We start from the raw sequence: 42,484 nt of genomic DNA, 5'->3' as shown, positions 1-42,484 counted from the left end.
CGCTCAGGCTAAGGCCAAGCGCATCGCCATCGGCAAGACCTGACAGCTCGCAGGGCGACGCCCCCTTCTGTCCGCCGGTTGCGGCTGACAGAAGGGGGCAAATGTCGATGACCCGTTCTCCCGACGCTCCGGTTCCGCCAGATCAAGCGCAGCAGGCCCTGCAATGCCTGACCACCGAGCATTTCGTGCTGCAAAACGCCCGCGCGGCGACCATTCAGGAAGCCAACCAGCGAGCCGATCTGTTCCTGACCTCGGTCTCGAGCGCAACGATTGCCTTGTCCTTCGTCGCGCAGGTCACGGAGATGGGCAGGCCGTTCATCCTGTTCAGCCTGATCTTGCTGCCTTGCCTTTTCTTCATCGGCCTGGTCACCTTCGTGCGCGCTGTGCAGGTTGCCATCGAGGACATGGTGCATGCCCGCGGCATGGCCCGGATCCGCCACTATTTCGTCGAGCTGGCGCCGGCCGTGCAAAAATACCTTGTCAATTCCACGCATGACGGTCCCTCGGCGGTGCTGGTCGACAAGGGCCTCAGACCTTCGCCGCTGCAATATTTCATGACCACCGCGGGGATGGTAGGCACGATCAATGGCGCCATCGCCGGCGTCTTCACCGGCATCGTTGTAAAGTCCGCGTTTGGCGGGGGCATGACGCCCGGCGTGATTTGCGGGCTGCTGGTCTTCGCCATATGCATTCTCATCCTGCGGCGTTTCCATAGTCGCGCCTGGGCGGCGGCCGAACAAAGTTTGCTCACTGTGTTCCCGGGCGACAGTGGCGACAGCGGAAGCTAACGCCGACCCAACCGGATATCGAAAAGTGGTGGGCGCCGCCCTTGCGTCTTGTGCGCCAATTGACCATCCTCGCTGACGTTAGTTGCACCGCGGCCGGGGGGTTCCGCACATGCCGACACTTTATGCGCTGAAACCGGCCTTCCAGGCTAGGCTGCGGCCGCTTGCCGACAGCCTGGCCGGGGCCGGCATCACCGCCAACCAGATCACGCTGCTGGCCGCTGCCCTCTCGCTCGCCACCGGCCTGGTGGTGGCAGCCCTTGTCGGCCACCGTGCGATCTTCCTGCTGATGCCGCTCGTGCTGTTTATGCGAATGGCGCTGAATGCCATCGACGGAATGCTCGCAAGGGAACATGGCCAGGCCTCGAAGCTCGGCATGTATCTCAACGAGCTCTGCGATGTCGTCTCCGATCTCGCTTTGATCCTGGCCTTTGCCGTCATTTTTCCTGCCTGGGGCGTCGTCGCATTTGCTATCGCGGCGGTGATTGCGGAATTCGCCGGTGTGCTCGGCATCGCAGCCGGAACCGGGCGCAACTATGCCGGCCCGTTCGGCAAAAGTGACCGCGCGCTGGCGCTTGGCATTCTTGCCGTGCTCGTCGCCTGCGGCGTGTGGATCGAGGCGGCCGCGCCCTTTGTGTTTCCGGCCATGGCTACACTCTCGCTGGTGACCGCCATCAACCGGATACGCAGCGGCCTTAACGGGAGCGGCAGTTGAATTCCGGTCTCGCCAAGGGGCCGACCTCGCCAGGGGATGAAAACATGCTTCACCAACAGAAGATTGCCGCCGTGGCTCCGGCCAATGTCGAGCGGGTGGCGCAGGAGCGCAGCTTCAAGAGCCATGACGGCACCGAGATCTTTTACCGCTACTGGCCGGCGCTGTCGGAAAACCGCAAGGGCGCCATCCTGCTGTTCCATCGCGGCCACGAGCATGGCGGCCGCATGGCGCATCTCATCGACGAGCTCCAGATGCCCGACCACGCCTTCTATGCCTGGGACGCGCGCGGTAATGGCCGCTCCGCCGGCGAACGCGGCTATGCGCCGTCGTTTGCCGCGCTGGTGCGCGACATCGATTGCTTCGTGCGCGCGATCGGCAGTGACGGTTTTGGCCAGCGCGACATTGCGCTGATTGCGCAATCCTTCGGCGCCGTGCTTGCTGCCGCCTGGGTGCATGACTATGCGCCCGACATTCGCGCCCTGGTGCTGGCCTCGCCGGCCTTCTCGGTCAAGCTCTACGTCCCCTTCGCCAAGCAAGGCATTGCGTTCTGGCAGAAGATCAAGGGCCGCTTCTTCGTCAATTCCTACGTCAAGGCGAAATTCCTGACGCATGATCCTGAGCGCATCGCATCCTTCGACGCCGATCCGCTGATCACGCGGCCGATCGCCTCCAACATCCTGGTCGAGCTCTACGACCACGCCGCGCGCATCGTCGCCGACGCCCGCGCCATCACCGTGCCGACACAGGTTCTGGTCTCCGGCAGCGACTGGGTAGTGCGGCATGGACCGCAGCACGCGTTTTTCGTCAATCTGGCGAGCCCGGCCAAGGAGCGGCATGTGCTGCCCGGCTTCTTCCACGACACGCTGGGCGAGCGCGACCGCCACAAGGCACTCGACCTGATCAGGCCTTTCCTGGAAAAGCAATTCGCGGCGCCGGAAAAGCCGATCGACCTGACCGAGGCCGACCACGCCGGCTACACGCGCGACGAGGCCGACCGGCTGGCCTCGCCGCTGCCGCTGCTGTCGCCCAGGGGCCTCTATTGGGCAATGAGCCGCGCCTCGATCCGCATGGGCGCCTGGCTGTCGTCGGGCATGAATACCGGAATCGCCACCGGCTTCGATTCCGGCTCGACACTCGATTATGTCTACGAAAATGAGGCGCGGGGCATCAGCCCCGTCGGCCGCATGATCGACCGGACCTTTCTCGATGCCATCGGCTGGCGCGGCATCCGCCAGCGCAAGCTGCATCTCGAAGAGCTGATCGGCCGCGCTGCCGCCACGCTCAGGGCCGCCGGCCGACCGATCCATATCGTCGACATCGCCGCCGGTCATGGCCGCTATGTGCTCGACGCTGTGCAGAAATGCGCCGAGCCGCCGGCGAGCGTGCGGCTGCAGGATTTCTCCGAGCTCAATGTCTCGCTCGGCCGCAAGCTGATCGCCGAGCGCAAGCTGCCGGCGAGCGTCTCGTTCCATCAAGGTGACGCCTTCGACGCCACGATGCTGGCCGGGCGCGACCCGGCGCCGGATCTCGCCATCGTCTCGGGGCTCTACGAATTGTTTTCCGACAATGCCATGATCGCCCGCTCGCTCGGCGGACTGGCCATCGCCATGCAGCCGGGAAGCCTGCTCGTCTACACCAACCAGCCCTGGCATCCGCAGCTCGAGATGATCGCGCGCAGCCTGACCTCGCATCGCGGCGGCCAGGCCTGGGTGATGCGTCGGCGCACGCAGGCCGAGATGGACCAGCTGGTGACAGCCGCCGGTTTCGAGAAACTCGACCAGCGCATCGACCAGTGGGGTATCTTCACCGTTTCGGTCGCACGGCGCGTCTGAGCATGGACTTGCCTGCCTCTGCCTTGCCTCGCGATGCCCCTGCCCTTCCGGCGTTGCCGCGTGAGCCTTATGCCGGGATGGTCCTGCGCGCCGCCCTGTGGCTGGCATTTCTGGCGCCGTTCTTCTACGCGACCTACGGTTTCGCCAACTGGCTGGCGTCGCAGCGCGACGATGTCGGCAGCATCGTCTTCGGCTGGGAGCGCGGCATCCCATTCCTCGCCTGGACGATCGTGCCATACTGGTCGATAAACCTGTTCTACGGCGTGTCGCTGCTGTTGAACAATTCAAAGAGCGGCGTCGACCGCCTCGCCGGCCGCTATCTCACGGCGCAGATCGTCGCCGTCGCCTGCTTCATCCTGTTCCCGCTGACGGCGACCTTCGTGCGCCCCGCGACAAGCGGCCTGCCCGGTTTCATGTTCGCCGTACTCGGCGGCTTTGACAAACCCTTCAACCAGGCGCCGTCGCTGCACATCGCGCTGCTGGTCATCATCTGGGATCATTGGCGTCACAGATTGACCGGCATCGCCGGCGTCGCCTGGCATGTCTGGTGTTTCCTGATCGGCGCCTCGGTGCTGACGACGTGGCAGCACCATTTCATCGACATTCCGACCGGCGCGCTGCTCGGCCTTTTCGCCCTGTGGCTGTTTCCGCGCGACGGCGAGCTGCCGTTCGCCGGCTTCCGCCCGACTGCTGACCCGAAAGCGCGGCGGCTGGCACTGTTCTATGCGCTTGGCGCAACCCTTGCGCTGGCTGGCGCCGCTGCCGGCGCGTTGGTCTCGGCCCTGTGGCTCATCCTGTTGTGGCCGGCACTGGCGCTGGCCATTGTCGCTTTCACTTATGCCGGCGCCGGCGCCAGGGTGTTCCAGAAAACAACCGATGGCCGCGTGTCGCTGGCCAGCCATCTCCTGCTTTGGCCCTACCGGGTTGGCGCCAAGGTCAATGTGTGGGCGTGGACGCGAAAGCTTCCGGCGAAAATCATCATTGCCGACGGCGTTTGCCTCGGCCGCTTTCCGACCGCCGCCGAGGCCGACGCTTTCGGCACGGTGATCGACCTTGCCGGCGAATTGGAAAGACCGCGCGGCGCCTCGATCCGCTGGGTGAGCGTGGCCATGGTCGATCTATTGCCGCCATCGCCGGAGGCGCGTGCGCAAGCGGTGGCGGCGATCGAGACGGCGCGGGGCCAGGACACGGTGCTGGTCTGCTGCGAGCTTGGCTTCCAGCTCAGAGCCGCCGTTGTCGCCGACTGGCTGGTCGCCAGCGGCCGGGCCGACACGCCGGATCAGGCGCGAGGCAAGCTCGCCGCTGCGGGCCGGCCTGTGCATCTTGGCGTGGACGCGCCGGCATGACCGCCTATCGTGACAGCGCCGAAGCCTTCGCTGCCGGGCTGATGGTGCAGGTGGCATGGCCGCTGCTGCTGGTGGCTGCTGCCCTGCTGGCGGCGCCGGTCATCGGCCTGGCGGCCGCGCCGCAAACATCATCGCTGTCGGCAGCGGCCTGGCTGATCACCGCGGCGAGTGCCGTGGCCACGCTTATTCTCTCGGCCCTGCTTTTGTTCGATGCCCTGCTGTTCCGGCTGATGGCCAGCCACGCCAGCGAGGCAGGCGGCGGTGCCGCGATCGACGATGTGCTGGCGCGCATGCGGCTGAAACCCACGGCTGCCGGCGGCCGCTCGCTCGACCAGCGGATAGCGGGCACGCGCCGCCTGCTAGCCAAGCAGCGCATCGCGTTCGGCCTGTTCGCGGCCACCTCGGTCATCGCGGCATTCCTTTGAGCCCGTCCATGACAAAGCTTCGCCTTCGCGCCAACACTTGTACCCTGCTGCAGACCGTGACCTCGGTCGGCCTGTCGGCGCTGGCCTGGGCGGTCACCGGCGTGCGGCCGATCTGGAACGGCAGCCAGCCGTCGGACCGGCAGCGCATCTACTTCGCCAATCACGCCAGCCACGGCGATTTCATCCTGCTGTCGGCCTGCCTCAGCGAGAAGGAACGCGCCCGTACCCATGCGGTGGCGGCCGCCGATTATTGGGGCAAGACGCGGCTGCGCCGTTTCATTGCCGAGGACATGCTGTCTTCCGTGCTGATCCACAGGCAGTGGACGGATGAAACGCAGCACCCGATCTCGATCATGCTGTCGGTGCTCGACCAGGGCCATTCGCTGATCCTGTTTCCCGAAGGCACGCGCAACATGACCGACGAACCGCTGTTGCCGTTCCGCTCCGGCCTCTACAATCTGTCGATGGCGCGGCCCGATGTCGAACTCATCCCGTGCTGGATCGAGAACATGTCCCGGGTGCTGCCCAAGGGGCAATTCGTGCCGGTGCCGCTGCTTTGCCGCGTCGTCTTCGGCGCGCCGATCGCCATTCAACCGGGTGAGGAGCGCCGTGCCTTTCTCGACCGCGCCCGCGAAACGCTGCTAGCGCTGAACCCCCGGCCGCAACGAGACGATTGAGGACCAGGGTAAAATGCTCCCGATGATGCACGAAACCCTCATTCTGATCGTCGGCCTGCTTTGCGTATTGATCACCGCAAGCGTCGTCGCCGGCGTGTTGTCATGGCGCGCGCCGAAGCCGCTATCGCCGACGCTGGTCAACCTCACCCAGCGCATCAATGCCTGGTGGGTTATGGTGGTGGCGATCACTGTCGCCTTCTTCTTCGGCCGCACCGGCATGACCATCCTGTTCGCGCTGATTTCCTTCGCCGCCCTGCGCGAATTCGTGACGCTGACACACAGCCGCCGCAGCGACCACTGGGTGCTGCTCGGCATGTTCGGCATCGTCATCCCGTTCCAGTACTGGCTGGTGTGGACCGCCTGGTACGGTCTCTTCACCATCTTCATCCCGGTCTACTGCTTCCTGCTGATGCCGGCGATCACAGCACTGCACGGCGACACCGAACGCTTTCTCGAGCGGGTCTCGGCGCAGCAATGGGCCGTGATGATCTCGGTCTACTGCGTCAGCCACGTGCCGGCGCTGCTGACGCTCGAGGTGCCCGGTTTCGAAGGCCGCAACCTGTTGCTGATCGCCTTCCTGATCATCACCGTGCAAGGCAGCGACGTGCTGCAATACATCTTCGGAAAACTGTTCGGCCGCCATCTCCTGGCGCCGACGGTCTCGCCGTCGAAGACCTGGGAGGGACTGGTCGGCGGGCTGGCGGCGTCGAGCCTGCTCGGCGCGCTGCTGTCGTTCCTGACGCCGTTTTCGCCGCTGCAGGCAGCCGGCGTCGCTCTGGTCGCCTGCCTGATGGGATTTTTCGGCGGGCTGGTCGCCTCCGCCATCAAGCGCGATCAAGGCGTCAAGGACTGGGGTCACCTGATCGAAGGCCATGGCGGCATGATGGACCGTGCCGACAGCCTGGTCTTCGCCGCCCCGGTCTTCTTCCATACCGTGCGCTATTTCTGGACGGTGTGAAGGATACGCGCCGTTCGTCGCGGTTCCGTTCGGACGGTTCAGCGCGACCCTTGCGAAGACACCTGATCCGCTTCGTTATTACCGTTTTCGCGAAAACGGTAATAACAACACCACCTGCCGCCGTCCTTGGCCGCGCTCATTTTGCCGCGGCGAGCGGCTCTTTCTTGCGTGCAGGCGCCAGACGGCGCATGCGGCGTTTGGCGGCGATCTTCAGCGCCACCGGCGGATTGCTGGACAACGCGCCGAGCACCGCGCCGACCATGCCGTGTGCGACGAAATCGGCGTTGATCTCATTGGCCAATTTGGCGGCTGCTTCCTGGTTGTCGCTGTCGGGTTCCGACCACAACACGATACCCACCCGCAACCTTGGTTTGGCGCGTTTCAGCCGACGGACCAGGAACCGGCCGTGCTTGACGGAATCCCGGTTCAAAAATCCGACGACGACGGTATCGACGGCGTCGAGCTCAAGGCGGCGAATGCTCCCCGGTTCCATATCGGCGAAGCTCGCTCTCAACACCGTGGCGCCCTGGACTTCGAGCACCTGTGCCAGCATGGCGGCAGCGGCGTCGTCAAGTTCGCCGCGCCCTCCGGCGCACAGCACCGACATGCCCGTGCCATCCGGCAGTTCGGTGTCGTCCCCGCCCTGAACCTCTTTGTCCTCGCGTGAGCCGCTGTCCGCGGCCGCGGCCGTGTCGTCCTCTTCCGCCTCCTCCTGCGCGCTGTCGCCGAGGTTCGCCACCATCGTCAGCGCGCTGCCTGCGACCTGCTGTCTTTGCTCATCGCTCAGCACACCACGCACACGGTCCTGCTCCCCCAGCAGAAGTGCGGGAATCGCGACCTTGTCATAGAACTCGACCAGATATTCTTCCTCCAGCATCTCCTCGGCATGGTCGGTCGCTTCCTCGGGATCGCCGGCCAGTAGCCGCTGGTAAAGCCGGGCGTGCGGTTCAAGCACCGGTTCGTTGCCGAACAGAACGTCGAGGAATTCGAACTGCGGCACATGTCGACCGAGCACGACGAGGCAGACCGTGAGCGGCGTCGATAGAACCAGGCCCAATGGGCCCCAGAGCCAGGTCCAGAAGATCGCCGCAACGATGATGGCCAATGGCGACAGCCCGGTGCGCGAGCCGTAGAGCCAGGGTTCGATCACGTTGCCGGTGATCAGTTCCACGACCACGAAAAGCCCGGCGGTCCATAGCACGAGCGACCAGCCGGGCGCCACGGCCAGTGCCAGGAACAGAGGCAGCAGCGTCGCGATGACCGGGCCGATATAGGGAACGAAGCGCAGCGCCAGCGCCAGCAAACCCCACAGCAATGGATTGGGTATGCCCAGCAGCCAAAGTCCGATTGCAATCGGGACGGCATAGACGATGTTCACGACCAATTGCATGAGCAGATAGCGGCCGACGCGCTTGCCGGCATCCTGCAGCGCCTCGGTGGTTCGATGCAGATCGCCGTAGCCGACGAGGCGTATGAAGCGATCGCGCAGGTCCTCCCGCTCGAGCAGCATGAATATGACGACCACGATGATCAGCCCGGCCGATGCCAGCGGGCTCAGCAGCGGGCCGATCAGATTCTGGAGAACCTCAAGCGGTCGTTCGCGCGCGACGATTTCGACCGGGATCGGCTCCCGCGGAGGCTGATCGGCGGAGGGTTGTGCAGGTTCGGGTCTGTCAAGTTCCTGGCCGACGCGTTCGATCACCCGGCTCAATCTGGAAATGATGCCGCCGCCGACGCCGGTTTCCTTGAGCGACCGGACCTTGGTCAGGATATTCGCCTGGTAAAGCGGAATGTTCTGCGCCAGTTCACTGACCTGCGTGGCGACGATGAAGGAGAACAGAGCCAGCACCGTGAATGCGCCGAGCACACTGGCGATCACGGCAGGAAGACGCGGAATGCCGGCTCGCTTGAGTGCCGACACCATGGGCACGAGCGCAAAGGTAAGCAGCAGCGCGATTGCGATCGGCAGAAAGACCTCGCGCCCGAAATAGAGCGCCGCGACGGCCGTCACGACCGACGCTACGCTGGGCAACGATGTGCGCGGAAGCGCCCTGGCCGCGGAAACAATGCCCGCCCGCCGGGGCTCCGACAGGTGCGCGTCGTTTCGACGATTTGCCGCCACTTGATACCTCCGCCCCGCCGTCGCCATGATCGGGCATATTGAGCCGGCGTGCAACTTCGCAGCGTCTCACCCAGCTGGACGCCGATTACCCTGGTCGGCAGCGCGGCAAAATTCAGTCATGGTAGAATTTTTTGCATTAATGACGTCACGGGCAATCCTGTTCCATGTCTGCGCCAGAACGTGGAACTTTTGGGTCAAAACACCGTTCCTTCGTAGATCGCTGATGGACAACCTCAAAGCAGCAGCTCAGGAGGAATGATCATGAACATCAAGACGCTTTGCATGGGCGCGATGGCGCTTTCGATGATGACCGGCGCAGCGCTTGCCGGCGCTGCCACTGGCACCTCGGCGCTCGACGATCCGCAGAAAATGTCGCCCTTCTTCACCGATGCCGGCATGAAGACCATGAAGTCGCAGGCCGAATTCAAGACCGCATGGATGGCCATGTCCAAAGAGGACCAGGCGATGATGATGAAGGAATGCGGCGACGAGGCCATTGCCAAGGAGCATGACGATTTCTGCAAGATGACCAAGCAACTCGGCGGTGCCAACTAGGCACGTCGGTTCAGCACAATCGCAGTGGCGGGCAGAGATGCCCGCCATCTTCGTTTTGGGACCTTCGGTTCAGTCGGGCGCAAGCGTCAATCGCACTATTCGGCGTCAGCCGATCCTGACGACGAAGTGCTTGGTCACCGGCTCGATGATCTTCCACGTCCCCTTGAAATCGGCTTCCACCACGAAAGCATCGCCGGGGCCGACTTCGACAGGCGCGCCGCCATCGGGCGTGATGACGATGCGGCCCGATATCATGTGGACGAACTCATAGTCGCTATAGGTCGCGTGATAGGTGCCGGGGGTGGCCTGCCAGGTGCCCGACATGACCTTGCCGTCCTCGGTAATATGCTGGACGGCGGTCTTCATGGTCGGGTGGGCTTCGACCACGATCCACCCCGCGAGATCGCCGGCCTCGGCGTTTTCGACGGCGCCGAATTTGAGGATGGTCTTGTCTGTCATGGTCGGCTCCGTCTTGAATTGTGCCGGGATGGCTGCCGGTCCATAGCTGATGCACCTGGCCTCGGCAACGCGGGTGCCCGATCGCATTTGGTATTGGCGGACGGCCCGCTTGAGCCAGCAGGCTTGACCTTGTCGCCGACCGTGGGATAGGCCGGGACTGGCCCGACCACCTCCCCACCGAGGCCCTACGAAAGACTGACATGACGGACGCGATCGTAAGAGACAGCAATGGCACCGAGCTGCACGAGGGCGACTCCGTAACCCTGATCAAGGATCTCAAGGTCAAAGGCACGTCGGAGACGATCAAGCGCGGCACGCTGGTGAAGAACATTCGCCTCACCGGCAATCCCGGCGAGATCGAATGCAGCACCAGGCAGGTGAAGGGCCTAGTGCTGAAGACCGAGTTTTTGAAAAAGGCTTGATTGCCTCGGCACCCTTTGTTTTGCCCTCATATGAAACGCTCTCGTGAGTGAATCGCCCTTGTGAGGAGATGGAGGAGCCGTCGCCCTCCCCCTATGTTGCACCGCGTTAGATTTGTTGCATTGCAATATCGGGGTATCGGGTCGAGCTTCTGCGAGGTGGGCATTCCTTGCACGAGGTGACTGTGTCGGCATCATTTCGGCCTGACATCGAAGGGCTGCGCGCGCTGGCGGTGGCGGGTGTCATCGCCTTCCATTTTGGTCTCTCCGGTCTGCCCGGCGGCTTTGCCGGCGTCGACATCTTTTTCGTCATCTCCGGCTATCTGATCACCCGGCACCTGGTTACGGAAATCACCGAGACCGGACGGCTGAACCTCTGGCGCTTCTACGCCCGGCGCGCCCGGCGCCTGTTGCCGGCGGCACTGTTCGTCATCCTCGCCACGCTGTTCGCGGGTTACTTCATCCTGTCGCCGGAGGAGCAGGCGCTCTATTCGAAAGGCGCCATGTTTGCCTCCGCCTACATGATCAACCTCTGGCTGATCCGCTGGTCGTTTGACTATTTCGCCGCCGATGCCACCAATAACCCGTTCATCCACTTCTGGTCGCTCTCGGTCGAGGAACAGTTCTACCTGGCATGGCCAGCGCTGCTTTTGTTGGCCGCATGGCTGCGTCCCCGCAGGCGCACGGCTATCGTCGTGATCGGCGTCGCCGGCGTGGCCTCCTTCGCCGCCTGCGCCTGGCTGACGGAAGTGTCGCAGCCCTGGGCCTTCTATTTCTCGCCGCTCAGGGCCTGGGAATTCGCCGCCGGCGGCCTCGCGACCATGGTGCCGGCAAAGATCTGGCGCGACCGCCCGCTGCTGGCCACACTGCAGGCATGCCTCGGCTTGGCGCTGATCGCCTGGGCCTATTTGATGTTGGACGAAGACTCCCCCTTCCCCGGGGTGAATGCGCTTGCGCCTGTCGCCGGCACCGTGCTGCTGCTGCTCAGCGGCAGCGGCCGCAACCTGCCGAGCGCCGTGCTGGCGCTGTCGCCCCTGCAATGGCTGGGCCGGCTTTCCTATTCGCTTTACCTCTGGCACTGGCCGGTCATCGTCTATGCCGCGATGGTGGTTCCCAACCTGTCCACGCTTGACCGCCTTGCCTGCGCGGCGCTGACGCTGGTTCTGTCGATGTTCACCTATCATTTCATCGAGAACCCGATCCGCCGCAACGGCTGGCTGATGGCCGGAGCGGCGCGGGCGCTGGTGCCCGCGGCTGCGCTGACCGGCGCCGGCGTGGTCGCGGCCTACGGCAACGCGCGCTTTGCCGAGCACAATCTCAGCCCAGAACAGCACATTATCGCCGACAGCGCCGCCCAGCTCTCTACCGTGCGCGCGAGCGACGGCGGCTGCGTGCTCGATTTCGAGACCGTCAAACCGAGGCCTTGCATGTTCGGCCAGAAGGATGCCCAGCGCTCGGTCGTGCTGTTCGGCGACTCGCATGCCGACCATTGGTCGACGCCGCTGATCAAGGCGGCCGAGAAGAACAATTTCCGGGTCGTCACCTTTCTCAAATCCTCCTGCCGGGCTTCGCGGGTGACGACCTGGAACTGGCGGCTGAAGCGCGACTACACCGAGTGCGACCAATGGCGCGAGCAGTCGGTCAAGGACATCATCGCGCTCCATCCGCAACTGGTGGTGATCTCGGAATTCTCGATCGGCAATGTGATGAAGGAATCGCCCGAGGAGTTGAAGCACGCCAATTGGGAGGAGCAGTGGCGGACGGGTCTCACCTGGACGCTTCGAGCGTTCAGCCAGGCCGGCATCAAGGTCGCGGTCATCAGGGACGTGCCTTACAATGCAAGCTACGCCGACAAATGCGTGGCGCGGGCGCTGTGGCGGGGCCAGACGCCGGCGACATGCGACACGCCGAGGATCATGGCGGCAAACGACGACATCGCAACGATCGAGCGCGATATCGTGCGCTCGACACCGAACGCCAGCTATATCGACATGACCGATCGGTTTTGCGATCAGACCACCTGCCACGTCTTCATCGACGGCAAGCTTGCCTTCCGCGACCGCCACCACCTGGCGACGCCCTTCGCCGAGACGCTGGAGCCGGCGGTGGAGCGGGCGCTGTTTTCGGATGTGATGGCGGCGGCTGTGAAGTAACGGCGGCGGCAGCCTTTCCCACCGAAATCCTTCAGGCGGGATTTGGTGCCACCTTGACCGACGCGGGCTCCCTCGCCAAGCAACCATGCGGGGGGTCAGCTAAGGATAAGACCCGCGAGGAAAACGGTAAAGAGAAGCGACAGCGGAACTGCAAGAAGGCAGCACAGCTCCAGAGAATTGGCTCGCCAATAAGTCATTGGGCGCTTTTCCATGTTGGTCTCCTCCCTCAACGGCCAGACCGGGACGGCAGTTCCGCTTAAATGTGAGGTCGTCATTCGCGCCGCTCATATGCGATCGGCGCGAACCTCATTCCGCTTCCTAGTCATCCATCGTGCACGCGCCAGATGTGTCGCCCACGCCCGGAAAGCCCTCTCTGGCTCCTGCTCCGGGTCAATGTGCAGCACGATGCGGGCGACCTCACGCCAATCGGTCCCCTCCGCCGAAGCATCGAGCAGCCGGATATAAGTAAGCATACGATCCTCGTCATACCCGGTCGGCACCGAAGATGTCGGCGCCGCGTTCGCGATATGAAGGTTTGGCAGTGGCTTTAGCATTGCGACCTACCAGCAATGGCGCACCGTAGCAGCCTATGGAGACGCCAGCGCCCTTTGATCGGAGGATGCGGCGATCGAGATTCGCCTCGACAGTCGACAAATGCGGGCCTCAGGCGGGAGTTCACCGCCCAGGAGGGGTCACGCCTCGTTACATCGCGATCGGGTCGACGCAATCTTGAGGTATTTTAGTGGAACCTAATTTAATCGGCGCAATTATGCGTGCGTGAGAAAGGATGAAATCCAGACTGTCACTGAAAGCTGGCTATCGGGAGATCGGCTGGCCGATGATCCAGTGATTGCCGTCGATCTGGCCGAACGGATATTACAGGCAGCCGAAAACGACAGGATTGTCTGCATCGTCGTGGCAGCGGAGCATCCGGAAACCGAGCGCATCGAGAAAGCAGAGCCTCAGGAGACCAGAATTACGGCAGGTTTCGTCCGAGACTTTGAAGTGATGCTGCTTGTTCTTTATGCGGCCTACGCTCTCATTGTGCTGGGTGCGACGGCTTTCGTTTTGCTGGAATTGGGCCATATTCTGTAGGCAAACGTCGGCAACGCGACGGCGCCCGATTGTCGCTGCTTGACGGGATACATACGGCGCGGACCACAACCCGCATGAGGCTTGGAAGGAGGGGCCACGTTGCGCCGGCGGCCCCACCCTGGCGCACCGCCAGAGGCGTTTTCGCCCCGCTGGCGCTAATTTAGGGCTCTCGGTTCGTGGCATCTTGCAAATTTGTGGAACGAGGCTGCCCCTCAAGGGTTTTTCTATTAGAGGGACGTTAAAGAAGGAGGTAGCTATGAAGAAGCTCCTGCTTGCCTCGGTGATCGCCATCGCCTCGGCGGCTTCCGTGATTGGCCCGGCGAATGCCGGCGGCAGCGTCACGATCGGCATCGGCAACGGCTATGACGACGACTATTATTATCGCCACCATCGGTATTCCGATTACGACGATGAGTACGTTCCCCGTTACCGCTATGATGTCTACGACGAGGACTACAGGCCGCGCTACCGGTACCACCGGCGCTGCTACACCGAAGTCGTCAAGCACTGGCGTCATCACCACCGGGTTATCGAAAGAATCCGTGTCTGCCGTCGTTGACGGATCGATCCGGCCGGTAGTGCCGGCCGGATCGGCGGGGCTCCTCACCTCGGCTTGCGCATCAGCATCATGCCGTAATGCACAGCCAATATGTCGAGCCCGATCTTGAGTAGCTTCACCACCACGTCGCGCGGCTCGCCGGCCAGTTCGGCCAGGCTCTTGACCGTTGCGTCGGCACAGCAGACCTTTTGCACGATGCCGGCGATCTCCCAGTGGGCAAGCGCCTTGGTGGCCTGGGCATGGTCGCGGCCGGCGGACAGGATGTGTTCTGCGACGCCGCTGCCGGTGCGGCCGCCGTCGACGCGCTCGGCCCAGGCCATCGGCTTGGCGGTTGCCTCGGACGAGTTGCGGAAATCCTGGCGGTAGCGCATGCCTGCCTCGCGCTGCTGGCGCGACAACGAGGTGAGGCCGGTCAGCGGGTCGACATTGCGCACCCGCACGATGCCGCCGGTCGCGGTGTGGCCGTCATTGGAAACCTCATAGAGGCGCGCCGCCTCCTGCGTTCCTTTGGCCAGCCGCTTGCGGCCGAACCGGTCCTCCTTCAGCGCGAAATCATGGCCGATCTCCTTGCGGATGCGCACCTGCTCGGCCTCGCCCTTCGGCAATCGCGGCAGCCTGGCTTTGGCTTTTTGCGCGGTTTTGTTGCTCATCGGCTCGGTCCTCCTGGTTTTCTGTCGTCGGGCTCTGGCGAATTTCCGTCATCCAGCGGGGCTCAAATCGCTTCGGCCGGCAGCGTGCGTAGGAAGCGCGCCGCGTGATAGGCGCAGTAGCTTTTCGAAGGCTTTGTGCGCAGCCCGCAGCACAGCATGTCCAAACCGGGGCGACTGCCGGGGGCATCGTTTTCGGCATCCTCCTGCAGCGTCGTGTCGAGCGGCGCGCGGCAGCGGTCGAACAGGCAATCGATGAAGCGCATGGCGACGAAATGTGGCTGGCGGCCGCCGGCGGCGATCGGGCGCGGCGCCGGCATTTCGAGCGGCTCGCCATCGGACCCGGTGATCCGAGTCGAACCCGGCTGCCAGGCCGGCGGCGCCAGCCTGGCTGACAGCCTTGCCGGGCGGCAGTGATGCTCGGCCGGTACCGCCCCTGCTTGGCCGGCGGGATTCGGCGGCTCTGGCGCCGATTTTCCATGCCGGCCGCCACACCAGCCTTTGGATCTGGAAAGGCCGATGGCGCGCAGACGGGCGGTGCGGTGGACGATGCCGATGATGGCCGCGCGCGAGGCCGGGCGGCCGCGCAGCGCACTCAGCCGGGTGGCGATCTTCGCGGCCGACAGCCCGCTCATCAACCAGTTCTCGATTTGTTCCAATTCGGAGGCGGAATAGCGGGCGGCCATGATGTTTTATTCCCTGCAAGGGTGGTTGTGTGCGGCGCCGGCTTCGCCGGCTCTCAGGCTCGAAAGCCGATCAGCCTTCGCGTGGCCTGCTACGATCGAGCTTCATCTCGGCCGCCTGCCTAGTTGCGCCGGACACTGCCTTGCCGGTCCGCTTGTCTAAGGCGATGACCGTGCCGTCTACGGTGCGGATCCAGGAAACCTCGGCATCCGCGTTGCTGGTCGACGGGTAATTCGTGGCCGGAGCCGTGAGGGGAACGGCTCCGGCCGTTTCGGCCGCTTGCGCTGCCGGATCCGAGGCGCGAGCCTCGGGCATCGTCCCGGCCGGGGAGGAGGACAGCCGCGACGGAGGGGAAAGGTTTGGCACATGCATGGCCTTGGCGATCGGTTGCGCTACCGCCTCCAGGCGAGCGCTGCCGGCGGGCTGAAGGGCGGATTCGAGGACCGAAAGCTGGTGAAGCGACTTGTGCATGACCGTATAAGAGCATAACTCAAACAGTAATACAAGCGATTCTTGCATAGACGAAACCGAATCTTATGCCTCAGATGGAGCCATGGTGAAAACTGCACTGTCGGTCAAGGTCGGGGCGGCGATCCGCCGGGCGCGCAAGCAGCGCGGTCTGGTGATGCGCCACATTGCCGAGCACAACGACACCGATGTCGCTGCCGTCGGCAATTGGGAAACCGGGCGCAACCTGCCCAAGACCGAGAACCTTTTGAAGACCGCCGCCTTCCTGCGCGTCGACCCGGTGGCGCTCGGCAAGGGCGAGGTCGTCTTCCTCGAAGATTCCGGGCCGGTCGCCGATGCCGAGATCGTCACCGATCCCGGCCCCCTGCCCGCCGGGCCGATGGATATCCAGCTTCTCGGCACCGCCGTCGGCGGCGACGATGGCGACTTCACCTTCAACGGCCAGCCGGCCGGCTATGTCCAGCGGCCGCCTGGGATCCGGCATCTGCGCAACGTGTTTGCGCTGCACGTGCTGAGCGATTCGATGGTGCCGCGCTACGAGCCCGGCGAGATGATCTATTGCGGCGGCCGCGAGGCCGTGCCCGGCGACCATGTGGTGATCGAGACGCTGCCCGAGGAGAACGAGCACAACGGCAAGGCCTTCATCAAGAAGCTGGTCAAGCGCACCGCCGCCGAACTGATCGTCGAGCAATACAACCCGCCCAAGACGCTGACCTTCAACCGCTACGCGATCAAGAACGTCTTCCGCGTCATCCCGCTCAAGGAATTGCTGGGGTATTGACGCGGCGCTGGCGCGCGCCCTTCTCCCCTTGTGGGAGAAGGTGGATCGGCGCGCAGCGCCGAGCCGGATGAGGGGTGTTGGAAGAAATGAGGTGTTAAAAATATTCGAACGATTCTAAATCCTTACGTCTTCAACTCCGCGATCCGTCCAACACCCCTCATCCGACCGAGCTTCGCTCGGCCGCCTTCTCCCACAAGGAGAGAAGGAAGAACACCGCCCCTCCCCTTCAAGCCCGCCTCGATTGCTCCGGCTCGCGGCCATTGAGCATCCGCGCCTCGGCCAGGGCCCGCTGCCGGTCGTCGATGAAGGCTGCCTGGATCGAAACGGCGGCGCCCGGCAGGCCGTCGGCCCGGCAGGCCTTGCAGATCAGGCGCCCCGAAAGTGCCGCCAGCGGCGTCTCCGGCCTCACCCCATGCCGCTTGAGCTCGGCCGGCTTCCACCACCTGTTGCGGCCGCAATCGATGCACTCGACGGCAATCGAGACAACATCGGCGATCGTCGCTTCCTTGCCTGCTAATGCCATAGCCATCCCCATCTTTGTTCCTGCTTTGTTCGCAACATTATCGGTTTTCGGAGCGGAGTCGAGTCGGTTCCGCTTACATTGACGTGAAAGTTTCACTTGTCATATTATTTGAGTTATGCTTATATCGATGTGCGAGCTGGAATCGGCGCGAGCAACAGAACTGCGGCCGCTCCGTCGGCCGGCAGCAAGGGAACGACGATGGACCCAGCCCAGTTCGCCCATGCCTGCGGCTATACTGGCGACAGCCCGGCCATGCTCGCCGCCTTCGCGGCCATCCGCCAGGACGGCATTCGCAAGGCGCGCCAGGGCCATCGCCGGCGCAAGGCGGCGATCGACCGGATGAAGCCGAGCCGCGCTTTGTTCCTGGTGGCGATCCGCCCGGCGCAGTCGGCCGAGGAAGCGATCGAGGACGCCGCCCGCTTCCTGTCGATATTCCGCAACATGCCGCGCTGGCGGCAGGAAAGGCGCGGCGCCGACCTCGCCCGGGCCAGGCAGCAGCGCCTCTTCGCCCGCTTCTTCCGCCGCTACGGCCACCGCCTTTGGGCGCTGGAGGCGGCGTAGCGTTGGCCGGGAACCAGCCACCTCGTTTTCACTGAAAGCTCGGCGGGACAGCGCCCCCTCTGTCCCGCCGAGCTTGCTTGCATCAGACGCTGGCGTTCGCTTGCGACTCAAGTGGGACATTGCGATCGCCGACACCGCGCCGTATGTCTCCACGTGATGAGCGAGATCGAATTCCGTCGCGCGCAAGCGCCCGACCTGCCGGCGATCGTTGCAATGCTTGCCGACGACATCCTCGGCGCGGGCCGGGAAGACCCGTCCACGCCCCTCGCGCCTTCCTATCTCGATGCCTTCAGGGCGATCGATGCCGACCCCGACCAGTTGTTGGCCGTGGCTGTCGAGGCCGGGCAAGTGATCGGCACCCTGCAACTCAGCTTCACTCCCGGCATTTCGAGGAAAGGCGCCTGGCGCGGGCAGATCGAAGGCGTTCGCGTCGCCCGGCAATGGCGCTCCCGCGGCATCGGCAAGCTGATGGTCGAATGGGCGGTTGAAACGTGCCGCTCGCGCGACTGCAGCTTCATTCAGCTCACCACGGACAAGGAACGACGGGAGGCGCACGCATTCTACGAGCGCCTCGGTTTCACCGCCAGCCATCTCGGCTACAAGATGGCGCTGTAGGTCAGCATTTCATCGCATGCAGCGCCAACTGCTCTTCTTCGCCGGCCCACTGATGGAGCATTGACAAGCCGGCCTTCCGCCCTGCTCCATCCGCTCCATGATTTACGACCGACGCTGGCTTGAAGCAGCCTTTCGCGCAAAGCCCCGGCAGAAGTTCCTGTTCTTCTGGGGCCATGAGCCGTCCAAGGACGGCCGCATAGCCGCATCGTGCTTCAGCCAGTGGTGGCATGCGCCCTTTATCGTCGATGGCCTGAGCTATCCGACTGCGGAACATTGGATGATGGCTGAGAAGGCACGTCTGTTCGGTGATGCTCAGGCGGCAACGCAAATCCTCAAGGCGGCGAGCCCCAAGCAGGCAAAGCAGCTTGGCCGGCAGGTGAGCGGCTTCGATGGGGCCAAATGGGATGCCGACAAATACCGCATCGTCGCCGAAGGGAGCTTTCAGAAATTCCGGCAGAACGCGGCGCTGCGCGAATATCTGCTGTCGACGCATGACAAGGTGCTGGTCGAGGCAAGCCCTGTCGACCGGGTGTGGGGCATCGGCCTTGCGGCGGATGACGAGAGGGTCGCGAACCCGCTGCTGTGGCGCGGCGAGAACCTGTTGGGATTCGCGCTGATGCAGGCCAGGGATCGGCTGCGCGGCTGAACAGACTGAGCGACGCGCATGCCGCGCGTCCGCCCGGCGTCTCGGTGGGCGGTAGCCTTTGCGCTGCTTGACAATCCGCCGGCAACGTTCTCTTTATGTTCCATTCAAAACTCTAGACAATGCGGCGTTTGAACCGCCGCGGGCGAACGGGCCGGATGGAAGCCAACATCCTCCACGCGGATCTGGATGCCTTCTATGCCTCGGTCGAACAATTGCTCGACCCGGCTCTGCGCGGCAAGCCGATCGCCGTCGGCGGCGGCGTTGTGCTGGCGGCCTCCTATGAAGCCAAGGCCTTCGGCGTACGCGGCGGCATGCCGGGGCGGCGTGCGCGGGAGCTCTGCCCCGGGCTGATTTTCGTCGGCGGCCATTTCAAGGACTATCAGCGGCTGGGCGATGCGGCCATCAAGGTGCTCGGCGATTTCACGCCTGTGGTCGAGCGGATTTCCATCGACGAGGCCTTTGCCGACGTCGCCGGCTGCACCCACCTGTTCGGCTCACCGGCCGAGATCGCCGGCAAGATCCGCCGCCGCGTGCGGGCCGAGCTCGGCCTGCCGATCTCGGTCGGCGTGGCGCGCACCAAGCATCTGGCCAAGATCGCCTCACAGGTCGCCAAGCCCGACGGGCTGGTGGTGGTCGATCCGCGCGACGAGCTGGAATTCCTCCACGATCTGCCGGTCGAGCTAATGTGGGGTGTCGGTCCGGTCACCAGGGAGCGGCTGGCCGGCATCGGCGTCAACACCATCGGCGAGCTGGCGAAGACCAACGGTGGGGCGCTGGAGCGCCTGCTCGGGCCGGCGGCCGGAGAAAAACTCAACGCGCTGGCGTGGAACCGCGATCCGCGCAAGCTCGAGACGCAGCGCCGGGCGCGCTCGGCCGGCGCGCAATCGGCGCTCGGCCGAAAACCCGCCGACGAGGAAGTCTTCGTGCCGGCGCTGCTGCATCTGGCCGACAGGGTCGCCACCAGATTGCGGGCGAAATCCCGGCCCGGCCGCACCGTGACGGTTCGCGTCCGCTTTGCCGATCTGCGCTCGGTGACGCGCTCGATCACGCTCAACCAGCCGATTTCGGCAACCGCCATGCTGGCCGAGATAGCCGAGGCGCTGGTGCGCAAGGTGCTGGCCGACCATCCGCACGAAAAAACCATCTCGCTGCTGGCGATCGCCGTCTCGCACCTGGAAAAGCAGCCGGGCCTGCAGCTGGAACTGCCGCTCGGGCTGGACGACGACCGCCGCCGCCCCGGCACCAGGAAGGGCGCGGCGCGCTGGACCGCCGACCGCGCCATCGACAAGATCCGCGACCGCTTCGGCTGGGAGGCGGTCGGCTATGCCTCGGTCGCGCTCGGACTGTCACGGTCGGTTCCCGACGCCTTTCGCGAACTGGCCGAAAAGGAATTGTGAGGCGGCTTGGCCGGACCGATGCGATGCACTTTGCAACAGAAGCGATCGGTCGTCGTTCCTGCAAAAACGCGACGTTCGAGGCGGCCCTGGTCGTCAGACCAAAAGCGTTGCGCTGCCCCAGGCGATCAGGGCGATGCCGGCCGCCCGGCCAACCCACCGGCCTGCAGGAAACACCTTTTCAACCATCACCAGAATAGCGAGCCCGGCAACCCACACCAGATTCATTATGCCACCCACGAACAACAACGCCATCAGCATCCAGCAGCATCCGACGCAAAACGCCCCGTGCAGTGCGCCCAAACGCAGCGCGCCAAGTGCGTGGGGACGCCACTGGCGGGAAAGGAACGCCGTCGGTGTCCGGCAATGCGACAGGCAGGCGTTCTTGAGCGGCGAGAACTGATACAGGCCCGCGGCGATCAGGACGATGCCTGAAAGCCAGCGGCTCTGCGAACTCATCATCGTCGCGGTAACGAACGCCTCGCGTTCGAGCAGCCAATGCAACCCGGCTGCCGCGACGGAGAACCCCAGCCAGACCAGGAGGTAGCCTGCCATAAATACGCCGGTGGGCGCGAGCTTGTCCTGGATCTGATCCTGTGCGAGCGCATGGCGATGTACGCGCGCATAGAGCAGGATGGTCGGCGCGGCGCTCGGGGACATCATGGCGACCATCATGACCCACCACATGGCGATCATCAGCGCCCAGATCGCGGCCCCCCAGAGCCGCGGTTCCGTCGCCATGGCCATCGCGCTCATGTCCATGCCGGGCATGTCGGAGGTCACGTCGGCAGTTTGCTGGTGGGGGAATAGCGCGAGCCTCGACATCTCCCACGCATTCATGCCGAGGCCTGCACCGGCGACGATATAAAGCCAGGTCAGCAGGCACAGCGCCACCACTCCCGCAATCGTGAGGACGCGGTCGCGTCTGAGCAGGCGTTCAAGTGGCGACGCGCCGTCCATGCGACGCGTCAGGCTCGCACCACCCCGTGATTGTTGAGATGCAGCCGCGCGAACTGGCCGTAACTGTCCTTCGTGTTCACCTGAACCGGCCCGCTGGTTGTGCTCGAGGCACTACCGATCTCGGCGACCGCATATTCGAAGCCGTTCGGCAACACGATCTGAGCGCGCGAGTCCGCGCCCGTCACCTTGTTGCGGATCGGTTCACCTACCGTTTCGATGTAGTCCTTAACGAAGATGCGGCCCCTGCGGCCGTCGATATCGAGGTCGAGATCGATCTTCGTGAAAACCGGATCATTCATTTTCGTCACGGTTGAGGCGTAGACGGCGAACATCGTCGCGAACGGGTCGGTGTCCTGGCCGGTCATGATGCGCAGCAGCGCTTGACGCTGCCGGTCTGTTGCGTTCTCGTCGACGAAAGCGATGGCTTCGCCGTTGCCTTCGTGGATCGCGCCAGGCCATTTGAAGATCGCAGCGATCCGGAGGCCATCGAGACCGGTCTCGCCATGATGCCCCTCATCGATCTGGATGCCGGCAACGGCATGGCAATGGCCTTTGTCGGGCAGCGCATTGAATTGACAGTTGCAGCCATATTCGCAGGTGCAATTGACGAGTTCGCGTCCCTTGATTTCCCAAGATGTCATGCTGTCCTCCCTGATCTTGAAATATTAGACCATCATCATACACCTGCGCCGGCCGCACCGCCATCCTGTCGCGTCAAGAGACGGCAGGCCAACGCAGTTTCTCGCCGAAATTCGGTGAACATCCGCCCTGGAGATGGCGAGGCCGATATCGGAACGGCAGAAATTGGGTCGGAACGGGCCTTTCCGACCGCAACCCGCGAAGGTCCGGAAATGCCCCCAGAAGCGGGCGTTCGGCAGCGATCCGAGCAGCAACGATTTTGGCAGGACCGGAAATCGGCATGGAATGCTGCAATCATCATCATGTCCCGTCCAAGTTGTGGACAGTTCCTTCTCAAAGGCGCACTCTTAGCGTGCGAAACGCAAGCTAGCGTTTCGTGCAATGCTTCACATGCTTGACTTGCGTCGGTGATTGTCTGACCTATCCGGATACTTCCGGGTGGGCAGCCTCACATTGTGTCGTCTATCCGTGATCAGGCTGCGGCCTAAGGCACGTTGCAGCCCGTTCCGGATCAACTGGGAGGTAAACAACATGCCTGATTTTCAGCGCAGAGAACTTCTTGTTCAAGGAAGCGCGGCTCTTGCCGCAATTGCTGCTCTCTATACCTCGCGTCGGGCTTACGCCTTTCCAACACGGCCGAGCGAGGAAGTTATTCCGTGGCTGGATCAGCCGACCAAAAATCCCGATCCGGTGGGTATCCAGAAGCAGCTTGTCTGGGAGGATTTGGACAGCTGGATAACGCCAAACGACAAGTTCTTCAGCATCTCGCATTTCAACCGACCAACGATCGACGAGAAGACATGGTCGATGGAGATCGGAGGCTTGGTCAAGAAGCCCTTGGAGTTAACGCTCGCCGACATCAGGGCGCGACCGCGGCAGGAGGTCGTTTTCACAGTGGAATGCTCGGGCAACCACGGGTTTCCCTTTTTCACCGGCGGCATCGGCAATGCTCGCTGGGCAGGGACGCCGCTCGCCCCGATCCTCGAGGAAGCCGGTGTTCTGGAGAAGGGCATCGAGGTCGTCTTTTTCGGTACCGACACAGGCGAGGTCCCGATACGCGACGTCAAGATGCAGCAGAATTTCGCTCGTAGCATGTCGCTCGCCGACGCGATGAACCCCGACAATCTCCTCTGCTATGAAATGAATGGAGCCGCCTTGCCAGCGCCCAATGGCTTCCCGGTACGGCTCATTGCTCCAGGCTGGTACGGGATCGCCAACGTCAAGTGGCTAAAGCGCATCGAGGTTCGCGATACGCGGTTCATGAGCCTTCTGATGGCCCGTGACTATGTCACCATCCGGGAGGAGGACCACAACGGCGAGACCGTATGGGCCGAGACTTCAGTCGGGCGAGCGCTGATAAAGTCCGCGCCTGCGAAGGTTACCCGGAAAGACTCGGATTACCGCATCGTCGGGGCAGCCTGGGGGGCGCCGATCGACCGGGTCGAAGTGCAAATCGATCAGGGGCCTTGGGCACCAGCGACCATTGACCACAGTGAGGAGGCAGAACACGCCTGGAAGATTTGGTCCCTGGCTTGGGCAAATCCCTCTCCTGGAGAACACACGGTGACCTCGCGCGCGGTCAGCACCACGGGACAAATTCAACCGGCGATGGACGATCCCTTGATTGCCAAGAAACACACATACTGGGAAAGCAATGGCCAGGTGACGCGCCGCGTGCGTATCGGCTAGCGCATTTTGCAGCCAAATGGAATCATTTGGCGTCCGCATAAATGCGGCAAAACAGATAGTAGAGCGAGTTACCGGGTCCAAGAGAACCGGAACCGCTCTAAGAACTTGCTGCCATGTGGCAATTGCGTCTGGGTTACCCAGGAGGAGGCTGCCTGATCCGAAAGCTGGCGCCGCTCGCATGACGGGTGTGGGCCGTAGATCCTCTTCGCGACGATACCGCTCCCGAAATCGGAAGCGGAGCCCCTCAGCTTGGGGATCGAGGCGATGGCAGACTTGTCCGGTAGCGCAACCTTGGCTATGTCGCCTTCGCGCGTCATTTCCGCACCATTTCCAGCGCTCTCCTCACCTCTCCACGGCCCTGATTTCCGCATCGACCAGGCACCACGGTGCATAGCGGAAGTCGCGGATCTGGATGATTTCATCGCCCGCCCATTCAACCAGCACGAAGCCGCGCACGGTGCCGTCGGCCGCCTGCGGGTCGCGGATGAGGATGGCCGGCCTGCCGTCGACGAAGCCGAGCGACAATGCCCAGTCGCTGATACGATCGTAATTGCCGAAATAGGTCGACGCCTGGGCCTTGCCGCGCAGGCGGACGCGGTTGACGACATCGAGCCGGACGTCCTCTGCGATCAGTGCCCTGACCGCGTCGAAGTCGCGCGCGTTGAACAGGTCGACATAGCGCCGCAGCCGGCGCTCGTCATCGGCGTCGAGCCTCGGCGCGAGCGCCTGCTCGGGCTGCAGCGCCAGCAGCTTGAGCTGCGCCCGCCCGCGATGCAGCGCGGCCTTGGTGGCGGCGAGCGTCGCGCCGGTCACTTCGCAGGTCTCGTGCAGGCTGAGGCCGAGCACGTCGACCAGGATCACGGCACTGCGCTGCGGCACCGAAAGCTGCATGAAGGAGCGCAGGCCGGTCTGGGCGGCGAGCCGGCTGTCGGCGCTGCCGGAGGGATCCTCGATGACGCTCATGTCGGCCTCGGTCATGCGCGACCTTTCCCGATTGCGCCGCCGCAGATGATCCTGCGCGGCATTGTGGGCGATGCGAAACAGCCATTGCTCCGGCCGTTCGACCATGGCGCCGCCGTCGATCGCCTGCAGCGCCTTGATCAGCACCTCCTGGACGATATCCTCGCCGTCCAAAGTCGCCCTGTTCATTTTCGGCGTAGCGTCCCATTTCTGCGCGAGCGGCATGGCAGGCGCTACCCGGCTTCCTGATCCGCCAGCATACGGTAATTGCCGATGACTTTGACAGGCGATCGCATTGCCGGGGTCGAACGGCGTTCGGCGTGGTTTTCCGCAAACGCCTTGAAGGCGGCAAGCCCGGTCAGCGCCGACGAATCGCCGTCCTGGCCGACGATGTGGACGAACGAGCCGTCGTCCAGCTCGAGCACGAGATAGCGCACCGTCGGCGGTGCCGCCTCGCCCAGTGCTTCGAACACTTTTTCGACCAGCGCGCGGTTATCTTCCAGGTCGGCTTGGTTCACACCGTATCGAATGAGTGCGTAGTTCATCGTCGTCTCCTGACTGGTTGGTATGAACGAAGGACGACCGGCTGCGCTGAAAAGATTCTCATTACCGAAGAATCTTTTCGGTTGCCCGCATCGTCATTCCCGCGTGGGCGGCTGCGCGGCAGCCATCAAGCAGGAGCGACGATCATGCATATCCAGTTTGCCGAGCTTCCGGTATTCGACCAGGACCGCGCCAAGGCGTTCTACACCAGGCATCTCGCCTGTCAGGTGCTGGCCGACCAGAAGATGGGCGATGGCGGCTGGCGCTGGATCGAGCTGGCATTTCCGCATGCCGTGACGAACCTGCATTTCATCAGACGCACCGACGACGCCCCCGGCGCGGAGCCCGTATTGGTGCTGGTCGACGAAAATGTCGGAGCAATGAGCGCGGCGTTGAAGGCGGGCGGCGTCGAAATCATCACCGAACCGCATGAGGCGCCGTGGCAGCCGGGGCGCACGGTGGCAGAGTTTCGCGACAGCGAAGGCAACCGCATGGTCCTCGCCAGCCGATAAGCCACCGGAGCTCTCTGTCCGGCGGGGCGTCCTACCTAAGTCCTACCTTCGGCCGGACCATCGGCCGTGCTTCCTTCGTGTTATTATTTCGTGACCTCTGCGCGCCGGAACCTTCCCTTGCATCGGGCGTTCGGGCGCTGTATTCGCGATGCCTCATATTTAGGCAGGCGGAGGAAATGCGAATAAGGGCGGGTGGCAAAACAAACATGGGCCGGGGAGGAGCATCTTACCATGTCGAACCGTAAAATCGGAATGTCCCACAGTTTGGGGCTGCGCGTCGCTGACCTCAAATCCAGAATGCAAACTGCCCAGATTACCGAGCACGAAATCAAGACGTTTCAAAAGGTTGCCGCCATCATGGGCGGCGCCAAAGGCTCACTGCGCCTCGACGCGGACGATCTGATTGCCGCATCCTTCCTTGTCGATCCCTTGGAAGATCTCCCGCTCTCCAGTTGACGGCGTTGAACGCGGGTCGAAATCCTATCGAATTTGAACCTGCGATTGCCGCCAGCGGAGCATCCGCCAGCCCAAGCCGCATGCGAGGATGACGTTGGCCAGCGCCAGACCGGAAAGCGCGGCCAACGTCCCGTGCGGGCCGAAGCGCTCCAGCAGCAATGCGCCGGCCGAGGGTGCCGCCGCCTGGGCGATCAGGCTCGGCATGGCGAGGCGGCCCATCAGTCTCGCGTAGCCATTCGAGCCGAACAGCGCGAGCGGCAGCGTTCCCCGCGCGATGGATTCGAGGCCGATGCCCGCGCCGTAGAAGCCGAGCGCCAGCGGGATGACCGGCATGCCGGCCCAGAGCGCCGAAACGCCGATCGCCACAAACGTAACCGAGGCGAACTTGGTCAGGATCGGATGGTGGTGGCGCGCGATGGTCATCTCGATCGCGCGCGCCGCCACCTGGGACGGGCCGACCAGCGCGCCGAGCCCGACGGCCGCGGCCAGCGCCATGCCGCTGCCTTGCAGGATGGTGAGCAGATGCACCGACAGCGTCGAGGAGATCACCGCCGCAAGCGTAAGTGTGGCGGCCAACACGATCATGATCGACGGATCGGGATTGTTTTCGAGGATCGGCTTCGCCTGGTTCAATCCCGGTTTGACTGCCGGCTGCGGCGCCTCACGAGGCAGGATCACCAGATAGAGCGGAAGCGCAATCACCAGCTGAAAGACAGCGTAGGCCAGGCAGGTGCCGCGCCAGCCGACCTCCCCAAGAAGCCAGGCCGAAATCGGCCAGCAGATCGTGCTGGCAAAACCGCCGAACAGCGTCAGCGTGGTGATGGCGGAGCGCGCGCCATGGCCATAGTGACGACCAAGCGTCGCGAAAGCGGCATCGTAGAGCCCCGCCCCCATGCCCAGTCCGATGACCAGCCAGGCCGCGATATAGGCCGCAAGATTAGGGGCAAGAGCCAGCCCGATCTGGCCGAGCCCGATGCATGCGGCGCTGAACGCCAGAACGTTGCGGCCGCCATGCCGCTCGATCGACGACCCGACGCGCGGAGAGATCAATCCTGCCGTGAGCAAGCCGAGGGACAGGCCGCCGACAACCCATGCCAGCGGCCAGCCGGTATCGGAGGAGACCGCCGGCGCGATGACCGCTGGAAGATAGTAGGAAGATCCCCACGCCATGATCTGCGTCAGGCCAAGCGCGGTGATGATCGCGCCGCGGCTGCGCAGGATGGAGGGCGAAGGCGCCAGAAGGCTCATGCCGCGACGCTGCAGCCACAGCCGCCTTTGCCGGCCGCCTTCGCCTCGGCGTCGGCGACACAGCAGGCGCTCGAAGCCGCCGGCGCCGGACCGCCGCAGCAACCCTTGTCGGCAATGCCGATCCTCGGCACGGTGCAGACGCCGGTGTCCGGCAGCACGAGCTGGACATTGTCGGCCGCAACCATGTCGCCGGCGATCGCCGCGGCGACGGAGCGGACCTGCTCATAGCCGGTCAGCAGCAGGAAGGTCGGCGCACGGCCATAGCTCTTGATGCCGACCGTATAGAACCCATACTCGGGATGGCTGAGCTCGCGGTGGCCGTGCGGCGGCACGTCGCCGCAGGAATGTTCGTTGGGATCGATCAGCGGTCCCAGCGCCTTGGCGCTTTCCAGCCACGGATCGAGTTCGAGCCGAAGCTCGCGGGTCAGCGACAGATCGGGGCGCTGTCCGGTCGCGGCGATGATGCGGTCGACCGGGCCAATTCGCTGCAAGCCGTCCTTGGTCTGGCCTTCGACGACCAACCGGCCGTCGGCATCGCGGATCGAAACAGCCGCAAAGCCCGTCACCAGTCTGACGCCGCCGCTTTCCACCAGCTCCCGCACTTCGACGCCGAGTTCGCCGCGTGCCGGCAATTGGTCGGCATCGCCGCCGCCATAGATGCGCACCAGGTCGGTGCCGCGCGTTGTCCAGATGAAGACCGTGCCGGGCTCCATATCCGCCAGCCTGGCGAGATCCAGCAAGGCATTGGCGGCTGAATGGCCGGAGCCGGCGACCAGCGTCGTCTTGCCGGCATAAAGGCTGCGGTCGCGGCCGAGGATGTCGGGAATGCCGTAGGCGATGCGGTCGGCAAATTGCGCTTCGCCTACGGCACGAATTCCGCCGGCGCCGAGCGGGTTCGGCATTTGCCAGGTTCCCGACGCATCGATGACGGCGCGGGCGCTGTCGCGCCGCGTGCCACTGGCGGTTTCGACCACCAGCATGAACGGCCGGTTTTCGCGTTCCTTGCTCAGCACTTTGTCGGCGCCCCAGCGCGAAATGCCGACGACGCGGGCGCCGGTTTCGATCGACGGCGACAACTGCGGAAGCTTTGCCAGCGGCTCGAGATAGTCCGCGACGAGGTCGTTTGCGGTCGGGAATGCCTCGGGCTCCGGCATCCGCCAGCCATGCACCTCGAGCAGGTTTCTAGCCGCCTGATCGACGCAATAGCGCCAGGGCGTGAACACCCGGACATGGCCCCAATCCCTGAGGTTGGATGCAACCGCATTGCCGGCTTCGTAGACTTTGACAGGAATACCTTGCGCGATGAGGTGGACCGCTGCCGCCAGGCCGACCGGCCCGGCGCCGATCACCGCGACGGGGAGTTTTTCGATCATTTCCATACCTTCGATCCTTCCGGTAATTTCGAATTATACTGCCAAAAAAATCACGCCGGCGTCTTGGCCGTCGCTTCCGCCGATGCCGGCGCACAGGTGGCGTCGGCGCAGCATTCGTCTGCGAGGTATCCGATGAGCCCATTCATGGCGGGATAGTTGGCCCGGCAGATCAGCGTCGTCGCCTGGCGCTCCTGTGTCACCAGGCCGGTGTCGACCAGCCGCTTGAGGTGATGCGACAGCGTCGAGGCGGCGATGCCGAGCCTGTCCTGGATGCGCCCGACCGGCAGCCCCTCATCGCCCGCCCGCACCAGGGTGCGGTAGAGCTGCAACCGCGTCGGGTTGCCGAGGGCTTCAAGTTGCGCAGCTGCTTTTTCGAGTTTCATGGAAATAAGCTATTTCCAGAATCGCTGCACGTCAAGAGAATTTCGACAAAGATCGAAATAAGACGATATCTAGGCGACGCGCTTGCCGCTGGCGTCGATGACGACCTCGCCGTCCTCCTTGGTGAACGGGCCGATATCCGGATTGGGCAGGATATCGAGCACGGCTTCGGAGGGTCGGGCGAGCATGGTGCTGAGCGGCGTCACCACGATCGGCCGGTTGATCAGGATCGGATGCGCCAGCATGAAATCGAGGATCTCGTCGTCGCTCCACTTGGGGTCGCCCAGGCCGAGTTCGCCATAGGGCGTGCCCTTCTCGCGCAGCAATTGGCGCGGCGTCATGCCCATCGCCGCGATCAGCTCGACGAGTTTTTGCCGCGATGGCGGGTTCTTCAGATATTCGATCACCTCCGGCTCCTCGCCGGACTGCCTGATGATGGCCAGCGTGTTGCGCGAGGTGCCGCAATCGGGGTTGTGGTAGATGGTGATGGTCATTGCGCGGCTTTCATCTGTCCGACTGGTTTCGGTCGGGCGAGCAGCCACCCTGCCAATGCCATGGCGAGCAATGCGCCCAAAAGCTCGGCGGCGATGAAGCCCGGCAGGTCGGCGGGGCGGATCCCGGCAAAAGTGTTGGAGAACGCACGGGCGATGGCGACGGCCGGATTGGCGAAGGATGTCGATGCGGTGAACCAATAGGCGGCGGTAATATAGAGCCCGACCAGCCAAGGGATCGAATCCGGACGGGAGCGTAGGCCGGCAAGGATGGTGAAGACCAGCCCGAAGGCGGCGACCAGTTCCGCAATCCATTGCCCGCTTCCGGTCCGCACCGTCGCCGACACTTGCAGGATCGGCAATTCGAACATTGCATGCGCGAGCAACGTTCCAGCGATGCCGCCGGCAATCTGGGCGGCGACGTAAGCAAGCGCTGCGGTCGTTTCGATTTCACGTCGAAGCGCGAATACCAGCGTCACCGCCGGGTTGAAATGCGCTCCGGAGATCGGCCCGAATATGGTGATCAGCACGATCAGGATCGCCCCGGTCGGCAAGGTGTTGCCGAGCAGGGAGACGGCGACGTCATCGGTCAGCCGGTCGGCCATGATGCCGGAACCGACAACGGTGGCGACCAGCAGAGCCGTGCCGAGGGCTTCGGCAACAAGGCGGCGGGAAAGATTGGCGATGCCGGAGCTCATCTCGCTAGCAGTTGCAGGTCACGGCCTGGATCACAGGCTGGCAAAGTTCCGGTGCGCCATTGCAGCAATCCTCCATGAGGTAGGCGAGCAGATCGCGAAAGCCGGTCATATCGGCAAAGTAGCGCACGCTGCGGCCCTCCCGTTCGGTCCGTACCAGGCCGGCATGCGAGAGGATCTTGAGATGAGCCGATACCGTATTGGGAAACGCGGCGAGCCGCGAGGCGATCTCGCCCGCCGGCACACCGTCGGCTCCGGCCCGCACCAAAAGGCGAAAAACGTCCAGCCGGGTTTCCTGGCCGAGCGCGGCAAGCGCCGAAAGGGCGAGTGTCTTATCCATATTTCCAAGATTCCAGAAATGACGAAGATAGTCAACGCGCATGGTGTCGGTGACGCAATGCAATCGCTTTAGATTTGAGTTCGCCTCTTACTCCGGGCGTTTGCGCTGCCCTCACCTGCCTGGCGACATAATCAGCCAGGCACCGTGGCGGCAACGGCATCAGCGCGGCCAAGACTGGCCGCGGCTTTCCTGACCCGCTGCAGATGCGCCTGACGCTCGGCCGCCGAGACGCTGTCCATCCGGTAGAGCGCCACGAATTTGGTCCGGCACAGCGGATGGCAGACGGAGCGGAAGCCGCGCAGCAGGGTTCGCCTGCCCGGGTGTCCCATGATCCACGACATCAGCGGCGTGGCGCCGCATGTGGTCATCGCCATCACCCGGCGTATGTGCCGCAATTTGGGCCGCGGGCCGTGTCGTGCGGTCGGCATCTCGAAAGCGAAGCCCGGCACCAGCACGCGCTCCAGCCAGCCTTTCAGCATGGCCGGCAGGCCATACCACCAGGTCGGATAGATGAAGACGACCGCCTCCGCCCAGAGCAGCTCCTGCGCGTGTTCGTGCACCGGTTGCAGGTTCGCCGCCTTGTCGTGGTAACCGCGCCATTCCTCGGTGCGCATGACTGGATCGAAGCCGGTCGCATAGAGGTCGAGCAGGTGGATCTGATGGCCCCTTTCGGCAAGCGTCTCCAGCACCGTATCGCGCACGGCGCCGTTGAAGCTGTCGGTGCAGGGATGGCAATAGACGACGAGGACCTTCATCTTGCGCTCAGACCGCTCGGTCGCAAGAGGATCGCGGTGGTGCATGCAAGCGCGTCGCATGCAAACAAGCCACCCGCAGACGTAGTCGATCAGCTGTTTTCATGCGAAGCAGCCCCGCAGCCCCACATCAAGACGCAACACCTCCAGTCACGTCAAGGCCCGCTCGTTCGCTCAAGGGAAATTGCGCAGACATTGGCCGCCCGGGGCGCTGTCCCGCCCCTTCTGTCCCGCAAGCCTTCCGGTCCTTCGGTCGCCCATCAGCATTGCTTCCAGAACATCCGCACCTAGCTTCTGGACGTATCCAAAACCTCAGGAGAAAAAGATGCAGACAGGAAAACTGAGCGGCAAGATCGCCTTGGTGACTGGTGCCTCCTCAGGCATCGGCGAGGCCACCGCCTTGGCGTTAGCGGCCGAGGGCGCCACGCTGGTGATTGCCGCGCGGCGCGCCGAACGCCTGGACGACCTGGCGAGGCGAATCCGTGAGACCGGCAGCGCGGCTCTGCCGATTGTCGCCGACGTCACCGACGAAGCGCAAGCCACGGCCATGGTCGAACGGGTCCTGCAGGAGTACGGCCGGCTCGACATTCTGCTTGCGGTTGCCGGCGTCGGCGTCGCCGCGCCGTTCCGCAACACGACGCCGGAAGAGTACCGCCGGATGGTCGACGTCAACATTCTGGGCCTGCTTTATCCGATCCATGCGGCACTGCCGTCGATGCAGCGGCAAGGCGCCGGCCACATCGTCGTCGTCTCGTCCGGCACCGGCCGTTACATCCACCCTTCGGTGGTCTATTCCGGCACTAAGCACGCGGTGAGCGCAATGGCGGAATCGCTGCGCCGCGAGATCGGCAAGGACGGCATCCGCGTGACCTGCATAGAGCCGGGCGCCGTCAAGACCGAGTTCACCCAGAATATGCGCGCCGATGTGCGTCAGGCAGTCGAGCAAAGGCTGGGCGACATGGAGCAGCTGGAAAGCCAGGACATCGCCGCCGCCATCCTTTATGCGGTGACGCAGCCGCCAAGGGTCAACGTCAACATCCTGACGCTCTATCCGACCGAGCAGGCGTGAGGTTGGCCGACAAGGTGGTACCCTGCGCCGCCCCCTCTGTCCGGCAGGACAGTGGGGGCGCTGTCCCGCCAACCCTTGCCGCCCCGCAGCATCATCCCCCAGTCATCAGCGTGAACACAAGCTGCCGCAACTTGCCGCCCGGGCCGAATTCAACCCGGTCGAAGTCACGGCCCGCCTGCCGTTGCGCCTGCGAGAGTCCAGCGAGCCGTCTCGTCACTTCGATCCTGATCTTGCTGCAGCCGCGGTCATCGGGGACGGTGAGGCCGATGGTGGCCGCCTCTATCTTGTGCACCATGTCGATGATCATGGCGCCATGTATCTTTTCGTGGGCGGCTAGGCCGGCAGCGAAAACCTCCCAGTTCTTCTGGACGACGCCCGGCAGCCGTGTGCCCGGCTTCGGCAAGGTGTAGGTGATGATCAGCTTCGGCCTTGCCGATACCAGCACGCAGGCATCGCCTTGCGGCTGGTAGTCCCTGACCCAGGTCAGCTTGAAATTGGTATGCGCGATGACGCGGCGCTCGCCGAGCAGCAGCCCGCGCCCGCCGATCGAAACGTAGAGCTCAGGGCCGGATTGCCCTGAGATGGCATAGGTCTCGACCTTCTCGACCGCCTGCCAGCCGGCATGCGCCGGCGATGTCAGCAGGGAGGCGAGCAGCAGACAAAGTCGAACGGCTGTTTTCATACCGACATCAAGACGCTGCAACACCCGCCCTTAGCAAGGCGCATGCGCAATCCCGGCGCTAGGCCAGCATTTTCGATCTTGTGATCGATCCTGGCGAGGAGGTCTTCTGTCGGGACGACTGTTATGGCAGCTCATCGGGTTTGTCTCCTGAGAGCATCGCCGCGGCGGGCCTCCCGCGTCCTGAAAGTGCTGAAATAGAATACAGCCCTGCAGTAGGCATGCGAAAAGCTCCGGGTTCTCTCAGTCTGCCACCGCCGGCTTGCGGTTTTCGGATTTGTCGACCGATAGCGACAGCAAGGTGATCGCTCCGAATATAGCCGCGGCACCGACCGCTCCGACGGGCGATAGCCGCTCGCCAAGAAATATTGCTGCGCCAATCGCTCCGAATACGCTCTCTGCGCTGACGATCACGGCAGCATGGCTGGCGGACGTGAAACGTTGAGCAAATGTCTGGATGCCGAAGGCGGCCCCGGTCGAGAAAATGCCGAGCACCGCGAGTTCCGGGCCCGCCTCGCGGACGGCCGCCAGCGACAAATTGCCTTGAAAGGCGCCGAGCGGCAGGGTGATCATCGCCGCTCCGAGAAATTGAGCGGCAGCCATGGTGATTGGCGCACCGTGGGTCTTCACATGGCGGCCAAGCTCCACCATCCAAAATGCGTAACACGCGGCCGAAGCAATCGCAGCGAGATCGCCCCGGCTGAAGCCGGCAGCCAAGCCTCCGGACAGCAGCAGGACACCGCCCAGTGTCATGGCAGCAGCAAACCCACCCGTTCCAGTCGGTCGCTCGCCGATCAGGAGCCAGGCGGCGAGCGGTGTGATTACGGTTGCCGTATTCACCAGGAAGCTCGCATTGGTGACGGAGGTGCCGAGATAGGAGGCCTGCTGGATGGCAATGGAAATTGAAAACAGCAAGCTCACCTTGATGAGGCTCACACGGTAGCTGGCTCCAAATTTCCGTCCCCGCTCAAGCAGCATCAGCGGCGCGGCCATCAGCCCCGCGATAAGGCAGCGCATGCCCACGGCGCTGAGCGGATCGAGATGATCCAGCACGGTCTTCTGCGCGACATTGCCAAAGCCCCAGAAGGCGGCGGCGAGCAGGAGCAGACAGTTGGCCTGCACCTTTGACATGTCAACGCCTCGACAGAGCTTGCGCCGGATGCATTCGGCGCACGATGAGCGATCAGGTTCGGCTGTGCCGCGGGCGATGATTTGGGCTTCCTTCGGCGTTCGGCGCGGACATCGTGCTCGAATTATCGCTCAACCTGTTCGAATGGGTGCAGTGTGGGTGCGCGCTGACCGGGACGATCTGATAACCGACGGCCACCAATTGGAGCTTCATCTCCTCGAAATGCCGCCTTGAGCCGTTGACAATGGATTCAGGCGTGTAGTTCCAGCCCTTTCGCGCGGCATTGGCCAGGATGTCGGCATAGACGCGCATGCTGGCGATTTTCACGTCCGATTCCAGCAACTGCCTGCATCCGCCTGCGAGCGACGGCGACGGGCCGGCGGAAACACTCAAAATCGCGCATGCCAGAACTGTCGAAACAGTACGCATGGAAGCCTCCCCTGATTATAGCTGTTGCTGCAGGCGACCTTGCAGTTTGTGCGTCAGCGGCGGCATCGGGCAGATGCAGTATTCGACCTCCTGCATTTGTAGTATTCTTCCACCGGGGACGGGTTCTACCATGATGCTCAGTGACGCTTCGAAAGCGCAGGCGCTCGATGCCTTGTCGGGTCGCGAGCGTGCGGTTGCGGAAAAATTCGCGTCCGGCATGACTTACCGTGAAATCGGCACGGCGCTTTTCATTGCCCCGACCACTGTTCGCACTCACCTTGCGAGCATCTACGAAAAGCTCGGCGTACGGACCAAGGTCGGGCTCGCGACGTACTTTGCCACCACCTCGGGTGCGCCGCAGGAAGCGCTTTTGCCTTTGTCCGACGCCTCTCCGGTGCTCGCCATATTCCCGATCGAATGCCTGAATTCCGAAGAGGTATGGCAACGCTTTGCCGACGGGCTGTCGTCGGACATCACTATCGACCTGGCGCGGTACGCGGGCTTGCCTGTCATCGCCTTCCACACGATGAAATCGCTAGGCACCAAACCGGCCAATTTCGCCGCGGACGGCAAGGCGCTCGGCGTCACCTATATCGTGTCGGGCAGGTTGCGCGCCGATGACCAGAGGGTTCGCCTGACGATAGAGCTTGCCGATGCCCGTAATGGCGTCAGCCTGTGGAGAGAGCGCTACGACCGCGCCGTCGAGGATATTTTCGCGTTGCAGGACAGCCTGACCGAAAGCATCATCAATGTGTTCGCCGGCAGTTACGGAACGCTCGCCACCGTCGGCCGCAACGCGGTTCGCCGCAAGCCGCCAGCCAGCTTGCGCGCCTATGACTGTTATCTGCTTGCCGTCGAACACCACACCACGTTCAGCCGAGCCGGCAATGCGGAGGCGATCCGCCTGTTTTTACGCGCGCTGGAGCTTGACCCCACTTTCGCCAACTGCTGGGCCGAGCTCGCCTATGCCTATTCGATCGAGGCCTGCAACGGCTTTGGCGACGACGTGTTGACCGCGATCGAGAACTGGCGGACGGCGGCCGAAAACGCCTTGCGCCTCGACCCGACGGACAGCTGCGCCCACGCATGCCTTGGCAATCTAAGGGCATGCGTTGGCGACCTCGAAGGAGCTGAGCGCGCGCACCGGCGCGCTCTCGAATACGGCTTCAATCATGCCGGCATACTGCCGCTGCTTGCCGGCAGCAAGGCGCTTGTCGTTGGCGATCCGGCCGAGGCGATACCGCTCATGGAACGTGCCATGCGCCTCAATCCGCTGGCCCCGCCCTGGTATTTTGGCATGCAGGGCCGCATTCTGTTCGCCGCCGGCAGACACGGGCAAGCCATTGCGGCGCTCCGCCGGAGTTCGCCGGAATCGCCGGACGTGCTGATGTTTCTGGCGCTCGCGCATGCGGCTATGGGTGAGGCCGGCGAGGCGGCCAGGTTTGCCGCCCGTTGAAAGCTGAATTCCCCGAATTTTCGGTCGAACGCTTCATCACAGCCTATCCCGTGACTAACCCGGATGCCGTGCTGGCCATACGCGACGCCGCAAGGCTGGCAAGACTCGGCTAACAGCACCGCATGAATGGCGACGGAGCCCGTGCCGGCGTGAGCCGATGTTGCGGGAAAGGACAACCAATGCAGGCCACATCCAGTCCTTGCGTGGACACAGCCGGCAGCCGGCTATACTGGGAATGCGTAACGAGAACCAAACGCATCATGTCGCCGCGACCGAACATTGTACGGCAACGCCCTGCTCCCGGGACCCAGCCTCCCGGTGTCAGCCTCTGCCGCGCGCTGTCGAAGCTTGGCCTGTGCTCGCGCAAGCAGGCCGAGCTTCTGGTTGCCGAGGGGCGCGTGCGGGTCGCCGGCAAAATCGTGCGCAACGGCTCGATGCGCGTCGATCCCGGTCGCGACCGCATCGAGGTCGACGGTCGCCGCATCGCCGCCGAGCGCAAGGTCTATCTGATGCTCAACAAGCCGCGCGGGCTGGTCACCACCCGCGACGACCCGCAAGAACGCGGCACCGTCTATGAGTGCCTGGCAGGGCTCGACCTGCCCTTCGTCTCGCCGGTCGGCCGCCTCGACAAGGCGAGCGAAGGCCTGCTCTTGATGACCAACGACACGCGCTTCGCGCAGCGCCTGCTCGACCCCGCCTCGCATGCCGCCAAGACCTATCACGTGCAGATCGGCGCCCTGCCCGACGACGGCATGCTGGCGCGGTTGCGCGGCGGCGCCACGGTCGATGGCGAATTGCTGACGGCCCGGTCGATCGAGCTGCTGCGCGGCGGCACCAGCACCGCCTGGCTGGAGATCGTGCTCGACGAGGGCCGCAACCGCCATATCCGCCGGCTGCTCGGTGCCCATGATATCGAGGTGCTGCGCCTGGTGCGGATCGCGATCGGCCAATTGCAGCTCGGCGACCTCGCCAAGGGCAAGGCACGCCATCTTACTGCGGAAGAGCGGGCGCTGCTTCAGGCCTGAGCATCTGGCGTTGGACGCGTCTCAAGCCGACGGAGCAATTGACATTAACATCTCTGTTTCATATTTTCCGTTCGTGAAACTGAAATGCGATGGTGCAGTCGAAGTGCCAGTCTGACGCGCATAGGCGAAGCTGGCTTGGAGCCGGAGAGAAAAACATGAGTACAGCGTTGCGGGCGGTTCCCAGATTCCTGGACGAATTGAGCACGTTTGGCGGTCTCAAGGGGACCGATATTGCAAACATCACCGACGTGTCCAAGGCCACGGTTTCGAGATGGAAGGCCGGCGACATCAAGCCCCAGCCGCGCAGCGAACTCATTTTGTCGGACCTGCATTATATCGTCGGCCGCCTGCAGGAGTTCTACGAGCCAAGTGATATTCGCACCTGGCTTTACGCTCGACACCCGCAATTGAATGGCGAAAGAGCAATCGATCTCATTCACGACGACCGTGCTCTCGACGTCCTCAAAGTCATCGATCGGCTGGAGAACGAGGTCTTTCTCTAATTGGCGATCACCGGGCGGAAACGACGCGACAGCCGACTCATCGACGCTATCGAAGCAATAGCTCCGGTCGAATACTCAGGAACGGTTTGGCGAGTGGTGCGCCAGGGCCGCAGCCCGATCCAGTGCTCAAGCTCCGGTGGCCGTTGGGGCGATGAAACATTCGATGTGCTCTACGCCTCACAGGCGCGGGAAGGTGCTTTGAGCGAGATGAGGTTTCACCTGACGCTGGGGCAACCAGTGGCCCCTTCGCGTGTCAGATACAATCTTTTCGAGATCGATCTTGCTTTGGAGCGGGCGCTCAGGCTGCTGGACCTGGCTGCCTTGCAGTCCCTCGGTCTGGACACGCCGCGTTATGGGCAGCTTTCGTATCAGGAAAAGCATGCCGAATATCCCAGGTCGCAAGACATCGGCGAGGCCGCGCATTTCCTCGACTATGACGGTCTGATCGTGCCCAGCGCGCGATACGACTGCCTGAACGTCGTCGCGTTTTGTGATCGGCTGCCGGCTGGGGCGATCACGACCAGAACCGATCATGGGGACATCGACTGGACTTAGCGGCGGCCCCGCTGCTGTCCATCCCCCGCGCGGGCGATGCGGCCAGGGGAAGTGGCGCGCTAGCATTGCCGCCAATTGCCGAGACTCCAACGCGCGAAGGAGGATCCATGCGTCTGGTCCGAGTGATACCGACCCTGCTGGCGTTCCTGGCAGTCATGCCGCTGAATGGCGAAGCGGCTGGCAAGAAGTACCCCAAAGGCCACGGCACGAACTGCGCCGAGAAGGACCGGGAGTGCCAGAACCAATGCCAGGCTCAGCCGATCGACTACAACAGCGTCCGGTCGATCAATGCGCGCAACGAATGCCTGAACAATTGCACCATCGGCTACGATCTGTGTCTCGGGGCACCCGCCCGAATCCAGGACCAGACAATCCAGGAGGACGCCGCGCAATAGAACCCGCTAGAGTGGGCTCCAATGCGCAAGAGATGGGTGTGATCGAAATGACAGCGACAGCCGCCCGTCACCGTCAGGTGCGGCCGCCGACCTCGTCGATATGGCGCAGCATGTCGTCGGGATCTTCGTAGACGCGGAACGCGCCCGATTGCCGAAGCTCCTCGGTGCCGTAGCCGCCGCTGAGCAGGCCGACGCCCAGCGCCCGGCAGCGAACCGCCGCCAGCATGTCCCAGACGCTGTCGCCAACGACCACCGTTGCCTCGATCGGCACGTTCAGCCTTTCGGCTGCGGCGATGAACAGGTCCGGATCGGGCTTGGCGTATTTGACCAGGTCGCGCGTCACCACCGGCGTCCGCTCCGGATCGACGCCGAGCGCGGCGAGGTTGACCGACGCCGTCTCCATGCGCCCGCTGGTGGCGATCGCCCACGGTATGCCCGCCTCCGTCAGCCACGCCAGCAATTCGCGCGCACCGGGGAGCGGCCGGATGCGGCTCGCCTGGCGCTGATAGGCTGCGGCATGGCGCCGCCGCAGCCGGTCGACGCGCTCGGTGCTGATCTCAATGTTGGTTTCGCGCAGCAGCTGGTTGGTGAACAGCCCGCCGCTCATGCCGATCTTGCGGTGGATGCGCCAGACCGACAGCTCGATATCCTCCTCGTCGAGCGCCTCCTTCCAGGCCAGCACATGCTGGTAGACGCTGTCGACCAACGTGCCGTCGAGATCGAACAGGAAAGCGGGTTGCAGACGCATTGTTTTTCTCCTGGGTGCTTTTCGATTGATCGGATGTAGCGCGGGCTGGCGGCAAGCACAGGCCGGCCAGTGCCGTCACCGCCCCGGGGATCGATCCATGATCGCTGCGCCTTCAAGCTCGGCCGAGCCCCGTCATGGATTTCGGCAAAATCGAGCCCATATCTTGTATGTGGAGCTTTGAGCGTGAAACTCTGGCGTGTGGCCCTTCTCGCCGCGACTTTCGTCGCCGCTGTGATCGTTTGTTCCTTTTCCACAACCGGAGAGGCCGGCGACCGCGAGAGGGTTGCGTTGCGCGTCGAGATAAACGGCGCCATTGGTCCGGCGAGCGCCGGCCAGTTCAAGGAAGCACTGTCGGTCGCCGCGGAGCGAAACGCCGAGGTCCTCATCCTGCAGATCGACACGCCCGGCGGGCTGGTCACCAGCATGCGCGAGATCATCGCCGGCATCCTCGCCTCGCCGGTTCCCGTCATCGGCTATGTCGCGCCCGCTGGTGGGCATGCGGCGAGCGCCGGAACCTACATCCTCTACGCGACCCATGTCGCGGCGATGGCGCCCGGCACCAATCTTGGTGCTGCAACGCCCATCGAGCTTGGCGGGCCGCTGCCATCCTTTCCCGGCGGCGGCGACAAGAACGACGACGCGAGCAAGGACCAGAAGAACGCCGCCGGGCCGCCGGCAGGCGATGCGATGATGGCCAAGGTGACCAATGACGCGGTCGCCTTGATCCGCAGCCTGGCTGAACTGCGCGGACGCAATGCCGATTGGGGTGAAAAGGCCGTGCGCGAGGCGGCCAGCCTGTCGGCCAACGCGGCGCTGCAGGAGCATGTCGTCGACTTCGTCGCCCGGGACACGACCGAACTGCTGCAACTGGCCGATGGCCGGACGGTCGAGGTGGCCGGCGGGAAAGAAGTGTTGGCGACGAAAGGGCTGCCGGTTGAAACGCTGGAGCCTGGCTGGCTCATCAGGCTTCTCGCCGTCATCACCGATCCGAACATCGCCGTCATCCTGATGCTGGTCGGCGTCTATGGCCTCGTCTTCGAGTTCACCAGCCCGGGCGCAGTGGCGCCCGGCGTGATCGGCACGATCTGCCTGCTGCTTGGCCTCTATGCGCTCAATCTCCTGCCGATCAACTATACCGGCCTTACCTTGATGCTGCTTGGCATCGCCTTCCTCGTCGTCGAGGCTTTCAATCCCACCGTGGTGCTTGGATTGGGAGGCGTGGCAGCCTTTCTGCTGGGTGCTGCCATGCTGCTCAGGATCGAGGGGCCCGGCTTCGAGATGTCGTGGGCCGTCATCGGCACTGCCGCCACCTTGACGCTTGGCCTGGCATTCCTGACCGGCAGCTATGTCTGGACCGCGCGCAAGAGGCCTGCGCGGGTCGGCGCGCAGGCCATGCGCGGACTGCCGGCTGAAATCCTCGACTGGAAGGGCGGCGAGGGCCACGTGCTTGCCCGGGGCGAGCGCTGGCGGGCGAAGGCCGACGAACCACTGGCACCAGGCGACAATGTCGAGGTGGCGGGCGTCAAGGGTCTCGTGCTCACGGTACGGCGCCGTGATGGAGCAAGGCAATGATCATCGGTTATGTCGTCTATCTGGTACTCGCTCTCATCGTGCTGATGTTCCTGTCCGCGGCCATTCGCATCCTGAGGGAATATGAGCGTGGCGTGGTCTTTACGCTGGGCCGCTTCACTGGGGTGAAGGGACCCGGTCTCATTCTCCTCGTCCCCTTCGTCCAGCAGATGGTGCGGGTCGATCTGCGCGTGGTGGTCCAGGACGTGCCGCCGCAGGACGTGATCTCGCGCGACAATGTCTCGGTGAAGGTGAATGCCGTGCTGTATTTTCGAATCGTCGACCCCGAGCGGGCGATCATCCAGGTCGAGGACTTCATGGCCGCGACCAACCAGCTGGCGCAAACCACGTTGCGCTCGGTGCTTGGCAAGCATGAGCTCGATGAAATGCTGTCCGAACGTGACCGGCTCAACAGCGATATCCAGGAGATTCTCGATCAGCGGACCGATGCCTGGGGCATCAAGGTATCCGATGTCGAGATCAAGCATGTCGACCTTAACGAGAGCATGATCCGCGCCATCGCCAAGCAGGCCGAGGCCGAACGGCTGCGGCGTGCGAAGGTGATCAATGCCGATGGTGAGCAACAGGCGGCGGCAAAGCTCGTCGAGGCCGGCAAGATGCTGGCTCAGGAACCGCAGGCCATGCAGCTGCGCTATTTCGAGGCCCTGCATGACATCGCTGGCGAGCGCTCGTCGACGGTCGTGTTTCCGCTGCCGATGGATCTGCTCTCTCATTTCATCAAGCAGCCCGGTGAGAAGAAGTGAGTTGAAACGTGCGAGGTTAGCGAAAGCCGAGATGACGGCCGATCTTCCCCTTGCGGGGGAAGATCGGCAGCTTCACCACCCCCTCACCTCCGCCACGGCGGGACGGGCGCAAAGCGTTTGCCGATCCAGTCGGCGAAGGCGCGAGTCTTGGCGGCTTGCCCCTTGGCCGAAGGCATGACGACATAGACGGCGCCCTCGTCGGCAAGCGTCCAGTCCTCCAGCACCGGCACCAGCCGGCCGTCGGCGAGTTCGCGTCCGACCAACCAATCCGTGCTCATCATCAGTCCGACGCCCTGTACGGCGGCTTCGACCAGCACCTCGGCGTCGTCGGTGACCAGCGGCCCGGAAACTTCGATACTGACGCGCCGGCCCGTGCTGTCGGTCATCTCCCAGGCCGGAAAGGTCTGGAAGCCCGAGAAGCCGAGGCAGCTGTGTTCCAGCAGCGCTTCCGGCGTAGCCGGCGTGCCCCGGCGGGCAAGGTAGGACGGTGCGGCGCACAGCAGCCGCCGCCGTGTCGCGACCTTGCGCGCCACTAGCCGCGAATCCTCCAGCGCGCCGAGGCGGACGGCGACATCGAAATTCTCGGCGACGAGGTCGACGAACCGGTTGGAGAACTCGGCCTCGATACGAACGTCGGGAAATTCGGCGAGAAATTGCGGCAGCAGCGGGCCGATCCACATGCGCCCGAACGAGCCGGGCAGCGCC

At 63.8% G+C, this 42,484-nt stretch carries 51 protein-coding genes; 28 read left to right on the top strand and 23 right to left on the bottom strand.

The features are described from left to right. Window positions 1-101 precede the first annotated feature (101 nt). The 7 genes from NKJ08_RS26780 to NKJ08_RS26750 all read left to right on the top strand — a co-directional run bounded on the left by NKJ08_RS26780 (window position 102) and on the right by NKJ08_RS26750 (window position 6,738). The gene (locus NKJ08_RS26780; protein WP_352784174.1) at window positions 102-788 is read left to right on the top strand and encodes a hypothetical protein; all 687 of its coding nucleotides are present in this window, start codon (window positions 102-104) and stop codon (window positions 786-788) included. Between the two features lie 109 nt (window positions 789-897). Further along, the gene (locus NKJ08_RS26775; RefSeq protein ID WP_352524039.1) at window positions 898-1,500 is read left to right on the top strand and encodes a CDP-alcohol phosphatidyltransferase family protein; all 603 of its coding nucleotides are present in this window, start codon (window positions 898-900) and stop codon (window positions 1,498-1,500) included. 44 nt (window positions 1,501-1,544) lie between these two features. Next, window positions 1,545-3,332: a bifunctional alpha/beta hydrolase/class I SAM-dependent methyltransferase gene (locus NKJ08_RS26770; RefSeq protein ID WP_352784172.1), complete on the top strand. Its 1,788-nt coding sequence runs from the start codon at window positions 1,545-1,547 to the stop codon at window positions 3,330-3,332. Window positions 3,333-3,334: 2 nt separating this feature from the next. Beyond that, window positions 3,335-4,678 (top strand): phosphatase PAP2/dual specificity phosphatase family protein, encoded by a 1,344-nt coding sequence (locus NKJ08_RS26765; RefSeq protein ID WP_352784170.1) that lies wholly within the window; start codon window positions 3,335-3,337, stop codon window positions 4,676-4,678. After that, a complete protein-coding gene (locus tag NKJ08_RS26760; protein ID WP_352524033.1) occupies window positions 4,675-5,103 on the top strand; it encodes a hypothetical protein in 429 nt (142 codons plus the stop codon). The genes NKJ08_RS26765 and NKJ08_RS26760 overlap by 4 nt, the downstream gene beginning before the upstream one ends. A gap of 8 nt (window positions 5,104-5,111) precedes the next feature. After that, window positions 5,112-5,780, top strand: coding sequence for a lysophospholipid acyltransferase family protein (locus NKJ08_RS26755; RefSeq protein WP_352524032.1), 669 nt, complete (start codon window positions 5,112-5,114; stop codon window positions 5,778-5,780). A 22-nt stretch (window positions 5,781-5,802) separates the two neighbouring features. Continuing rightward, a complete protein-coding gene (locus NKJ08_RS26750; protein ID WP_352524206.1) occupies window positions 5,803-6,738 on the top strand; it encodes a phosphatidate cytidylyltransferase in 936 nt (311 codons plus the stop codon). Between the two features lie 136 nt (window positions 6,739-6,874). Here NKJ08_RS26750 and NKJ08_RS26745 read toward each other — a convergent pair whose 3' ends face one another. Continuing rightward, window positions 6,875-8,887, bottom strand: a complete 2,013-nt coding sequence (locus NKJ08_RS26745; protein WP_352524031.1) for an AI-2E family transporter — start codon at window positions 8,885-8,887, stop codon at window positions 6,875-6,877. Window positions 8,888-9,121: 234 nt separating this feature from the next. Here NKJ08_RS26745 and NKJ08_RS26740 point away from each other — a divergent pair, with 234 nt between their 5' ends. Further along, entirely contained in the window at window positions 9,122-9,415 is a 294-nt protein-coding gene (locus NKJ08_RS26740) for a hypothetical protein (RefSeq protein WP_352524029.1), read from the top strand. Between the two features lie 105 nt (window positions 9,416-9,520). Here the strand turns inward: NKJ08_RS26740 and NKJ08_RS26735 are convergent, their stop codons facing one another. Further along, window positions 9,521-9,874 (bottom strand): cupin domain-containing protein, encoded by a 354-nt coding sequence (locus NKJ08_RS26735; RefSeq protein ID WP_352524027.1) that lies wholly within the window; start codon window positions 9,872-9,874, stop codon window positions 9,521-9,523. A 200-nt stretch (window positions 9,875-10,074) separates the two neighbouring features. Here NKJ08_RS26735 and NKJ08_RS26730 point away from each other — a divergent pair, with 200 nt between their 5' ends. Together NKJ08_RS26730 and NKJ08_RS26725 are read left to right on the top strand one after the other, a co-directional pair. Then, complete coding sequence (locus NKJ08_RS26730) at window positions 10,075-10,296, top strand: alkylphosphonate utilization protein (RefSeq protein ID WP_352524026.1); 222 nt, start codon at window positions 10,075-10,077, stop codon at window positions 10,294-10,296. Between the two features lie 182 nt (window positions 10,297-10,478). Continuing rightward, window positions 10,479-12,446, top strand: coding sequence for an acyltransferase family protein (locus NKJ08_RS26725; RefSeq protein WP_352524025.1), 1,968 nt, complete (start codon window positions 10,479-10,481; stop codon window positions 12,444-12,446). 284 nt (window positions 12,447-12,730) lie between these two features. Here the strand turns inward: NKJ08_RS26725 and NKJ08_RS26720 are convergent, their stop codons facing one another. Beyond that, window positions 12,731-13,000: a DUF2285 domain-containing protein gene (locus NKJ08_RS26720; protein ID WP_352524024.1), complete on the bottom strand. Its 270-nt coding sequence runs from the start codon at window positions 12,998-13,000 to the stop codon at window positions 12,731-12,733. Window positions 13,001-13,223: 223 nt separating this feature from the next. Between NKJ08_RS26720 and NKJ08_RS26715 the strand changes: the two genes are divergently transcribed. Continuing rightward, entirely contained in the window at window positions 13,224-13,541 is a 318-nt protein-coding gene (locus NKJ08_RS26715) for a hypothetical protein (protein ID WP_352524023.1), read from the top strand. 256 nt (window positions 13,542-13,797) lie between these two features. Beyond that, entirely contained in the window at window positions 13,798-14,100 is a 303-nt protein-coding gene (locus NKJ08_RS26710; protein ID WP_352524022.1) for a hypothetical protein, read from the top strand. A gap of 44 nt (window positions 14,101-14,144) precedes the next feature. Here the strand turns inward: NKJ08_RS26710 and NKJ08_RS26705 are convergent, their stop codons facing one another. The 3 genes from NKJ08_RS26705 to NKJ08_RS26695 form a co-directional block, all read right to left on the bottom strand. Continuing rightward, window positions 14,145-14,750: a DUF6456 domain-containing protein gene (locus tag NKJ08_RS26705; RefSeq protein ID WP_352524021.1), complete on the bottom strand. Its 606-nt coding sequence runs from the start codon at window positions 14,748-14,750 to the stop codon at window positions 14,145-14,147. 62 nt (window positions 14,751-14,812) lie between these two features. After that, a complete protein-coding gene (locus tag NKJ08_RS26700) occupies window positions 14,813-15,433 on the bottom strand; it encodes a GcrA cell cycle regulator (protein ID WP_352524020.1) in 621 nt (206 codons plus the stop codon). A gap of 70 nt (window positions 15,434-15,503) precedes the next feature. Further along, window positions 15,504-15,902, bottom strand: a complete 399-nt coding sequence (locus NKJ08_RS26695; protein ID WP_352784165.1) for a hypothetical protein — start codon at window positions 15,900-15,902, stop codon at window positions 15,504-15,506. An 82-nt stretch (window positions 15,903-15,984) separates the two neighbouring features. On the opposite strand from NKJ08_RS26695, the gene NKJ08_RS26690 reads away from it, so the two are divergent. Beyond that, window positions 15,985-16,680, top strand: coding sequence for an XRE family transcriptional regulator (locus NKJ08_RS26690; protein ID WP_352524018.1), 696 nt, complete (start codon window positions 15,985-15,987; stop codon window positions 16,678-16,680). 226 nt (window positions 16,681-16,906) lie between these two features. On the opposite strand, the gene NKJ08_RS26685 is transcribed toward NKJ08_RS26690, so the two are convergent. Continuing rightward, complete coding sequence (locus NKJ08_RS26685; protein WP_352524017.1) at window positions 16,907-17,209, bottom strand: hypothetical protein; 303 nt, start codon at window positions 17,207-17,209, stop codon at window positions 16,907-16,909. A gap of 192 nt (window positions 17,210-17,401) precedes the next feature. Here NKJ08_RS26685 and NKJ08_RS26680 point away from each other — a divergent pair, with 192 nt between their 5' ends. The 4 genes from NKJ08_RS26680 to dinB all read left to right on the top strand — a co-directional run bounded on the left by NKJ08_RS26680 (window position 17,402) and on the right by dinB (window position 20,422). After that, entirely contained in the window at window positions 17,402-17,764 is a 363-nt protein-coding gene (locus NKJ08_RS26680) for a hypothetical protein (RefSeq protein ID WP_352524016.1), read from the top strand. Between the two features lie 156 nt (window positions 17,765-17,920). Next, window positions 17,921-18,379, top strand: coding sequence for a GNAT family N-acetyltransferase (locus NKJ08_RS26675; RefSeq protein WP_352524015.1), 459 nt, complete (start codon window positions 17,921-17,923; stop codon window positions 18,377-18,379). A 97-nt stretch (window positions 18,380-18,476) separates the two neighbouring features. Further along, the gene (gene ybiA / locus NKJ08_RS26670) at window positions 18,477-19,025 is read left to right on the top strand and encodes a riboflavin biosynthesis intermediates N-glycosidase (RefSeq protein WP_352524014.1); all 549 of its coding nucleotides are present in this window, start codon (window positions 18,477-18,479) and stop codon (window positions 19,023-19,025) included. A gap of 155 nt (window positions 19,026-19,180) precedes the next feature. Further along, window positions 19,181-20,422, top strand: a complete 1,242-nt coding sequence (dinB, locus tag NKJ08_RS26665) for a DNA polymerase IV (RefSeq protein ID WP_352524013.1) — start codon at window positions 19,181-19,183, stop codon at window positions 20,420-20,422. Window positions 20,423-20,515: 93 nt separating this feature from the next. On the opposite strand, the gene NKJ08_RS26660 is transcribed toward dinB, so the two are convergent. Together NKJ08_RS26660 and NKJ08_RS26655 are read right to left on the bottom strand one after the other, a co-directional pair. Further along, on the bottom strand, window positions 20,516-21,379 hold the full coding sequence (locus NKJ08_RS26660) for a DUF2182 domain-containing protein (RefSeq protein WP_352524012.1): 864 nt from the start codon (window positions 21,377-21,379) through the stop codon (window positions 20,516-20,518). Between the two features lie 8 nt (window positions 21,380-21,387). Next, window positions 21,388-22,020, bottom strand: coding sequence for a DUF1326 domain-containing protein (locus tag NKJ08_RS26655; RefSeq protein WP_352777467.1), 633 nt, complete (start codon window positions 22,018-22,020; stop codon window positions 21,388-21,390). Window positions 22,021-22,549: 529 nt separating this feature from the next. Between NKJ08_RS26655 and NKJ08_RS26650 the strand changes: the two genes are divergently transcribed. After that, on the top strand, window positions 22,550-23,707 hold the full coding sequence (locus NKJ08_RS26650; protein WP_352524009.1) for a sulfite oxidase: 1,158 nt from the start codon (window positions 22,550-22,552) through the stop codon (window positions 23,705-23,707). A gap of 342 nt (window positions 23,708-24,049) precedes the next feature. Here the strand turns inward: NKJ08_RS26650 and NKJ08_RS26645 are convergent, their stop codons facing one another. Continuing rightward, entirely contained in the window at window positions 24,050-24,856 is an 807-nt protein-coding gene (locus NKJ08_RS26645; RefSeq protein WP_352784160.1) for a sigma factor, read from the bottom strand. Between the two features lie 44 nt (window positions 24,857-24,900). Further along, window positions 24,901-25,212 (bottom strand): hypothetical protein, encoded by a 312-nt coding sequence (locus NKJ08_RS26640; RefSeq protein WP_352524007.1) that lies wholly within the window; start codon window positions 25,210-25,212, stop codon window positions 24,901-24,903. 144 nt (window positions 25,213-25,356) lie between these two features. On the opposite strand from NKJ08_RS26640, the gene NKJ08_RS26635 reads away from it, so the two are divergent. Then, the gene (locus NKJ08_RS26635; RefSeq protein WP_352524006.1) at window positions 25,357-25,722 is read left to right on the top strand and encodes a VOC family protein; all 366 of its coding nucleotides are present in this window, start codon (window positions 25,357-25,359) and stop codon (window positions 25,720-25,722) included. A 231-nt stretch (window positions 25,723-25,953) separates the two neighbouring features. Further along, a complete protein-coding gene (locus NKJ08_RS26630; RefSeq protein ID WP_352524005.1) occupies window positions 25,954-26,178 on the top strand; it encodes a hypothetical protein in 225 nt (74 codons plus the stop codon). 24 nt (window positions 26,179-26,202) lie between these two features. Here the strand turns inward: NKJ08_RS26630 and NKJ08_RS26625 are convergent, their stop codons facing one another. The 7 genes from NKJ08_RS26625 to NKJ08_RS26595 form a co-directional block, all read right to left on the bottom strand. Beyond that, window positions 26,203-27,426 carry an MFS transporter gene (locus NKJ08_RS26625; RefSeq protein WP_352524003.1) on the bottom strand — a complete coding sequence of 408 codons (1,224 nt, stop codon included), beginning with the start codon at window positions 27,424-27,426 and terminating at the stop codon, window positions 26,203-26,205. Further along, on the bottom strand, window positions 27,423-28,799 hold the full coding sequence (locus tag NKJ08_RS26620; RefSeq protein WP_352524002.1) for an NAD(P)-binding domain-containing protein: 1,377 nt from the start codon (window positions 28,797-28,799) through the stop codon (window positions 27,423-27,425). Before NKJ08_RS26620 ends, NKJ08_RS26625 begins: the two co-directional genes overlap by 4 nt. Before the next feature lie 50 nt (window positions 28,800-28,849). Then, entirely contained in the window at window positions 28,850-29,182 is a 333-nt protein-coding gene (locus NKJ08_RS26615; protein ID WP_352524001.1) for an ArsR/SmtB family transcription factor, read from the bottom strand. 69 nt (window positions 29,183-29,251) lie between these two features. Continuing rightward, window positions 29,252-29,674: an arsenate reductase (glutaredoxin) gene (gene arsC, locus NKJ08_RS26610; protein WP_352524000.1), complete on the bottom strand. Its 423-nt coding sequence runs from the start codon at window positions 29,672-29,674 to the stop codon at window positions 29,252-29,254. Beyond that, the gene (locus tag NKJ08_RS26605) at window positions 29,671-30,369 is read right to left on the bottom strand and encodes an aquaporin (RefSeq protein ID WP_352523999.1); all 699 of its coding nucleotides are present in this window, start codon (window positions 30,367-30,369) and stop codon (window positions 29,671-29,673) included. The genes arsC and NKJ08_RS26605 overlap by 4 nt, the downstream gene beginning before the upstream one ends. Before the next feature lie 4 nt (window positions 30,370-30,373). Next, window positions 30,374-30,706, bottom strand: a complete 333-nt coding sequence (locus NKJ08_RS26600) for an ArsR/SmtB family transcription factor (protein ID WP_352523998.1) — start codon at window positions 30,704-30,706, stop codon at window positions 30,374-30,376. Window positions 30,707-30,837: 131 nt separating this feature from the next. Then, a complete protein-coding gene (locus tag NKJ08_RS26595; RefSeq protein WP_352523997.1) occupies window positions 30,838-31,461 on the bottom strand; it encodes an NAD(P)H-dependent oxidoreductase in 624 nt (207 codons plus the stop codon). Window positions 31,462-31,783: 322 nt separating this feature from the next. Here NKJ08_RS26595 and NKJ08_RS26590 point away from each other — a divergent pair, with 322 nt between their 5' ends. Beyond that, window positions 31,784-32,527 carry an SDR family oxidoreductase gene (locus tag NKJ08_RS26590; RefSeq protein ID WP_352523996.1) on the top strand — a complete coding sequence of 248 codons (744 nt, stop codon included), beginning with the start codon at window positions 31,784-31,786 and terminating at the stop codon, window positions 32,525-32,527. Window positions 32,528-32,618: 91 nt separating this feature from the next. Here the strand turns inward: NKJ08_RS26590 and NKJ08_RS26585 are convergent, their stop codons facing one another. The 3 genes from NKJ08_RS26585 to NKJ08_RS26575 all read right to left on the bottom strand — a co-directional run bounded on the left by NKJ08_RS26585 (window position 32,619) and on the right by NKJ08_RS26575 (window position 34,764). Continuing rightward, window positions 32,619-33,209, bottom strand: coding sequence for a DUF922 domain-containing Zn-dependent protease (locus tag NKJ08_RS26585; RefSeq protein WP_352523995.1), 591 nt, complete (start codon window positions 33,207-33,209; stop codon window positions 32,619-32,621). Window positions 33,210-33,449: 240 nt separating this feature from the next. Next, window positions 33,450-34,337 (bottom strand): DMT family transporter, encoded by an 888-nt coding sequence (locus NKJ08_RS26580; RefSeq protein WP_352523994.1) that lies wholly within the window; start codon window positions 34,335-34,337, stop codon window positions 33,450-33,452. A gap of 52 nt (window positions 34,338-34,389) precedes the next feature. Next, the gene (locus tag NKJ08_RS26575; RefSeq protein ID WP_352784153.1) at window positions 34,390-34,764 is read right to left on the bottom strand and encodes a hypothetical protein; all 375 of its coding nucleotides are present in this window, start codon (window positions 34,762-34,764) and stop codon (window positions 34,390-34,392) included. A 130-nt stretch (window positions 34,765-34,894) separates the two neighbouring features. On the opposite strand from NKJ08_RS26575, the gene NKJ08_RS26570 reads away from it, so the two are divergent. From NKJ08_RS26570 to NKJ08_RS26550, 5 genes are all read left to right on the top strand, one after another. Further along, entirely contained in the window at window positions 34,895-36,220 is a 1,326-nt protein-coding gene (locus NKJ08_RS26570) for a LuxR C-terminal-related transcriptional regulator (protein WP_352784151.1), read from the top strand. A 260-nt stretch (window positions 36,221-36,480) separates the two neighbouring features. Next, entirely contained in the window at window positions 36,481-37,245 is a 765-nt protein-coding gene (locus NKJ08_RS26565) for a pseudouridine synthase (RefSeq protein WP_352523991.1), read from the top strand. Between the two features lie 155 nt (window positions 37,246-37,400). Beyond that, on the top strand, window positions 37,401-37,748 hold the full coding sequence (locus tag NKJ08_RS26560) for a hypothetical protein (protein ID WP_352523989.1): 348 nt from the start codon (window positions 37,401-37,403) through the stop codon (window positions 37,746-37,748). Further along, window positions 37,749-38,303 carry an RES family NAD+ phosphorylase gene (locus NKJ08_RS26555; RefSeq protein WP_352784147.1) on the top strand — a complete coding sequence of 185 codons (555 nt, stop codon included), beginning with the start codon at window positions 37,749-37,751 and terminating at the stop codon, window positions 38,301-38,303. A 107-nt stretch (window positions 38,304-38,410) separates the two neighbouring features. Beyond that, window positions 38,411-38,698: a hypothetical protein gene (locus NKJ08_RS26550; RefSeq protein WP_352523987.1), complete on the top strand. Its 288-nt coding sequence runs from the start codon at window positions 38,411-38,413 to the stop codon at window positions 38,696-38,698. 73 nt (window positions 38,699-38,771) lie between these two features. On the opposite strand, the gene NKJ08_RS26545 is transcribed toward NKJ08_RS26550, so the two are convergent. After that, on the bottom strand, window positions 38,772-39,446 hold the full coding sequence (locus NKJ08_RS26545) for an HAD family hydrolase (protein WP_352523986.1): 675 nt from the start codon (window positions 39,444-39,446) through the stop codon (window positions 38,772-38,774). Window positions 39,447-39,629: 183 nt separating this feature from the next. Between NKJ08_RS26545 and NKJ08_RS26540 the strand changes: the two genes are divergently transcribed. Both NKJ08_RS26540 and NKJ08_RS26535 read left to right on the top strand, forming a co-directional pair. Beyond that, entirely contained in the window at window positions 39,630-41,018 is a 1,389-nt protein-coding gene (locus tag NKJ08_RS26540) for an NfeD family protein (protein ID WP_352523985.1), read from the top strand. Beyond that, entirely contained in the window at window positions 41,015-41,779 is a 765-nt protein-coding gene (locus NKJ08_RS26535; protein ID WP_352523983.1) for a slipin family protein, read from the top strand. The genes NKJ08_RS26540 and NKJ08_RS26535 overlap by 4 nt, the downstream gene beginning before the upstream one ends. Before the next feature lie 83 nt (window positions 41,780-41,862). Here the strand turns inward: NKJ08_RS26535 and NKJ08_RS26530 are convergent. Continuing rightward, window positions 41,863-42,484: substrate binding domain-containing protein (locus NKJ08_RS26530; RefSeq protein WP_352784144.1), on the bottom strand; the 622-nt coding region annotated here is incomplete at its 5' end.

Source organism: Mesorhizobium sp. M0244 (assembly GCF_040321795.1).
Classification (GTDB): Bacteria; Pseudomonadota; Alphaproteobacteria; order Rhizobiales; family Rhizobiaceae; genus Mesorhizobium.
The sequence above is the reverse complement of the archived record's forward strand: the minus strand, read 5'-3'. Positions and strand labels throughout refer to the sequence as shown.

Coding starts and splice junctions, on each gene's coding strand:
- NKJ08_RS26780 (WP_352784174.1), top strand. CDS start 102: ATGTCGATGACCCGTTCTCCCGACGCTCCGGTTCCGCCAGATCAAGCG.
- NKJ08_RS26775 (WP_352524039.1), top strand. CDS start 898: ATGCCGACACTTTATGCGCTGAAACCGGCCTTCCAGGCTAGGCTGCGG.
- NKJ08_RS26770 (WP_352784172.1), top strand. CDS start 1,545: ATGCTTCACCAACAGAAGATTGCCGCCGTGGCTCCGGCCAATGTCGAG.
- NKJ08_RS26765 (WP_352784170.1), top strand. CDS start 3,335: ATGGACTTGCCTGCCTCTGCCTTGCCTCGCGATGCCCCTGCCCTTCCG.
- NKJ08_RS26760 (WP_352524033.1), top strand. CDS start 4,675: ATGACCGCCTATCGTGACAGCGCCGAAGCCTTCGCTGCCGGGCTGATG.
- NKJ08_RS26755 (WP_352524032.1), top strand. CDS start 5,112: ATGACAAAGCTTCGCCTTCGCGCCAACACTTGTACCCTGCTGCAGACC.
- NKJ08_RS26750 (WP_352524206.1), top strand. CDS start 5,803: ATGATGCACGAAACCCTCATTCTGATCGTCGGCCTGCTTTGCGTATTG.
- NKJ08_RS26745 (WP_352524031.1), bottom strand. CDS start 8,887: ATGGCGACGGCGGGGCGGAGGTATCAAGTGGCGGCAAATCGTCGAAAC.
- NKJ08_RS26740 (WP_352524029.1), top strand. CDS start 9,122: ATGAACATCAAGACGCTTTGCATGGGCGCGATGGCGCTTTCGATGATG.
- NKJ08_RS26735 (WP_352524027.1), bottom strand. CDS start 9,874: ATGACAGACAAGACCATCCTCAAATTCGGCGCCGTCGAAAACGCCGAG.
- NKJ08_RS26730 (WP_352524026.1), top strand. CDS start 10,075: ATGACGGACGCGATCGTAAGAGACAGCAATGGCACCGAGCTGCACGAG.
- NKJ08_RS26720 (WP_352524024.1), bottom strand. CDS start 13,000: ATGCTAAAGCCACTGCCAAACCTTCATATCGCGAACGCGGCGCCGACA.
- NKJ08_RS26710 (WP_352524022.1), top strand. CDS start 13,798: ATGAAGAAGCTCCTGCTTGCCTCGGTGATCGCCATCGCCTCGGCGGCT.
- NKJ08_RS26705 (WP_352524021.1), bottom strand. CDS start 14,750: ATGAGCAACAAAACCGCGCAAAAAGCCAAAGCCAGGCTGCCGCGATTG.
- NKJ08_RS26700 (WP_352524020.1), bottom strand. CDS start 15,433: ATGGCCGCCCGCTATTCCGCCTCCGAATTGGAACAAATCGAGAACTGG.
- NKJ08_RS26695 (WP_352784165.1), bottom strand. CDS start 15,902: ATGCACAAGTCGCTTCACCAGCTTTCGGTCCTCGAATCCGCCCTTCAG.
- NKJ08_RS26690 (WP_352524018.1), top strand. CDS start 15,985: ATGGTGAAAACTGCACTGTCGGTCAAGGTCGGGGCGGCGATCCGCCGG.
- NKJ08_RS26685 (WP_352524017.1), bottom strand. CDS start 17,209: ATGGCTATGGCATTAGCAGGCAAGGAAGCGACGATCGCCGATGTTGTC.
- NKJ08_RS26680 (WP_352524016.1), top strand. CDS start 17,402: ATGGACCCAGCCCAGTTCGCCCATGCCTGCGGCTATACTGGCGACAGC.
- NKJ08_RS26675 (WP_352524015.1), top strand. CDS start 17,921: ATGAGCGAGATCGAATTCCGTCGCGCGCAAGCGCCCGACCTGCCGGCG.
- ybiA (WP_352524014.1), top strand. CDS start 18,477: ATGATTTACGACCGACGCTGGCTTGAAGCAGCCTTTCGCGCAAAGCCC.
- dinB (WP_352524013.1), top strand. CDS start 19,181: ATGGAAGCCAACATCCTCCACGCGGATCTGGATGCCTTCTATGCCTCG.
- NKJ08_RS26660 (WP_352524012.1), bottom strand. CDS start 21,379: ATGGACGGCGCGTCGCCACTTGAACGCCTGCTCAGACGCGACCGCGTC.
- NKJ08_RS26655 (WP_352777467.1), bottom strand. CDS start 22,020: ATGACATCTTGGGAAATCAAGGGACGCGAACTCGTCAATTGCACCTGC.
- NKJ08_RS26650 (WP_352524009.1), top strand. CDS start 22,550: ATGCCTGATTTTCAGCGCAGAGAACTTCTTGTTCAAGGAAGCGCGGCT.
- NKJ08_RS26645 (WP_352784160.1), bottom strand. CDS start 24,856: ATGAACAGGGCGACTTTGGACGGCGAGGATATCGTCCAGGAGGTGCTG.
- NKJ08_RS26640 (WP_352524007.1), bottom strand. CDS start 25,212: ATGAACTACGCACTCATTCGATACGGTGTGAACCAAGCCGACCTGGAA.
- NKJ08_RS26635 (WP_352524006.1), top strand. CDS start 25,357: ATGCATATCCAGTTTGCCGAGCTTCCGGTATTCGACCAGGACCGCGCC.
- NKJ08_RS26630 (WP_352524005.1), top strand. CDS start 25,954: ATGTCGAACCGTAAAATCGGAATGTCCCACAGTTTGGGGCTGCGCGTC.
- NKJ08_RS26625 (WP_352524003.1), bottom strand. CDS start 27,426: ATGAGCCTTCTGGCGCCTTCGCCCTCCATCCTGCGCAGCCGCGGCGCG.
- NKJ08_RS26620 (WP_352524002.1), bottom strand. CDS start 28,799: ATGATCGAAAAACTCCCCGTCGCGGTGATCGGCGCCGGGCCGGTCGGC.
- NKJ08_RS26615 (WP_352524001.1), bottom strand. CDS start 29,182: ATGAAACTCGAAAAAGCAGCTGCGCAACTTGAAGCCCTCGGCAACCCG.
- arsC (WP_352524000.1), bottom strand. CDS start 29,674: ATGACCATCACCATCTACCACAACCCCGATTGCGGCACCTCGCGCAAC.
- NKJ08_RS26605 (WP_352523999.1), bottom strand. CDS start 30,369: ATGAGCTCCGGCATCGCCAATCTTTCCCGCCGCCTTGTTGCCGAAGCC.
- NKJ08_RS26600 (WP_352523998.1), bottom strand. CDS start 30,706: ATGGATAAGACACTCGCCCTTTCGGCGCTTGCCGCGCTCGGCCAGGAA.
- NKJ08_RS26595 (WP_352523997.1), bottom strand. CDS start 31,461: ATGAAGGTCCTCGTCGTCTATTGCCATCCCTGCACCGACAGCTTCAAC.
- NKJ08_RS26590 (WP_352523996.1), top strand. CDS start 31,784: ATGCAGACAGGAAAACTGAGCGGCAAGATCGCCTTGGTGACTGGTGCC.
- NKJ08_RS26585 (WP_352523995.1), bottom strand. CDS start 33,209: ATGAAAACAGCCGTTCGACTTTGTCTGCTGCTCGCCTCCCTGCTGACA.
- NKJ08_RS26580 (WP_352523994.1), bottom strand. CDS start 34,337: ATGTCAAAGGTGCAGGCCAACTGTCTGCTCCTGCTCGCCGCCGCCTTC.
- NKJ08_RS26575 (WP_352784153.1), bottom strand. CDS start 34,764: ATGCGTACTGTTTCGACAGTTCTGGCATGCGCGATTTTGAGTGTTTCC.
- NKJ08_RS26570 (WP_352784151.1), top strand. CDS start 34,895: ATGATGCTCAGTGACGCTTCGAAAGCGCAGGCGCTCGATGCCTTGTCG.
- NKJ08_RS26565 (WP_352523991.1), top strand. CDS start 36,481: ATGTCGCCGCGACCGAACATTGTACGGCAACGCCCTGCTCCCGGGACC.
- NKJ08_RS26560 (WP_352523989.1), top strand. CDS start 37,401: ATGAGTACAGCGTTGCGGGCGGTTCCCAGATTCCTGGACGAATTGAGC.
- NKJ08_RS26550 (WP_352523987.1), top strand. CDS start 38,411: ATGCGTCTGGTCCGAGTGATACCGACCCTGCTGGCGTTCCTGGCAGTC.
- NKJ08_RS26545 (WP_352523986.1), bottom strand. CDS start 39,446: ATGCGTCTGCAACCCGCTTTCCTGTTCGATCTCGACGGCACGTTGGTC.
- NKJ08_RS26535 (WP_352523983.1), top strand. CDS start 41,015: ATGATCATCGGTTATGTCGTCTATCTGGTACTCGCTCTCATCGTGCTG.